This is a genomic window from Frondihabitans sp. VKM Ac-2883 (assembly GCF_015350875.1).
In the GTDB taxonomy this organism is placed as follows: domain Bacteria; phylum Actinomycetota; class Actinomycetes; order Actinomycetales; family Microbacteriaceae; genus Frondihabitans.
Genome location: NZ_JADKSF010000004.1, coordinates 229221 through 286891 on the forward strand (window position 1 = coordinate 229221; position 57671 = coordinate 286891).

Here is a 57671-nt window from a genome sequence, read left to right on the forward strand (position 1 = left end):
CATGCCGTCGGTCAGAGTCCAGATGCCGCCGATGCCGGTCGCCCAGTCGACGAGCAGACGCTCGGGCACGACCTCGGGGGAGCCGGCGTCGGCCCATGCCTCACGGGCGGCGATGAGGGCGTACTGGCTCGACGGGTCGAGTCGCTTCGTCTCTTGACGGGTGAGCACCTCGGACGGGTTGACTTTGATCTGACCTGCGAACCGGACCGGGAGGTCGTACGCCTCGACCCAGTCGGCTTCGATGGTCGAGATGCCGCTCTCTTTGGCGAGCAGGGCTTCCCAGCTGGCAGTGAAAGTGCCTCCGAGGGGTGTCGTCGCGCCGATGCCGGTGACGACGATCTTTTTGGGGGTGCTTGTGGTCACAGTGGTCTCCTAAGTGGTCGGGATGCGGCGCACCCCGGAAACAGCGCTCGGCCCGCGTCGAGAGGACGCGGGCCGAGCAGAAGGACTCTTAGCCCTGCGCCTTGGTGATGAAGTTGACTGCATCGCCGACGGTCTTGAGGTTCTTGACCTCGTCGTCGGGGATCTTGACGTCGAACTTCTCTTCGGCGTTGACGACGATGGTCATCATCGAGATGGAGTCGATGTCGAGGTCGTCGGTGAACGACTTGTCCATCTCGACGGTGTCGGTGGCGATACCCGTCTCGTCGTTGACGAGCTCGGCCAGGCCGGCCAGGACTTCTTCGGTGGACTGTGCCATTGTTTCTCTCCTTGGGGGTGACGGTGTGACCGGGTAGATCTTATTGCACGGTTACCACGCGGGTGCACGGCGCGCGGAACCGGTTCGAGCGCCCCGCGGGTGCAGGGTGCTCGGGGGTCAGGGCAGAACGACCACCTGGGCGCCGAAAACAAGACCCGCGCCGAAGCCGATCTGGAGCGCCAGACCGCCCGACAGCTCAGGGTGTTCGGCGAGAAGGCGGTGCGTGGCCAGGGGAATGCTCGCGGCCGACGTGTTGCCGGTCGTCTCGATGTCACGACCGATCGCGACGGTCTCGGGCAGCTTGAGCTGCTTGGCGAACTCGTCGATGATGCGCATGTTCGCCTGGTGTGGCACGAAGGCGGCGAGGTCCGACGCCTCGATTCCAGCCTTCTCGAGAGCCTGCTTGGCGACCTTGGCCATCTCCCAGACGGCCCAGCGGAACACGGTCTGGCCCTCCTGGCGAATGGTCGGCCAGGCGACCTCTCCCGCGCCCTCGCGGTATTCGCGCGTCGTGGCGGTCATCCCGATGGTCTCCCACTTCGACCCGTCGGAGCCCCAGACGGTAGGCGAGATTCCTGGGGTCTCGCTCGGCCCCACGATCGCCGCACCGGCGCCGTCGGCGAGCAGGAACGAGATCGAGCGGTCGGTCGGATCGATGACGTCGGAGAGCTTCTCGGCCCCCACGACGAGCACGTACTCGGCGATTCCCGACTTGATGAGCGCGTCGGCCTGGGCGATTCCGTAGGTGTAGCCGGCGCAGGCGGCACTGATGTCGTATGCGGCGGCCGGGTTCGCACCGACCCGCTCAGCGAGCAGTGCCGCCATGGAGGGCGTCGGCACCGTGTTGCTGATCGTCGCGACGAGTACGGCGCCGATTTTGGCGGGGTCGATGCCCGCCTTCTCGATCGCCTCTCGCGACGCGGTCTCGGCGAGGTCGATCGCGTCGATCTCGCGGCTCGCTCGCATGCGCGTGATGACGCCGGTGCGCTGCCGGATCCACTCGTCAGACGAGTTGATCGGCTCGATGATGTCGGCGTTGGGCACGACGACGTCGCCGCGGGCTGCCCCGAAGCTCAGGATCCGGGTGAACTGCCTCTGAGGATTCTGCAGCAGAGCGGGTGTCGGGTTGGTCATGCAGAAGCTCCCTCGAGCAGATCGACGGCGGCCTGGAGGTCGTCGGGTGAAGTAATGGAGACGGTCGGAAGCTTGCCGCCGTCGGGGGCGCGCAGTCCGCGCTTTGCCAGGCCCGTCAGGGCTCCAGCCGGAGCGAGTTCGATGAGGCCGGTGATGCCGGCCGCCTGGAACGACTCCATGGTTTTGTCCCAGCGGACCGGGCTTGCGACCTGGCCCACGAGGAGGTCGAGGAACTCCCGACCCCCGCCGATCTCGGCGCCGGAGGCGTTCGACCAGAGCCGGGTAGTGGGGTCGCTCACCGAGACGCCCGCAGCCGCCACGCGGAGCGGCTCGACAGCCGTCGACATGAAGCGCGTGTGGAAGGCGCCGGCGACCTTGAGCGGGATGACCCGCGCCTTGGCCGGCGGCGCGTCGGCTAGGGCGGCGAGGGCGTCGAGGTCGCCGGCGACGACGATCTGGCCGCCACCGTTGAAGTTGGCAGGCTGGAGGCCCAAGTCGTCGAGCCGGGCAAGGAGTTCCGCCTCGTCGCCTCCCAGAACGGCGCTCATGCCGGTGGGGGCCGCGGCCGCCGCCTCGGCCATCGCCCGAGCCCGAACGGTGACGAGAGACACGGCATCGGCCTCGGTGACGACACCGGCGAGGGCGGCGGCGGTCAGCTCGCCGACGGAGTGCCCGGCCACGCCCGCGATGGCGCCGGGGGAGACGCGCTCGAAGAGAGCCCGAGCCGTGAGCAGCCCCGCAGCGACGATGAGGGGCTGAGCCACCGCGGTGTCGCGAATCGTGTCTGCGTCGGAAGTGGTGCCGTGGGCGACGAGATCGACACCGGAGGCCTCGGAGAGCTGCTCGAGCTGCTCCTTGAGCGTCGGGTCGGTAATCCAGGAGGAGAGGAAGCCGGGGGTCTGCGAACCTTGCCCGGGGGCTACGAGAACGATCACCGGTCTATCCTGCCAATCATTCGGACCGGGGCGGTGTGGCGACTCGACCAAGAATCGGCGGAACCGTTGTGCGAAGTCGTCACACGGGAGAGTCGAATCACTTGGCGCCCGGTGCCTTGCGAGTCGACTTCGTCGGTGCATCCGGGTCGGCGATCGAGCCGAGGATGAGAGCCGACTGCAGAATGAGGGCCTCGCGCGCGCCGGTGGCGTCCCAGCCGATCACGTCGGTGACGCGCTTGAGTCGATAGCGCACGGTATTCGGGTGCACGAAGAGCTCGCGGGCGGTCGCCTCGAGCGATCGACCGTTGTCGAGATAGCACCAGAGGGTCGCCAGTAGTTCAGAGGAGTGCGTCTTGAGAGGCCGATAGATGCGGTTGACGAGTGTCGACCGCGCCACGGGGTCTCCGGCGAGGGCGCGCTCGGGAAGGAGGTCGTCGGCCTGCGCCGGCCGGGGCGCGTTGCGCCACGAGCGCGCGACCGCGAAGCCGGCGAGAGCGGCCTTGGCACTGCCGGAGGCGTCGACGAGGCCGGGGACTTCGTGCCCGAGCACCAGGGGCCCGTCGCCGAACCCCGGCTCGAGGGCCAAGGCGATCTCGGTGAAGGTGGGGTGGTGCTTCGTCGAGCCCGCTGAACCCGACGCCACTGCCGGGGGAGTCGTGGCGGGGGAGGCCGAGCCGGGGGATCCTTCGGTTGCGTCGTCAGAGTCGGCGCGCCCGATCACGAGAACGAGGCGCGAACCCTGCACCCCGATGAGCACGTCGGCGTCGAGGTGGCGCGCCGTCCGGCGCAGCACATCGACGTCGAGCATGCGGGGCGCCGTGCCGACGAGCACGGAGACGGCTCCATGGCCGTGCCAGCCGAGGGCCGCGATGCGCGACGGAAGCTCGTCGTCGTATTCGCCCGACAGGATCGAGTCGACGACGAGAGCTTCGAGACGGGCGTCCCACAGGCCACGAGCCTCGGCGGCTCGGGCGTACACGTCGGCCGCGGCGAAGGCGATCTCTCGCGAGTAGAGCAGGATCGCCTCGCGTAGGAAGCTGTCGCGATCTTGCACGCGGTCTTCGACCACTTCGCAGGTCACACGGATCAGCTGGAGCGTCTGCTGCAGGCTGACGCTTCGGAGCAGCTCGCGCGGTGCCGCGCCGAAGACGTCGGCAGCTATCCAAGGCGTGGCCTTGGGGTCGTCGAACCAGCTGATGAACGACGTGATGCCCGCCTGTGCCACGAGTCCGACGGCGGAACGCCGCCCCGGTGGCATGGAGCCATACCAGGGCAGCGTCTCGTCGAGCTTCTTGATGGTCGCCGTGGCGAACTCACCCGACACGGTGCGCAACCACGCCAGCGTCTTCTGCTTCGCCGCCGGGTCTTGAGTGCGCGAGGCGCTCACGACCGGATCAGCTCTCCCCGCCGGCGGAGCCGGAGGTTCCGGCCGTCACCTCGTGGAGCTGGTAGCGGTCGATCGCCTGCTGCACGACGCTCGGGTCGACTTCGCCGCGCTTGGCGAGAGCCTGCAGGGTGCGGACCACCATCGACGGGCCGTCGATCTTGAAGAAGCGACGGGCAGCGGGGCGAGTGTCGGAGAAACCGAAGCCATCGGCACCGAGCGTGTAGTAGTCGCTCGGAACGAACTGACGGATCTGGTCTTGCACCGCGTGCATGAAGTCGGAGACCGCGATGACCGGGCCCTCGGTGCCCTCGAGCTTCTCGGTGACGTAGGCCTTCTTCGGCTCGTCGTTCGGGTAGAGGAAGTTGTGCTCGTCGGCGGCGAGGCCGTCGCGGCGCAGCTCGGTCCAGCTCGTAACGCTCCAGACGTCGGCCGCGACGTTCCAGTCTTCGGCGAGGAGCTGCTGCGCCTCGAGAGCCCACGGCACACCGACACCCGACGCGAGGAGCTGGGCACGGGGGCCGAGGTTCTCGGCCGACTTGATCCGGTGGATTCCGCGGGTGATCCCCTCGACGTCGACGCCCTCTGGTTCGGCCGGCTGCTGCATCGGCTCGTTGTAGACGGTGATGTAGTACATGACGTTGGGGTCGCTGTGCGTCGCGTTGCCCTCGTCGTCGGTGCCATACATGCGCTCGATGCCGGCCTTGACGATGTGGCCGATCTCGTAGCCGTAGGCCGGGTCGTAGCTGACCACCGCGGGGTTGGTCGAAGCGAGCAACTGCGAGTGGCCGTCGGCGTGCTGGAGGCCTTCACCGGTCAGGGTCGTGCGACCCGCCGTCGCGCCGATGATGAAGCCGCGCGCCATCTGGTCGCCGGCCGCCCACATGGCGTCGCCCGTGCGCTGGAAGCCGAACATCGAGTAGAAGACGTAGACCGGTATGAGGGGCTCACCCTGAGTCGAGTAGCTCGTGCCGGCCGCGGTGAACGCTGCGAAAGCACCCGCCTCGTTGATGCCGACGTGGATGATCTGCCCCTGCGGGCTCTCTTTGTAAGCGAGGAGCTGCTCACGGTCGACCGACGTGTAGGTCTGCCCGTTGGGATTGTAGATCTTGGACGTCGGGAAGTAGGCGTCCATGCCGAACGTGCGCGCCTCGTCGGGAATGATCGGCACGATGCGGTGACCGAAGTCGGGCGCACGGAGCAGGTCTTTCAGCAGGCGGGCGAAAGCCATCGTCGTGGCGATCTCTTGCTTGCCCGAGCCCTTCTTGACGATCGCGTACGACTTCTCTTCGGGCACCGGGATCTGCGTGTATTTGCTGCGCCGCTCGGGGATGTACCCGCCGAGTTCGCGGCGACGCGCCTGCAGGTATTCGATTGCCTCGTCGTTCTGACCGGGGTGGTAATACGGCGGGAGGTACGGGTTCTCTTCGAGCGTCGCGTCGGAGATGGGGATGCTCATCTCGTCGCGGAACGCCTTCAGCCCGTCGAGGGTCAGCTTCTTCATCTGGTGGGTGGCGTTGCGACCCTCGAACGACGGGCCGAGGCCGTAGCCCTTGACCGTCTTAGCGAGGATGACCGTCGGCTGGCCCTTGTGCTCGACCGCTGCCTTGTAGGCCGCGTAGACCTTGCGGTAGTCGTGGCCACCGCGCTTAAGGTGCCAGACGTCGTCGTCGGAGTAGTTCTTGACCAGCTCGAGGGCCTTCGGGTCGCGCCCGAAGAAGTTCTCGCGGACGTAGGCGCCCGACTCGGCCTTGTAAGTCTGGTAGTCACCATCGGGCGTGCGGTTCATGAGGTTGAGCAACGCGCCGTCGTCGTCGCGCGACAGGAGCTCGTCCCATTCGCGACCCCAGACGACCTTGATGACGTTCCATCCGGCCCCGCGGAAGAAGCTCTCGAGCTCCTGGATGATCTTTCCGTTACCGCGCACGGGGCCGTCGAGACGCTGCAGGTTGCAGTTGATCACGAAGTTGAGGTTGTCGAGCCCGTCGTTGGCAGCGACCTGTAGCTGCCCGCGGCTCTCGACCTCATCGAGCTCGCCATCGCCGAGGAACGCCCAGACCTGCTGGTCGGAGGCGTCTTTAATGCCGCGGTTGGTGAGGTATTTCGCCTGCTGCGCCTGGTAGATCGCGTTGATCGGGCCGAGACCCATCGACACGGTCGGGAACTGCCAGTAGTCGGGCATGAGGCGCGGGTGCGGGTACGACGACAAGCCGCCGTCGCCATGCGACTTCTCTTGGCGGAAGCCGTCGAGAGCGTGCTCGTCGAGGCGACCCTCGAGGAACGAGCGGGCGTACATGCCGGGGGAAGCGTGGCCCTGGAAGAAGATCTGATCGCCGCCACCCGGAGCACCCTGGGCACGGAAGAAGTGGTTGTAGCCGACCTCGTACAGCGCGGCCGAAGAGGCGTAGGTCGAGATGTGGCCGCCGACAGAGATGCCGGGCCGCTGAGCCCGGTGCACGGTGATGGCTGCGTTCCAGCGGATCCACTTGCGGTAGCGACGCTCGAGGTCTTCGTCGCCGGGGAACGCGGGCTCGTTCTCGACGGCGATCGTGTTGATGTAGTCGGTGGTGGGCACCATCGGCACATTGACGTGCAGGTCGCGCGACCTCGACAGGAGACTGAGCATGATCTCGCGAGCCCGCTCGTGGCCGTGTGTCGCGACGAGACCGTCGAGCGACTCCTTCCACTCCGCGGTCTCTTCGGGATCCCGATCGAAATCGTCGACCGAATAGGGATCCTGACCGTTTACCGACACCCTTGACCTCGTTCTTTTGTGGGGAACATGATGCTTTTTTACCCCGGGCCACATGAAAAGCCACAGAGCTGCCGGTACTTCGTCGTCCAGGGGTGAGGACGGGAGGATCCCGACCCGACCACTCTAGTGACCCGCGCCGTCAGTGCTTCTCAGCCACGTCGGATCCTCGGCCACTTGCTTTGCGGGGCACCGGGCGTAGTGTTGTCGCTCGTGCCGCGGCCCCACCGGGTCCGGCCCCGTGAACACACCGCGAAACCCGCGGCGCGAAAGGAAGCGCGACATGGCTCTGGAGAACGACATCCAGGCACCGGACTTCGATCTGCCGAACCAGTTCGGCGAGCACATCCGGCTGTCGGAGTTCCGCGGGGTCAAGCCCGTCGCCCTCGTGTTCTTCCCCCTTGCCTTCTCGAGCACCTGCACCACCGAGCTGTGCCAGCTCCGCGACAACATCGGTCTCTTCCAAGACCACCGCGTCGAGTTGATCGGCATCTCCGTCGACTCCAAGGCAACCCTGCGCTCATTCGCCGAGGCCGAGGGCTACGAATTCAACCTCCTTGCCGACTTCTGGCCCCACGGCGAAGTCGCCAAGGAATACGGCGTCTTCTTGGAGCACAAGGGCTTCGCCAACCGCGCGACCTTCTTGATCGACATCGACGGCGTGATCCAGGAACAGTTCGTGACAGCGCCCGGGCAGGCGCGCGACATGGCCGACTACCGCGCCTCGCTCGACGCCCTGGTGCCCGTAGTCGTCTGACGGTTGCTGCCCCGCGGGAAAACGCGACCTCGCGTAAATCGGCCACCGTCACATCGCCGCGGCGCGCGACATCGGCCGATCCGCGCGAGTTCGTCGAGTTCGTTCCGCTAACATTGACGCACGCTCGTCGTCACGACGCAGCGGGCCTTTAGCTCAGTTGGTAGAGCGCCACGTTTACACCGTGGATGTCATCGGTTCGAGCCCGGTAGGGCCCACCTCAACACAGTCAAGCGGGCCGCGCAGCACCGCTTCCACACCAGGCATAGTCGAGTCATGTGGTGGAAGCGAGCAGCTGACGGTCTCGTCGTTCCTGGGGTTCCCTTGGAGCCGGGTCGACCGACGTCGCCCTCCAAGGCTGACAAAGTCTTCTATCGGGGCGGCGGCTGTGCGCCGTCGTGGGCGGCGGAGCGCAAAACTCTCGACGACACGCGCGCCATCGTGTATTCCGAATTGCGTGGATAGATGAGATTCATCACCCAAGAGACGGGTCGAAGACCAGAAGTCCTGGTTCCTCGTCCTGAGCTGTGGGACGGCGTCGTCCCCGTCGCCCTGCTGGGACGCGCTGCTGAAGTAATCCAGCGCCTCCGCGAGCATTCCGGTCACGAGGTCAGGTACGGTCCCGACCCGACCGCGCCTACTCGATTCCGGAGCGACGTGACGTCAACTCGACGGAGGAGACTCGCGGCTCCTGCCCGGTCTGCGATACCGAAGTAGTCGCACCACGGCGGCCAAACGATCTTAGACCGGGTACGTCCTATCTCGACGTGGAAGCCGTAGACCCTTCCGCGGGTCGTCAAACGGGCATTAGCGTGGAGCAAGGGACCTCCTGGCGATGGTTGAACTAGACAGCTCCATCAAGCCAGGAGGTCTCGCTATGTCACAACCCCGAGAGTGTCACCAACGTCATGGCCGAGTACACCTAGGCTCGACCCCATGCCGAGTATCGCAGCCCGAGGGGTCGCCGCCCTCCTTCGCGTCGCCCGCGCAAATGCCACGTTCGTCGACGCCGACAAGGCACGCGCCCACATCGAAGACCGAAGGGTCCGCCCGCAACCCTTTGCCCCACCGGCGCGGCTTCGGGGAGTGCACGTCGCTCTCGACCGCAGCAGCGGGTGGCCGATCTACACGGTCACGCCGAGCGACTCGGGCTCGCCCGGCTCGACGCCCAGCGCAGCCCCTCGTGCCGGCGTCGTCTACCTTCACGGTGGAGCCTGGGTGAACGAGATCGTCACCCAGCACTGGACTCTGATCGCGCAGATCGCCCGCGAGGCCGACGTCGAGGTCACCGTGCCGATCTACCCGTTGGCGCCGTTCGGCACCGCCGGCGAGGTCGTCGAGCAGGTCACTCGCATCGCCCTCGATGTCCACGGACGCCTCGGGGGAGTGGTTCTTGCCGGAGACTCGGCCGGAGGGCAAATCGCTCTCTCTGCCGCGCTCCTCCTGCAGGCCGATCACGGTGTCGCCCCGGTACGGACGATCCTCATCTCGCCGGCCCTCGACCTGTCGTTCACGAACCCCGGCATCCCCGTCGTGCAACCGAACGACCCGTGGCTCGCTCGACCGGGCGGCATCGTCTATGCCGACCTCTGGCGCGGCGAGCGCCCGGTCGACGACCTCCGGGTGAGCCCGCTCTCGGGCGACTTGGCCGCGGTCGGCCCGATCACGATGTTCAGCGGAACCCACGACATCCTCAATCCCGACGCTCGCCTGCTCGCCGAGCGAGCCGAGGCTCTCGGCGCCGATCTCACCTTCTTCGAAGCTCCCCAGCAGGTGCACGTGTATGCGCTCCTTCCGACGCCCGAGGGTCGAGCTGCACGCCGCGCACTCGTCGAGCAGATCACGGGCAGTCTCGCGCCGCGTCGCTAATCGTTTTACGCGTCGCTCACCAAATAGTCGGTCAGCATGGCGTAAAACGGCGAGCAACACCGGCGTTCCCTCGGCGCCTCACCGAAACAGTCCGATCAACCTGTATCCCACTGCCACCCCGGTACGCTCTACTCGTGCCGACCCAGGAGAGAGCCCTCGCGACACGGGCAGCAGTGATCCAGGGCGCCGCCACCGTCTTCAACTCCCGCGGTTACGCAAACGCGTCGCTAGACCTCATCGCCGACGAGGCGGGTGTCACGCGGGGAGCGATGTACTTCCACTTTCACTCCAAAGACGAGATCGCTAACGCCGTCATCGACGAGCAGCACAGGGTCGCTCGCGTGGCCGCCGGTAAAGCACTAGCCGAGGCCGAGAGCGCTGTGGAGGGGATGCTGCGCATGTGCGCGAGCCTCGCTCACCAACTGACCAGCGAGACCATCGTGAGCGCCGGCATCCGCCTGACCACCGATGGCACCGCGTCGGAGCTCTCGGCTGAGAACCCCTACCTCGAGTGGATGGACTCGTTCGAGACCCTCATCACCCTCGGCCAGGAGCAGGGCGACCTCTTCGAGCATCTCGACCCGCGTCGAGTGGCCGAATACATGATCCCGAGTTACACCGGAGTGCAGCTCGTCTCCGACACCCTGCGACAGCGACGCGATCTGCTCGACCGGATTCGCGATATGTGGGAGTTGTTGCTCCCCGCCCTGGTCCGTCCGGAGCGAATGGAATCTGCGCGACACCTGTTATCGATCGTCTTATCTCGCTGATAATCAGGGTTTGGGTGGCTAAAACAATCCGACCGGCCCGGTTTGTAACAGTTCGATGAACTCGTTGCAAACCTATGGATTCCGGGCGCCCGAACCTCTAAGTTCGGGTTTGGGGACGACGCCCCTCTTTTTCTGAGCGGAAAGAAGGCGTCGCCACGCGGCGTGGCAGCAGTTGAGCTGAGGGCTCGAGCTGTCGCAATGCTTCGATCCGATTCGGCGGATCGAATGGAGCGAGGATCAGGCTCCACTCGAAAGAGCAGGATCCGAGACCACACGAGGTCTCGGATCCTGCTCTCTGTCGTTTATTGGGCCGTAATCGGCAGGTCAGCCGACGAACAGCCTGGTGCCCCAGCTCGTCGAGCTTCCGAAGGCCTTGCGGGCGGCGAACGGGGTGGCGGCCTTGCCGGTTCCGGGGAACAGGTAGGTCTTGCCCGAGGTGCCGATTCCGATCAGATCGGCTTTGCCGTCTCCGGTGATGTCGCCCGGGGTGAAGAGACGCTTGTAGCTGTTCCAGCCGGAGCTCGCCAGGGTCGCGCCACGGAGGCTGCCGCTCGAGGGGGTGTGCGTGTACAGAGCGAGTCGGCCGGCGGAGTCGCGCGCGAGCAGATCGGCGTTTCCGTCTCCGGTGAAGTCACCGGCGCCCACGAGCGCGGTCTTGGAGTTCCAGCCTGAGCCGAACTGCACGCGGCCCTTAAAGATGCCGTTGCCCGCGCCGAGGTAGGCCCAGAGTACGCCGACCTTATCGACCGCGACGAGGTCGGCGATTCCGTCGCCGTTGAAGTCACCGGCGGAGGTGATGTTCGACAGGGCACCCCAGCCCTTGGCGGCGGTCACGCGAGTGCCGAGCTTGCCCGTGGCGCCGATCGGGAAGTAGTACAGCGTGCCCGACGACGACCGCGCGTAGAGGCCTGCATACCCCGACGACTTGATTTTGCCGACCGCCGCGAAGGCGTTGTACGACTTCAGGCCGGAGCCCATCGCGACACTCGACGACGAGAGGAGATACCCCTTTGCGTTGCCCTTGTAGAAGTAGGCCCCGCCGGCCGACGAGACCACGAGCAGGTCGTTCTTTTTATCGCCGTTGAAGTCGTGCAGGCGTGGCGTGGTGCTCGTGCCGTGGCCGTAGGTGGGGTCGGCGAGGAGGTGGAGCGACGTGAGGGTGCCGTTGTAGACGTCCTGGTCGATCGCCTTTGTGCCGAGAGAGTGCTGATCGTCCCACTGCCACATCGTGTACGTGGCCCAGCTCTTGCCGATTGTGCCGACGGAGCTTTGGTAACTCGCTTGAAACAGCGGATTTGCCGCGAAGGATGCAGAGTTGCCCATGCAGTTCTGCCAGAAGTCGGGGTTCGTGTAGAGCACCGGCGTCCGCCCCGCCTTCGCGAGGATCTCTTTCGAGAAGGCTGCGACGTATGTCCTAAGTTGTGACGGGGTCATGCTGTAGCAGAGCAGCTTTTGACGCTCCGCGAGGGACATCTTTTTGTCCGGTACGGGAGCTGATTCCAAGTCGAGCATGGGAGGTAGCGTCCAGCCGCCGGCCACCCACAAAGGCTCGCCGACCTGCTGTGCGGAAGACTGCCCGAGGAAGTAGTCGGCCTGCTTGGTGCCGTTTCCGCCGAAGTCCGTCTTCGACGGGCCGTTCGGCAGAGCCTTGTGATAAGCACCATGAATAAGCGGTTTTGATGCGGTTCCGCGTGTGTCAGACCACTGCTGCGCAAGGAGGTCGTTATCGACCGTTGTTCCGCCGCTTGCCTTCACGTAGACGAACCGTGTGCCCTTGTCATACTGAGCGGCGTAGTCGATGCTCGGCGACAACTGGTACATATCGATGCCCCGAATACCGGAGGGCTGCGACGGCGCAGCCACCGCCGCCGAAGCCCCGGCGACGGCCACGAGAGCCGACACGGTCACGGTGGCGAGGCCAACGGCGACCCGGCGACGGATGGAACGGTGCATGCGCTTCCCCCTCGGAAGACGATCTGAACAAGCCTCTGCCGACGCACACTGACAGGCGCACTTGCAATCAGCGCTCTCACCCTAAGCGCTCACCCCCGTCACCCGCACTAGTCACTTAGAGCTTCTCAGCCCGTCGGTCGCCCGGTGAGTGTCCGCGATGTGCTGATGAATCGGGCCGGGTATCAGCAGATCGAGGACAGTGACGAACACCCACGGGGGAGCGAAACGAGAGAGCGCGGCGCGTCATGACAAATACCGACATGTGAGCGCATATCATTCCGCCATGGAACACCAGCGCGAGTCGAGCAGTTTAGGGGCGGTGACAGCCATCATGGAGGCCGACGAACGCCCCGCCGAGACTCCTCCGACCGACGATATCCCCACCGTGAGCGCAACCTCCGAGACCGCAGTCATCGAGGGCTCAGTCATCACCAGCCCGGTCACCGAGAGCCCAGCTACCGACGACTCGATCGCAGCTCCGAACGACCTCGACGACTTCCCCGAAGACACCCTCGTTCCCGAGCCGGTCGAGCGCAGCTTCCCCCAGCCTCCCGAGCGCGGCTCGCTGGAAGACGAACACCTCGTCCCTCTCGTCGGACGCCACACCGACGACACCGCGACGATCGACCTGATCGGCATCCTGCAGGCGCAGATGCAGCTCCGCGCCACCGAAGCCGCGCGCTTCGCCGCCTGGGAAGCCGAGATCCGCCGGATCGGCACCGACGAGGCTCTCGAAGAGCTCGAAAAGACCCGCCTGCACTTCACCGGCGTGATTCCGATTCAGAGCGGCCCGCCCCTCATCTCCGTCGACCGCACGCCGCCGCCCGCCACAGAGTCGATGTCGACCGAGCTCGATGGAGATGCGAGCGCAAGCAGGAGCGCAGACCCGCGCGCCGACAAAGACGCCGCCGCCGCAGAGCTCGTCACGGTCGACCAGACCCCCACGGGCGAAGGACTTGTTCCGCTCCGACTCCGCAAGACCGCCGCAGAGACCCCCGTCGTGACCGCCGGTGACATCCCCGCTGTCGACGACGCGTCGAGGAACGTCCACGCCGAGCGCGCCCGCCTCGCCGACGAAGAACTCCTCGAGCACGGAACCCCCACGTCACCCGGCCAGCCCAGTGCCGAGGCGGGCGTTCCCGCCCGGGCGAGCATCAGGATCCTGGTCGCGTCGCTTTCCGCCCTCGCGGTCGTCGTCGTGATCGCAGCCGTCCTGGTCAACGCCATTGGTGCACCGGTCACCCCCTCCGCCGCGCTCGGGGCGATCGCCGTTCCGGCCGCGGCCTGGATCGGCATCGCCCTGGGGCGCATCGCGCTCCGCACCCGGGTGACCGCGGGCAGTGTGTCGAACCGCTCGTCCGGTCTGGCCTTCGCTCTCGCGGTCGTCGTCGGCGTCGTCATCGGCGAAGGCCTCATTCGAACCACGTCGTCCGCCTTCGCCTGGCAGGGGTACCTCCTGTCACTGGTGCAGGTGCACGGCGTGCCCCGCGAGCTCTCCGTCGTCGGGGGTCTCGTAGCCGCGCTCGTGCTGGCATTTGTGATCGTCGTTGCCGTCGACGGTCGCAACGGCCCAGCCGGCGACCGCTCGGCCAACGCCCCTGGCAGCTCGGCTGGCGATTCCCAAGGCTCGGCCGCCGCCCGAGCCTGAATCGCCGGTCGACTAGGCTTGACGGGTGGTCACACTCGAAGCCGTCGGCGCAGCCGTCGAAGCACTCTGGCCCCTCTCGGGAGCCTCTGGCTGGGATTCCCCGGGGCTCGTCTCCGGTGATCCGACTGCGACTGTGGGCCGCATTCACCTCGCCGTCGACGCCGTGCTCGATACCGCCGACGAGGCGCTCGAGGTCGGCGCTGATCTGCTGCTCGTCCACCACCCGCTGCTGTTCCGCGGTGTGACGAGCGTCGCCGAGTCGACGACCAAGGGCGCTGTGCTCGCTCGACTCATTCGCGGATCCTGCGCTCTTCTTGCTGCCCACACCAACGCCGACGTCGTCGAGACCGGCACATCGCGAGCGATCGCGGCCCGATTGGGCCTCGTCGACCAGGCTCCGCTCGAGACGTCGTCTAGTGACTCCACCGGCACGACCGGGCTCGGCATCATCGGGCGCCTGGCGCAGCCGGTCACACTCGTCGCCCTCGCCCGAGCCCTCGCCGACATCCTGCCGCCGGTCGCCGGGGGAGTCCGCGTGGCCGGGGCCTCCGACCGGGTCATCCAGACCGTCGCCCTGTGCGGCGGCGCGGGCGACTCGCTTCTCGACAACCCGTCCGTCGTGGGCGCCGACGTCTACATCACCAGCGACCTCCGCCACCACCCGGCCTCCGACGCGCGCGACCGCATGCTTCTCGGGCAGGGCCCGGCGCTCGTCGACGTGTCGCACTGGGCCAGCGAATGGCTCTGGCTCGACACTGCGGCCGCAGAGCTGCGCGCCGCCCTTCCCGGCGTCGAGGTCTCCGTCTCGGAGCTCCGCACCGACCCCTGGGATTTCGCCGTCCTCCAGTGAGCCCGGCTCCTTCCGCTTTCCGCACCGAACGCAAGTGAGACTCAATGCCCCAGAAAGCCAGCCCCGCCGACCAGGCGCTCCTGCTCGACCTGCAGCGCCTCGACACGACAGCGCAGCAGCTTGCCCACCGCGCTCGGCAGCTGCCCGAGAACGCCCAGCTCGCCGAATATGAGAAGCAGACGGCCGCCCTCCGCGTGCGCCTGACTTCCGAAGAAGCCGTCTTCGAGGCAGCTCGCCGCGAACTGACGCGCGTCGAATCCGACGTGACCGTCGTCGAGGCGCGAATCGCGAGAGATCGGGAACGAATCCAGTCGTCGTCGTCGCCCAAAGACATCCAGGCTCTCGAACAGGAGCTCACGGCACTGGCCTCACGGCAGAGCAACCTCGAAGACATCGAGCTGGAGGTAATGGATCGGGTCGAGCAGACCAGCGCCGTCGTCGCCGGCACGCAGTCCGAACTCGACGCGATCGCCGCTTCGAAGGCCGAGCTTGCCACCTCGCGCGAAGCGTCGCTCGCCCAGATCGAATCCGAGCGAGGCCACGCCATCGCCGATCGTGAGACGATCGCCGGCCGCATTCCCGCCGACCTCCTCGCCCTGTACGAGCGCCAGCGCGAGCGCTACGGAGTCGGGGCCTCCCACCTCCGTGCCCGCGTCTCGAGCGCCAGCGGTGTCGAGCTCACCGGCAGCGACCTGGCGGCGGTCCGTTCCGCCGCCCCCGACGATGTGCTGCTCTGCCCCGACAGCCAGGCCGTCCTGGTGCGGACGGACGAGTCGGGCATCTGACCCGAGCCCACCCCGCTAGGCTTGTCTCGCGAATGGGTCGGCAAGACGGTCGCGTCGCGGAGCTCGCAAGGGCATCGTGCCGAGGAACGTCCGGGCTCCACAGAGCAGGGCGGTGGGTAACACCCACCCGGGGCAACCCGCGAGACAGTGCAACAGAAAGTAGACCGCCACGGCGCCCTCTTCGGAGGCGCGACGGGGTAAGGGTGAAACGGTGGTGTAAGAGACCACCAGCGGTTCGGGTGACCGACCGGCTAGGTAAACCTCGCCCGGAGCAAGGTCAGACAGAGGGCGCATGAGACTGCTCGTCCAGCCCTCGGGTAGACCGCTAGAGCGCTGCGGCAACGTAGAGCCAAGATAGATGGCCGTCCATGCCTCACCGGTTGCGCAAGCGGCCGCGAGGCAAGACAGAACCCGGCGTACTAGCCGGCCCATTCGCCCACGACCGAAACAGGCGAAGGATCCAGCAGCCCGTTGCCGGGGTGCCGGATCCTTCGCCTGTTGCGGTTCTGCCGCTCCCGTGAGCGACGGCCCGAAACGACTGCCCTAGAAGGACGGCTTCGACTCGGCTGCCAGGGCCGCGGCCCCGAGAATGCCCGCGTTGTTGCGCAGCTTCGCCGGCACGATCTCGGCGCGCAGGTCGAGGAGCGGCAAGAATTCGTCGTAGTGCTTCGATACGCCGCCGCCGACGATGATCAACCGGGGGTAGAGCAGCGCCTCGAGGCGGGAGTAGTACTTCTGGAGGCGCTTGGCCCAGTGCTTCCAGCTGAGGTCGTCGCGCTCCTTGGCGGCGAACGAGGCCTTCGTCTCGTAGTCTTTGCCCTCGATCTCGAGGTGGCCGAGCTCGGCGTTGACGATGAGGACACCGTCGTGGATGAGTGCGGTGCCGATACCGGTGCCGAGGGTGGTCATGATGACGAGACCTGCGACGCCCTTCGCGGCACCGAACTGCGACTCGGCGTAGCCGGCGGCATCGGCGTCGTTGACGAAGTGAATCGGCTTTCCGAGGGTCGATTCGAAGAGCTTCTCGGCCTCGAAGTCGATCCACTTCTTCGAGACGTTGGCAGCCGAGAGGGTCTTGCCGTCCATGATGGCGGCGGGAAAGCACACGCCGACGTGCAGTTCAGTCGCGTCGTCACCAAGCTCTTCGATGATCTCTCTAACGACGGCGACAATGGCGTCCGGTTCGCCACCCGCGGGGGTCGGCTTCTTGATGCGATCGGTGACGAGCTCGCCCGACTCGACGTCGACGATGGCGCCTTTGATGCCGGTACCGCCGATGTCGATGCCCACTGCCTTGGTGGTCATGGGGAACTGCCTTTCTAAGGGGGAGGGGTGGAGTGTCTAGTAGGTGGTGAGGACTTCGGCGCCGCGCTCGGTGACGACCATGGTGTGCTCGAACTGGGCGGTGAGCGAGAAGTCGCGGGTGGTGACTGTCCAGTCGTCGGCCCAGATGTCGGCGTCGACACCGCCGAGCGTGAGCATGGGCTCGATGGTGAACACCATCCCCACCTCTATGACGTCGTCGAACTGCGGCGCGTCGTAGTGGGGAATGATGAGGCCGGAGTGGAACGCGCGGCCGACGCCGTGGCCCGTGTAGTCGCGGACGACCCCATAGCCGAAGCGCTTGGCGTACATCTCGATCGCTCGGCCGATCACGTTGACCTGGCGCCCCGGAGCGACGGCCTTGATGCCGCGGTTCAGAGCTTCGCGCGTGCGCTCGACGAGGTCGACGGTCGTCTGGGGCGCGTCGCCGACGACGAACGTGCGGTTGGTGTCGCCGTGGACGTCGTTCTTGAAGGCGGTGATGTCGATGTTGACGATGTCGCCGTCGAGAAGCACGGTGTCGTCGGGGATCCCGTGGCAGATGACCTCGTTCACCGACGTGCACACCGACTTCGGAAACCCCCGGTAGCCGAGGGTGGACGGGTAGGCGCCGTGGCTGGTGACGTAGTCGTGCGCGATCACGTCGAGCTGCTCGGTGGTGACACCCGGTCGTATCGCCTCGCCTACGGCGGTGATGGCATCGGCGGCGATCCGGCTCGACTCGCGGATCAACTCGATGGTGGCCGCGTCGTAGACATCACCGCCCGTGTACTCCGCGGGAGCCGCCTTGCCGACGTACTCGGGACGAACGATCGACGAGGGGACCGGTCGCAGCGGCGAGATCCGGCCGGGGGTCAGATGACCGTGTGAGTCCCGGGGCATGCGTTCCAGCTTAGGGGTCAGCCGACCCTGCCGGGGGCACGGGTGACCGCCGTACCGGAGCGGCTGGAAGCTGCCCGGGCAGTTATCCCCAGGGGCAGACCGGTCTGCTTGCGCATACCAATATCAAATGCCAATATGGCCGAAATGTCCCCGTGTGAAAGGCCCCCATGCACCCCACAAGACCCCGTCGCACCGTCGCGGCCGCTGTTACCGCCGCCGTCATCACGTCGCTCGCTCTCCCCGCCGCGACGGCAGAGGCGAGCGCAGCGCCCCGAGACTTCCCGCTGCCCTTCGAGCAGAACTTCACCGACGGGGCCGCGGGCGGCACGCTGCTCGACGACGCGGCCGTCGACACGGGCTGGCTTCGACTCACGACCGACACTGCGCATCACAAGGGGTCATGGATCACCGACGAGCCGTTCGACACCACCCTCGGCCTCGACATCACCTTCGACTACGGCATGTACGCGAATACCCGGGGCGGCGACGGCATTTCGTTCTTCCTCGCCGACGGTGACGCCCAGCCCGCCACCGGTGCCCACGGAGCGGGGCTCGGCTACTCCTGCATGTCGACGACCGCGAGCGTCGGCGACTGCACCATCCCCGGTGTGCCGGGCGGGTATCTCGGCATCGGCTTCGACGAGTTCGGCAATTTCAGTCTGCCCCTCAGTAATTCGGGCCCGGGCAAGGCACCGAGCTCGATCGCAGTCCGCGGATCGGGCGACGGGCTGGTGGGCTACCCCTACCAACTCGGCGCTCCGGCACCCGGCGGTTCGCTGATGACGGGAGACCGGGCAGGCGCACGCTCGGCGCGCATCCGCATCCAGCCCGCGGGCAAGGCGGTCAGGTTCACCGTCCAGACCAACCGTGGTGGCGACACTCCCCTCGAAACCGTCTTCGACGACGTCGACGTCAACACCTGGTCAGGCCAGGCGAGCCTGCCGCCCACGCTCCGTCTCGGTTTCGCGGCATCCACAGGCACGGCGAAAAACCTCCACGAGATCGACAACCTGCGGGTGACCGTCCCAGCCGACCTGGCCATCTCCAAGACCGGGCCCGCCGAGGTGGTTCCCGGCCGGGCGATCTCCTGGGAGGTCACGGCGACAAACCCCGGCGAGAATCCCGTGGCGAATGCCCTCGTACGCGATTCCGTCCCGTCTTCTGTATCGGGGGTCACCTGGTCGTGCGCCGCCTCTGCCGGCTCCGGGTGTCGTGACGCGTCAGGATCCGGCAACACGCTTGCCACCCACGCCGATCTCGCTCCTGGCGGCAACGCCACCTACCGCCTGACCGGCACGGTCGATCCCGCAGCCACGGGCGTCCTCGACAACACCGCCACCGTCGAGGTGCCCGCCGACCGCAACGATGGCGACCTGTCGAACAACACCGCCACCGCGTCCACGGCCCTCACCCCGCAGGCCGTGATCAGCACGTCGAAGTCGTACGCGCTCCTCGACCAGACCGACGAGCTCGTCGCTCCCGGCGAAGACTTCACCTACACGCTCACCGCGCGGAACGCGGGCCCCTCCAGCGCTCGCGAGATCGGCGCCACCGACCCCCTGCCCGCCGGTATTCACTTCGTGGCATCCGACGACGGCTGCACGGCCGAGGGCCAGAACGTGACCTGCTCGTCGACCGAGACCCTCGCCGTCTCTGGCTCGAAGGCGTTCACCTTCACCGCCCGGCTCGACGCCGGATACGTCGGCGACGGCTCCGACCTCGCGAACATCGGCGTAGGCACCTCACCCGATGACGCCGACGGAGGCACCCCTTCCGAGCCCGTCACCATTCCGGTCACCGATCCACCGAAGGCCGAACTCACGACCGACAAGCGCGCCGTACTCGGTGGGGGCAAAGACACAGTCACGCCGGGCGATTCGCTCGACTACGTGCTCACGGCGACAAACCGCGGCACGGCCCCGGCAACCGACGTCGGCATGGTCGACGACCTTCCGCGCGGCCTCACCTTCGCCGCGGGCGACGACTGCACCGCCACGGGGCAGCGAGTCACCTGCGCATCCGACCGCACACTCCGCCCGGGGGAGTCGACGAGCTTCCGCATCACGACCACGCTCGACCCGTCTTACGCCGGAGACGGAGCCGACCTCGGCAACATCGCGATCGCAACCTCTCCGAGCGATGCCGATGGGGCGGATCCTTCTCCTCAGGTGTTTATCCCCGTTGCCCAGGGCGAGGGGCCGTCCGGGCCCCCGTCATCACCGAACCCTGAAGCGGCCGCAGGTTCCGGGTCGGCGTCCGGGCCGAGCACACCACTGCAGCTCGCCTTCACCGGATCGCAGGGGATCGCCCGAGTCGTCGCACTCGCCCTCGCTCTAGCGGCCGCGGGCGTGGGCCTGGTCGGCGCGTCTCGCCGTCGGCGTCGTTCGTGACCGTGCGGCCGTGAGGGGGCTCGGCTGAGTGAGCTGGCCTGAGTGTCTCGGCTTCAGTGTCCCCGGGCGTAAGCATCCCGGCGTGAGCACCCTGGCCGCCAACCGAAACGGCTCGGCGGCCAGGGGTAGGGTCAACCCATGGCTGACAGCGATCACGAATTCTGGTTCAACACGAAGACGCATCAGGTCGAGGAGGGCATGGTGTCGCCCGCCGTCGACCGGGCCGGGCCCTACGCCACCCGCGAAGAGGCCCAGCACGCGCTCGAGCGCATCAAGGCGAACAGCGAGAAGTGGGCCGCCGAAGAGGCTGCCGGCGATCGCTGAGCTGAACATAACGGTGGCCGCGCCTTCACAACGGGTAGAGGCCACCTGAAACGGACTAAGCGACGTGCCGCGGCACGTCGCTTAGTCCGTGTGGCGTTTGCTAGGCAGGTGCCCCGTCAAGGACTCCGTCTCAGTCGTCACAAACCCGCCCAGTCGGCATATACCCCCGCCAGCGGTCAAAACCCTCGCCCTAGGTCGCGGGCCTACGCCGAGCATGCGGGTCTACGCCGAGCATGCGGGCCCGCGCCGCCCATGTGGGCCCGAGGCACCCGTGCAGAACTCGGCGCCGCCTAAAGCGAAGTCGGCCGGTACGTGATCGGCAGTCGGCGGTCGCGCCCGAAGGCCATGCCCGAGATCTTCGGCCCGATCGCGCCCTGGCGGCGCTTCCACTCCGATCGATCGACGAGCTTCGTCACCTCCGCAACGATGTCGGCGTCGTAGCCGAGCGCGACGACGTCGGCCGCGCCGAGAGCCTTCGTGATGTAGGCGTCGAGGATCCCGTCGAGGATCTCGTACGGCGGCAGCGTGTCTTCGTCGACCTGGCCCGGGCGGAGTTCGGCCGACGGCGGCTTGGTGATGGAGTTCTCGGGGATCGGGCCACGCAAGCCCTGCGCCTCGGCATGCCGGTTGCGCCACTTCGCCAGCTCCCAGACCATCGTCTTCGGCACATCTTTGATCGGGGCGAAGCCGCCGACCGAGTCGCCGTAGATGGTCGAGTAGCCGACCGAGAGTTCGGTCTTGTTGCCGGTCGTGAGGACGAGGTGGCCGTGCAGGTTCGAGAGACCCATCAGGATCAGCGCCCTCGCCCGGGCCTGCACGTTTTCGGCGGCGAGCCCGGTCAGTTTTAGCTGCCGCTCGAACGGGGCGACGAGATCGGCGATGGGTTCGGTGGAGTACTGCACCCCGATGCGCTCGGCGACGTCGTCGGCGTCGCTGCGGGAGTGGTCGGACGACCACTGCGACGGCATCGACACTCCGTAGACGCGATCGCCACCGATGGCGTCGGCCGCGATAGCCGCGCAGACGGCCGAGTCGATCCCGCCGGACAGGCCCAGGATCACCGACCTGAAGCCGTTCTTCTCGATGTAGTCGCGGGTGCCGACGACGAGGCCCTCCCACAACTGCTGGAGGTCGTCGGGGAGCTCGGCAATGTCGGGCGCGACGGCGTCGAGCTGGCCGACGGGTCGCGTGTCGACGTCGACGCGGCGGATGCCGGCCGGCATGGTGCGGCCGGTCGACTGCTCGGGGTCGAGATCGACGACGAGCAGGTGTTCTTTCCACTGCGGCGCCCGGGCGAGGATCGCGCCCGAGCCGTCGACCACGACGCTGTCGCCGTCGAAGAGCAGGTCGTCTTGACCGCCGACGATGTTCACGTAGGCGACGACGGTGTCGTTCTCGGTGGCGCGGTGGGTCACGAGGGGGAGGCGCACCTCGTCTTTGTCGGCGATCCAGGGGCTCGCGTTGATCACGAGAAGGAGGCCGGCGCCGGCCTCCATGACACGCCCGACCGGGCCGCCGTCACGCCAGAGGTCTTCGCAGATGATGACGGCGACATCGACGCCTTTGAGACGGACGACCAGCAGTTCGTCGCCGGGAATGAAGACGCGGTATTCGTCGAAGACGGAGTAGTTCGGCAGGTGGTACTTGGCGGTGGTCGTCACGACACGCCCGCCTTGCAGCACACTGGCGCAGTTCTTGGCGATCGCCGTGGGGGCGTTCGACGTGTCGAGCAGTCGCGGTTCGAAGGGACCGTCAGGATGCCCGACGATGACGGCGAGGTCGCCGAGCCCCTCGGCCTGCAGCCGCTCGGCAAGCTGCTCGACCGCGTGTCTTGACGCTTTCAAAAAGCTGGGGCGCGACGCGAGGTCTTCGATCGGATAGCCGGTGAGACTCATCTCACCGCTGGCGACGAGGTCGGCTCCCGCTGCTCGGGCCGCGCGAGCGGCTTCGACGATCTGGTCTGCGTTGCCCGCGAGATCCCCGACGACGGGGTTGGTCTGAGCGAGCGCCAAGCGGAGTCGGGGCATAGCCACTAGCCTACTAATGGCTTCGAGCCGGCATCAGAAAGGGCCTGAATGGACAAGCAAACAGACTTCGTTCTTCGCACCATCGAAGAGCGGGGCATCAAGTTCATCCGACTCTGGTTCACCGACGTGATCGGCACCCTTAAATCGGTGGCCATCGCGCCCGCCGAGGTCGAGGGCGCCTTCGCCGAGGGCGTCGGCATCGACGGCTCGGCGATCGAGGGTCTCACCCGGTCGTTCGAGGCGGACGTGCTGGTGCACCCCGATCCCACCACCTTCCAGATCCTTCCCTGGCGCGGCACCGAAGACCCCACCGCCCGGATGTTCTGCGATATCGCGACGCCCGATGGCGCGCCGGGTGTGTCGGATCCTCGGAATGTGCTCAAGCGGACCCTGGCGCGCGCGGGCGACCGCGGCTTCACCTTTTACACGCACCCCGAGGTCGAGTTCTACCTGCTCAAGTCGTCGAAGGTCGGCCCGGAGGGCCCCGTGCCCGTCGATACGGCCGGCTACTTCGACAACGTTCCGGGTGGCACTGCTCACGACTTCCGCCGACGCTCGGTGCGCATGCTCGAAGACCTCGGCATTTCGGTCGAGTTCAGCCACCACGAGGCCGGCCCCGGCCAGAACGAGATCGACCTTCGCTACGCCGATGCGCTGACGATGGCCGACAACATCATGACCTTCCGCACCGTGGTCAAAGAGGTCGCCATCGAGCAGGGCGTCTACGCCACGTTCATGCCGAAGCCGCTTCAGGGTCACCCGGGGTCGGGCATGCACACGCACCTCTCGCTGTTCGAGGGCGACGCGAACGCCTTCTACGAGGCGGGCGCCGAATACCAGCTCTCGAAGATCGGACGCCAGTTCATCGCCGGCCTTCTGAAGCACGCCCCCGAGATCACCGCTGTCACGAACCAGTTCGTCAACTCGTACAAACGCCTCTGGGGCGGCGACGAGGCGCCGAGCTTCGTCACGTGGGGCCACAACAACCGCTCCGCCCTGGTACGCGTGCCGCTCTACAAGCCCAACAAGGGTCAGTCGAGTCGGGTCGAGTATCGCGCCATCGACTCCGCCGCCAATCCCTACCTCGCGTTCTCGCTTCTGCTCGCCGCTGGCCTGAAGGGCATCGAGGAGGGCTACGAGCTCCCCGCCGAGGCCGAAGACAACGTCTGGAGCCTCACCGACGCCGAACGCCGTGCTCTCGGCTACAACCAGCTGCCGGCGAGCCTCGACCACGCTCTCTCGCTCATGGAAGACAGTGAGCTCGTAGCCGAGACCCTCGGCGAGCACGTCTTCAACTACGTGCTGAAGAACAAGCGCCAGGAGTGGAAAGACTACCGAGCGCAGGTCACGCCGTTCGAGCTGCGTTCCAACCTCGAGATGCTCTAGCCGAGCCGTCTTCACGGACGACGACACCGACAACGACGACGAGCCCCACCGTGCCCCGCTCAGCCACCGCGCTCTCCGATCTGGCACGGCTGGGGTTCGCCGATCTTCGGGCCAGTCGCGATCGCCTCGACGAGTTGATCGACCGGGAGCCCCTGGTCGAGAGCTACGTCGCTGCGATCTCTCGCAGTGCAGACCCGGATCAGGCTCTCGTCCGCCTCGGCCGTCTGATCGAGCGCGCCCCCGACGAGACACGGGTGTTCCTCGGCGCAGAGACCCTTCCGAGCCCCACTCGAGCCGACGAGCGTCCGGGCGATCGCCTCATGCTCGTGCTGGGTGCCTCCGAGGGTCTCGCCGACTTCCTGGTCCGGCGCCCGGCATCGCTCCGCGCGCTACTCAGCAAGGTCTGGACCGTCCCGCATCAAGACGATTACGAGCGCGACTTGCTGTCCGCCGTCGGCGACCTTACCGGCGATGCCGCCCGAACGGCGGTGCGGGTCGCGTACCGCGAGTGCCTGGTCTCTCTCACGGCCTTCGACCTCACGCTGTATGACCCCGTGGCCGGGCTCGACGTGGTCGCGTCGGCTTTGGCTGACCTCGCGGGTGCCGCGCTCGAGGCAGCCCTCGACGTAGCCCGCCGCGAAGTCGCGTTCCCCGCCGACGAGGTCGCGCGAACGAGGCTCGCCATCCTCGCCATGGGCAAGACGGGGGCGCGCGAGCTGAACTACATCAGCGACGTCGACGTCGTCTTCGTCGCAGAAGGGGCGGATGGCCTCGAGTCCGCTCGCGCCATCGAGATCGCGACCCGCCTCGCGATTCACACGACCCGGACGCTCTCCGACCTCGCCCCCGAGGAGCCCCTCTGGGAGGTCGACGCGAACCTGAGACCGGAGGGAAAGAACGGCGCCCTCGTTCGCACCCTGTCGTCGCATCTCGCCTACTACGAGCGCTGGGCGAAGGGATGGGAGTTTCAGGCACTCCTCAAGGCCCGGCCCATCGCGGGCGACCGGGAACTCGGCTCGGAGTACGTCGAGAAGCTCGCGCCCCTCGTGTGGTCGATCGCGTCGACCGAGAACTTTGTCGAGTCGACCCAGCGCATGCGAGAGCGAGTCACAGCGCACATCCCGGCCGCAGAGGTCGATCAGCAGCTGAAGCTCGGCCCCGGGGGCTTGCGCGATATCGAGTTCACCATTCAGCTGCTGCAACTCGTGCACGGTCAGAACGACCCGTCGATCCGGCAGCGCTCGACCCTCGGAGCGCTGGGGGCCCTCGCGACAGAGGGCTACGTCGGACGCGCCGAAGCGGCCGAATTCAACCGCGACTACCGCGAGCTCCGCCTGCTCGAGCACCGCATCCAGCTCTCGCGAATGCGACGGACGCACCTGATGCCGACCGACGAAGAGGCCCTCCGCGTTCTCGCCCGAGCCACAGGGCTGGCGACCAGCGCGGCAGGGCTCGTCGAGCACTGGCACGCCATCAAGAGGAGGGTCCGCAGCCTGCACGAGCGGCTGTTCTACCGCCCTCTCCTCTCGGCCGTGGCTCGCCGCCCCGATGCCGAGCTGGCGCTCACGACGACGTCGGCCATAGCACGACTCCAGGCGATCGGCTTCCGCGACCCCAAGGGTGCGCTGGGTCACATCGCGGCGATGAGTGCGGGGGTCTCTCGCCGCGCCAGCATCCAGCGGCACCTGCTGCCGGCCATGATGCAATGGTTCGCCGAGGGCACCGATCCCGATCTGGGCTTGCTGGCGTTCCGCCGCCTGAGCGACGGACTGGGCGAGAGCTACTGGTTCCTCCGCATGCTCCGCGACTCGTCAGGCGCCGCAAAGAGACTCACCACGGTCTTGTCGTCGTCGCGCTTTGCGGGCGATCTGCTCGAGCGCATCCCCGAGGCCGCGTCCTGGCTCGAAGACGACGCCGATCTGCATCCCCGGGCCCTGCCGACGTTGCTCGACGAGGCGATGGCGACGGTGGCGCGTCACGACACCTCGCTCCAAGCAGCCACCGTCCTGCGCACCGCCCGTCGCCGCGAGATCCTGCGTCTCGCGCTCGGTGCGATCGTGGGCGTCATCACGGTCGAACAGCTTGGCAAGGGCCTGTCCGACATCATGTCGGCGGCCATCTCGGGTGCACTTGCCCTCGCCCGACGCGACGATCGACTCCGACACGGGGAAGACGACCTGGAGTTCGCCGTCATCGCGCTCGGGAGGTACGGCGGAGAAGAACTGGGGTTCGGCTCCGACGCCGACGTGCTCTACGTCTTCCGATCCGATCCCGGCACCCCCTCGGCGCAGCAGCGAGCGGCGCAGATCGTCGCCGATCTCAAGAGGTTCACCGACGACCCCCTCGTGCCCCTCGACCTCGACGCCGATCTCCGCCCCGAGGGCAAGAACGGCCCCGTCGCTCGATCGCTCGACAGCTATGCCGCGTACTACGCCCGCTGGGCCCTGACCTGGGAGGCCCAGGCCCTTCTGCGCGCCCGATCGGTCGCGGGCGACGCCGACCTGCGCGTCGCCTTCGAGGCCCTCGCCGACACGGTCCGGTACCCGCAATCGCTCTCTGAGCAGGATGTCCGCGAGGTCAAGCGGTTGAAGGCCCGGGTCGAATCGGAGCGCCTGCCGAAGGGCGCCGACCCGACCAGGCACCTGAAGCTCGGTCGTGGGTCTCTCAGCGACGTGGAGTGGTTCGTGCAGCTGATCCAGCTGCAGCACGCGGGCTCCGTCGAGGCACTGCGTACGACCTCGACGCTCCGAGCTCTGCAGGCTGCTGTCGACACCGGGTTCGTCGCGGAGTCCGACGCCGAGCGCCTCCGGGAGGCCTGGCTGATCGCCTCGAGGGCCCGATCCGCCGTCATGCTCTGGACTTCCCGCACGAGCGACCTGCTGCCCTCCGACCGTCGGCAGCTCGAGGCCGTCGCCCGACTGCTCGAGTATTCCGCGGGCTCGGCATCCGACCTCGAAGAAGACTATTTGGCGGTCACGCGTCGGTCGCGTCAGGTGTTCGAGGCGGGTTTCTACGGCATTGAGAAGTCGCCTCGACCTACGAGCTGACGTGTTCCTCCGAGCTCGACACGCCCGAGATGCACTCTGCGTGAGGATTGCTCTCACCGGGTTAACCCGTACCCCGAAATCAGCCCCTGTACCCCGAACAAGATGACGGGGAGGTTACGCACGCGAGTCGCCCGATCACCCGGTGGTGAGGGGCCCGAAATGCAACCGTAATAGTGGGCCACCCAGAAAGACCCCTCGAAACACACCCGGATCCTCCCCTCTGATCAGCACTTTTATCACACCCCAGGATCCGCCCTACCGCGATCCGCTCGACCCCGCGGTGGAGACCCCTCGCACCTCAACACAGGCCAATCACCTGTCGGCACTTTGGACGACACGTTTCGGGGGACTTCGACGTACCCCGATCCGGCCGATGCCACCCCACTGTGAGGGACAGCTTGAAACACCCCCGGCCATGGGTTAGAAATTCACTACCCGAACGACCGATTCCCCGATGATGCGGAAGCCACCCCCTTTCCACCACAGCAGGCGGCATCGTGCTCACGTTCATCCTTCAAATTCGTCATGAGATCCAGGGTCACCCCGAGGTCTACCTCTTCACCGTCTACTCGATCATGATCTGGGTCCTCTGGATCATCAAGGTCGTGATCTCGCGCAACTACCGCCCCTTCACCGGGCACTACTCCGGCACGACCAGCGTCGTCGTTCCCGTCGTGGACGAACCGGAAGACCTCTTCCGCGACGTCATCGGCCGCATGGTCGAGCAGAAGCCCGACGAAATCATCGTCGTCATCAACGGCAAGCCGAACCCGGTGCTGCAGGGCATCTGCGAGGAGTTCGCTCCGCTGGTGCAGTGGACTCACACCCCGATTCCCGGCAAGCGCAACGCCGTCATGATCGGCACGGAGCTCTCGACCGGCGACATCACCGTGCTGGTCGACTCCGACACCGTGTGGACGGAGGGCACGCTCGAGGAGCTGCTCAAGCCGTTCGCGCAGGCCAACGTCGGTGGCGTGACCACGCGCCAGCGGATCCTCGAGCCCGAGCGCTCCTGGATCACCCGCTGGGCCGACTGGCTCGAGAACAGCCGCGCGCTCTACTCGATGCCCGCTCAGAGCGTGCTCGGCCAGATCGGCTGCCTTCCCGGTCGCACCATCGCGTTCCGCCGCGAGATCCTCGTCCGCGTCATGGACAAATTCATGACCGAGAAGTTCATGGGCGTCTTCCTCGAGGTGAGTGACGATCGCACCCTCACGAACCTCACGCTCAAAGAGGGCTACCGCACCGTGTACCAGTACACGAGCCTCGTCTACACGGATGCGCCGCTACAGATCAAGAAGCTGTTCAAGCAGCAGCTCCGCTGGGCTCGCGGCAGCCAGTACAACACCCTCCGGATGATGCCGTGGATGCTGGGGCACGCCCCGATGCTCGCCTTCTTCTTCGCGATGGACATCGTCCTGCCGTTCGTCCTCCTCGGCGTCGTCGGCGGCTGGATCTACAACGCCGCCACGCACCAGGGCACGAATCTCTACACGGGCATCCTCCACGAATACGGCTTCCGATCGGGGGTCGTCGCGATAGTCGTGCTGATGGTCGCCTCGTCGGTGCTCAGCATGGCCATCAGGCAGATGCGCCACCTCTCCGAGAAGCCCGGCGACTTCATCCGCCTGCCCGTCTTCATCATCGTGTCGACGTTCTTCCTGATGCCCATCCGCATCATCGGCTTCTTCCGCATGGGCCACTCGGCCGGCTGGGGGACCCGAGCCGGGGCCTACTCCGGCGGAGTCGTCACCGAGGAGGTCCAGCACGAGGTGGATCGCCGCGAAGACGCGATGGAGACACCCCTCGATGCCCTCGAGGCGCAGTTCACCGATACCCCCGGCCAGCCCACCGTCGACACCCTGTTCGACTTCGGCACGTCCGACGCCCCCGAATCCGGCACCGTGCTCGTCAAGAGCCGCCGCCGGGCCAAGACGGCCGTGTCGGCCGCTCCCACCGCTAAGGCGCCCGCCCGGCGCAAGCTCAACCCGAAAGCCGCATGGCCGTACCTGATAGGTGCCGTCATCATCACCCTGGAGGCTCTCTTCATTGTCTGACTACTCATCCGGCGGAGTCACGCCGCTCAGCACGGGTGGGGCCTTCTGGTCGACCGGCAAGAAGAACTCCCGCCGTTCCGCCCTCGGCGCCACCGCCATTGTCGTCCTCCTCGGGCTCATCTCCTGGATGGTCTGGATGTCGCCCACCGACAACGTGGTGCGCAAGGTCGTCGGCGACGTCGTCCAGCCGATCTCGACCAACATGGCTCTCAAAAACGATCGTGCCGACCTACTCACGCAGCTCGTGTCGTCGAAGTCGCAGCTCACCGATCAGTCGGCCGAGATCGCCGAGCTCAAGAAGCAGCTGGCTGCGGCCGATGGTAAGTCGGAGTCGCTGTCGTCGAAGCTGTCGAACGCCAAGGCCGCCCAGGCTCAGACGTCGGGCAAAGCCGACTCGCTCGCCAGCCAGCTCGCCGCAGACGGAGGGAAGACCGCTGACAGCGGTGCCGCCACGCTCGGCGGCGGCAGCATCAACGGTGGAGCGTCGACGGGCACCGATTCCGGAACGGGAACAGGATCCGGCACCGGGACCGGTGCCGGGTCGGGAGACGGCACCGGTGCAGGAACCGGCGGCGGAACAGGCTCGGGTGGCGGTTCCGGCGGGGGAGACACACCCATCGGACCTGTCGTCCCGACGACCCCGAGCCTCGCCTCGATCAAGAACCCGACGAACCGCTACTTCGGCCTCTACACCGCGCAGTCGCCGTTCAGCTGGTCGGAGTTCGACGACGTCAGCTCGAAGGTCGGCGTTCAGCCGAACTCGGCCGGCTACTTCCAGGGATGGGACAAGGACTTCCGCGCCGACGCCGTCCAGCGCTCCTGGGCCAAGGGCGATCTGCCCATCATCACCTGGGAATCGCAGTCGTCGACGGCCGGCAACAACCAGGCCGATCAGCCGGAGTACTCCCTCGGCAACATCATCCGAGGCGACTTCGACACCTACCTGAAGAAGTACGCCGCCGACATCGTCGCAAACGGCCAGCCCGTCGGCATCCGCCTCGATCAGGAGATGAACGCGACCTGGTACCCCTGGTCGGAAGACGACGGCCACGGTAACTCCGTCAACGGCAATTCAGCCGGGCAGTACGTCGCCATGTGGAAGCACGTCCACGACATCTTCTCCGCCCAGGGTGCTAATGACTACGTCAACTGGATCTGGGCTCCGAACCGCGTCAACAACCTCACCAAGACGCACAAGACGCTCGAGTACACGAAGTCGCTCTATCCGGGAGACGCCTACGTCGACTGGATCGGCATGTCCGGGTACGAACGTCCGTCGGGCGACGGGCCCCAGGACGGCTCGTTCGAAGACACCTTCGCCGACACGCTCGCTCTTCTCCGGAATGTGCCCGACACCTCGAAGCCGATCTTCCTGGCGGAGATCGGAGCCACCGAGGGCGGGGGCCTGAAGGCGGGCTGGATCGACAACTTGTTCACCGCGCTCTCGCTGCCGGAGAACAAAGACATCATCGGGTTCTCCTGGTTCAGCCTGACGGTCACCACGACTCTGAACAACCAGCTCGTTACCAACGATTGGCGCCTGAACTCGACCTCGACGGCTCTGCAGGCGTTCTCTGCCGGCATTGCTCGTTCAGACACCAATTACTCCCTGAGACCGGTGAAGTCCACTCCCTAGAGTCACTCGCTCGGCAAGACCCTCGGGGCTGGCGCCCAATTGGTCAGCCAACCCCACCCCTCGACAGAAACAGCCCCACCTAGGAGATCATCATGAGCACTCCCAAGAAGACCAGCGACGTCTCTCCGTCGACCGACGCAGCGGGCGCGGGCAAGGGCCTCAAGCCCGTCATCTCGGTGATCGGCACCGGCTACCTCGGGGCGACTCACGCCGCCGCCATGGCCGAGATGGGCTTCGACGTCATCGGCGTCGACACCGACCCCTCGAAGGTCGAGGCACTCAGCGCCGGCCGCGTGCCGTTCTTCGAGCCGGGCCTGCCCGAGCTGATCGTGAAGCACGTCGGCACCGGTCGACTCCGCTTCACGAGCGACCTGCCCGACGCCGTCTCGATGGCCGACGTGCACTTCATCTGCGTCGGCACGCCACAGCGCCGGGGGAGCCATGCCGCCAATCTGAGCTACGTCGAGGCCGCGACGAAGGCTGTCGCCGAGTCGCTGAGCCACGACGGCATCATCGTCGGAAAGTCGACGGTGCCGGTCGGAACCGCAGCCAAGCTCCGCAAGCTCGTCGCCGACGCGAAACCGGCCGGCGTCGAAACGCAGGTCGTCTGGAACCCCGAGTTCCTCCGCGAGGCACACGCCGTCGAAGACACGCTGCGCCCCGACCGCATCGTGTTCGGCGGCACCGACGCGAAGAGCGAGGCGATCCTCCGCGAGGTGTACGCCGAGCCGATCGCGACCGGCACCCCCGTCATCTCGTGCGACCTCGCCACGGCCGAGCTGGTCAAGGTCAGCGCCAACGCGTTCCTCGCCACGAAGATCTCGTTCATCAACGCGATCTCCGAGCTGTGCGAGGTCGCCGGGGCCGACGTCCGCGTTCTCGCCGACGCGCTCGGTTACGACGACCGCATCGGCCGCAAGTTCTTGAACGCCGGCCTAGGCTTCGGCGGCGGTTGCCTCCCGAAAGACATCCGTGCGCTGATGTCTCGAGCGAACGAGCTCGGCGCCCACCGTGTCGTCGGACTCATGCAAGAGGTGGACGAGATCAACATGCAGCAGCGCCAGCGGGTCATCGACCAGGCGATCGACGCGTGCGGCGGCTCCGTGCTCAACCGCAAGCTCGCCATTCTCGGGGCCGCCTTCAAGCCCGACACCGACGACGTGCGCGACTCGCCGGCCCTCAACGTCGCTGCGGCCCTGCACCTGCGCGGTGCCCAGGTGCTCGTGGTGGATCCTGAGGCCTCCGCGACAGCGCAGCGCAGCTTCCCGACGCTCTCGTTCGCCGACAGCCTCGACGAGGCCGTGACCGACGCCGACGCCGTGCTCCTGCTGACGGAGTGGCCCGTGTTCGTCAACGCTGACCCGGCGCACCTGGCCGAGCTCGCCGCCAACCCCATCGTGCTCGACGCCCGCAACGCGCTCGACACCGAAGTGTGGTCGGCCGCCGGCTGGGAGGTCCGGCCCCTCGGCGGACGCACGGTGCCGCGTCAGCGCCAGGCGTTCGAGAGCGCCGCGCTCGCCCTCTAGGGGTTCTTGAGCCCGGGCAAGTGCTGCACGGTGATGCGTGCGGACCTGCCCGATCTGGCGCAACCCGATACGCCAGTGAGACCCCGTTCCGACTCGCGTCGGGGCGGGGTCTTCGTCGTTGCCCTCTGCGGTGGCCCCCTCGTCCCGGCCGGCGTCCGATTCTCACTTGCAAATTTGAAGGAAAAACTCGCCGCGACGGCCCGGGATCGGTGAGAACTGGCCCGGGCGGGGCTGTTTCTCCTTCAAATTTGCAGCAGGCCCACGAAATGCGCTGGCCCCGCTCGCGAAAGGGCCCGCACCCTCGGAAGAGTGCGGGCCCCGAAGGCACGACGACTTAGACGCCGAAGTACATCTCGAACTCGAACGGGTGAGGACGCTGCGCCATCGGCAGGATCTCTTTCTCACGCTTGTACGCGATCCACGTCTCGATGAGGTCTTCGGTGAAGACGTTGCCCTTGGTGAGGAACTCGTGGTCCTCTTCGAGGGCGATCAAGGCGGCGTCGAGCGAAGCCGGAACCTGAGGGATGTTCTTCGCCTCTTCCGGGGGAAGCTCGTACAGGTCTTTGTCGACGGGCTCGTGGGGCTCGATGCGGTTCTGGATACCGTCGAGGCCGGCCATGAGCTGCGCAGCGAAGGCGAGGTACGGGTTCGACGCCGCGTCGGGGACGCGGAACTCGATGCGCTTGGCCTTCGGGTTGGTGCCCGTGATCGGGATGCGGATTGCAGCCGAACGGTTACCGGCCGAGTAGACCAGGTTGACGGGAGCCTCGAAGCCCGGGATCAGGCGGTGGTACGAGTTGATCGCGGGGTTGGTGAACGCCAGCACGGCGGGGGCGTGCTTCAGCAGACCACCGATGTACCAGCGGGCGATGTCAGAGAGCCCGCCGTAGCCGTTCTCATCGTAGAAGAGGGGCTTGCCGTCGCTCCAGAGCGACTGGTGGGTGTGCATTCCCGAGCCGTTGTCACCGAAGAGCGGCTTGGGCATGAAGGTCGCGACCTTGCCCCAGAGCTCCGCGGTGTTCTTGACGATGTACTTGAACTTCAGGATGTCGTCGGCCGCGTGGACCATCGTGTCGAACTTGTAGTTGATCTCCTGCTGGCCGCCGGTGCCCACCTCGTGGTGCGCACGCTCGAGCTCGAGGCCGGAGTCGATCAGCTTGAGGCTGATGTCGTCGCGGAGGTCGGCCGTCTTGTCGACGGGCGAGACCGGGAAGTAGCCACCCTTGTAGGCGGTCTTGTTGGCGAGGTTTCCGCCCTCTTCGGCGCGGCCGGTGTTCCAGGCGCCCTCTTCGGAGTCGACCGAGTAGAAGGAGGCGTTCTGCTTGACCTCGTAGCGGACGTCGTCGAAGACGTAGAACTCGGCCTCGGGGGCGAAGAACGCGGTGTCGGCGATGCCGGTGGAGGCGAGGTAGCGCTCGGCCTTCTTGGCGACCTGACGCGGGTCGCGCGAGTAAAGCTCGCCGTTGCGCGGGTTGAAGATGTCGAAGACGAGGATCAGCGTGCGCTCGGCGCGGAACGGATCGACGTAGCCCGTGGTGACGTCGGGGATGAGCTGCATGTCGGACTCGTGGATCGACGCGAAGCCGCGGATCGAGGAGCCGTCGAAGAGCTGACCGACCGAGAAGAACTCCTCGTCGACCGTGGATGCGGGGATGTTGAAGTGCTGCTGCACACCGGGAAGGTCGGTGAAGCGGATATCAAGGAACTTGACGTCAGTGTCCTTGATGAAGCTCAGCACCTCGGAAGAATCTTTGAACATACGCGAAGGTCTCCAATGGGCGTGGAACGTGGGCGAAAGCGGGACGCCTCCAGTCATGAGGCTATTGACGGGCCGTTTCGCCGCGGTGACCAGAATGTTTCCGGCATGTTACGCGTCACTTCCGAGAGGGCGTCAGGATCCGGCCCGACCGCTCCCGGCACCTCCGCATCCGCGCCTCGATAGGCTCGTCTCCATGTCGAGCTCCGCCCCTCCGCCTCTGCCGCCCGAACCGAAGAAGTCGACGCCCTGGCCGGGTTTCGACCTCGGGTTGCCGCAGACGGGCCCGCGCTCGGTCGGCCGCCTCGGTCGGCGCGTCGTGGCGTTGATCATCGACTGGCTCCTCGCAGTGATCGTCTCGGTGGCGTTCTTCCACTACAACGAGTTCGCGACGCTCGCGGTCTTCGCGGTCATGCAGATCGGGTTCACCCTCACCGTCGGAGGCAGCATCGGCCACCTCGCGACACGGATGCGCGTGGTGCCCGAGACGGGCGGTGCCGTGCGCTGGTGGCGTCCGGTCGTGCGGACCGTGCTCCTGTGCCTCGTGATCCCGGCTGTCATCTACGACCAGGATCAGCGCGGCCTGCACGATCGAGCCGCCGGCACGCTACTAGTACGCATTTAGATTCGCGCCAGCGAAAGGGCACCCGACCGAGACGAACTCGGCCGGGTGCCCTTTTCGCAACCGCGACGTGAGGGTCAGCGCGGTCGGCCGGAGCGCACGCGCATCGGGTCGACGCCCTTGGGGATCGGCAGCTTGTTCTGGCCGAGCGAATCGAGCCGGTTCGACACGGCGAGCACCTCGTTGCGGTCGATCGCTTTCTTGACCTTGTTCATCCGGGCCGCGAGTCGGTGCAGCGGGATCGAGTCGCCATCCGGTCCGACGCTCAAGACCGTGATCGGCACTCCCGGTGTGATGCGCGCAACTTTGCGACGTTCTTCGTCGACGATGCGCTGAGTCTGGCCCTTGGTGCCCTCGGTGACGAGCACGACTCCCGGGCGACCCACCGCGCGGTAGACGGCGGCCTGGCTGCGACCGTTCACGGCGACGGGCATCTCGCTGGCACGCCACTGGCGACGGAGACCGCTCTTGAACACGGCGCCGACCGCACCCGGCTGGCCCTCGATCTGCGAGTACGCGGCCCTCTCGGCGAGACGGCCGAGCACGATCATGAACAGCAGCACGCCGAGCAGAACACCGACGATGATGTAGAGGATCAGCCCGAGGATGTTGCCGCCCGCCACGAGAGCGAGCACGACACCGGCGACGACGGGGACGACGAAGGCGGCCAGCATCAGCCAGATCGACTTCGGATCGTGCTTTCGGGTCATGGTGAAGACCTGGTACATCTGCTTGATGCGACCGGGCTCTTTTGCGGGGGTCGGAGATGCGTTCTCCGCGGACTTGCTACGTGCCATGCTGTCTAGGATACGGTCTCCGGGCCTCGCCGCACCTCCCGAGGCCTCGTCTCCCCAGGCCGGGCGGCCGAACGCCCTCTCCCCAGACCGGCGACCACCGGTCAGCGAAGGATCCATGGCGGTCACGATCGAGGGATGACCTCACCCCGATCCCGCGACAGTCGCCTCGGCGAGCTCGTCGCCGCGGGCGTGAATGCCGATGTGTACAAGTGGCTCGGTGGGGTCGGATCCTCGTCGCTCGTCGTCAAGATCCATCGTGGCGACGGCGCCGCCTCGCGCGCGCTGGCCGAGGCCGTCGCGCTCTCGGGGGCGGCCCACCGGCACATCGTCCCTCTGATCGACGTCGCCCTCGTGGCGGGTGCCGATTCTCTCGGGTTGATCCTGCCTCGACTCGGCACCCGGTCGGCCTCGACTTTTGTGGCCGATCGTGGGGTGCTTGCGGCGGGGGAGGCCGTGACGCTCCTCGTTCCGGTGCTTATGGCGCTCCAGCATCTCGAGCGGTCACCCCTGGCATGCCACGTCGACCTCGTGAGTGGCGTCGGCCTGGGCAACGTGCTGCTCGATCGACACGGCGCACCCGTCGTCGTGGGTGTACGCGCCGCCCCGGCCCGGGGTCCGCAGCGGCTCGCCCGCCCACCCGGCGGGGCGACGGCTGCCGGGCGTCGCGCGGTCGACCAGGTGCTGCCCGTCTGCTCCGGCATCGGGGCCGACCAGCGGCGGCGCTTCACTGAGCTCTGCGACCAATCGACGACGCTCGACGAACTCGTCGAGGCGCTCTTCGATCTCGCCGCCCCCGTCGCACTCGACGACGAGGCTCCCTTCGAGATGGTGCCGGTGCGCGACAAGGTGGAGACCATGCACCCGCTCGACGATCTCGTGCCGGGGTTGGCGACGCTTCGCACCTGGGCCCACCGCTCATCCGCCGGAGGGCGCGCGTTCGAGCTCGCTGCCCAGGCCGGAGCAGCGGCGCGACAGGTGCGGAGGCGCGTGTGGGTTCTGGCAGGCGCCGTTATCGGCTGCGCGGCGATCGGGCTCGCAGTCGGTGGTGGAGGTGCCGGTGGTGGAGGTGCCGGTAGTGCTAACAACGATCAGAGCGTGGCCGCGACGTCCGCGGAAGGCTCGGGCCCGACGGGTCGGGCCACAGGAACGACACTTGGCGGGAGGGCGACAGTCACGCCAACGCCTACGCCTTCGACGTCGCCGCCGCCTGGCCCCCAAGCCGATCGCCTCGATCGGGTGGAAGCGGTCCTAGCCGGCGATGACGCCGACAGAGCTGTTCGGCTCCTGCTCCGGCTCCGCGCGGACTGCTTCCGAGCCCTCGACGCCGAGTGCCTGGCGGGTGTCGACGAACCCGGGTCAGCCGCGCTGGCGGAGGATGAGCGGGTCGTGGCGGATCCTGCGCTTCTTGGATCCCTGCCAGAGCTCGTCGTCGGCACGGCCATCAACCGGCTGGGCGGAGTTGTGCTCTTCGATGCCACGTCGAGCAACGGCAAACCGGCCTCCGTCTTCGTGGTGAAGACGGAGGCCGGTTGGCGAGTGCGGTCGATCGACTCGGGCTGATGCCAGCGACACCGCCTTCCGAGCACAACACCGCCGAACGGTGGTGGTTGGCCCGAAAGTTGGTGTCGGGGCTGATGCCGTTAGATGCCGAGCTTGCCCTGGAAGTCACCGCCCTCGAGGCGGTTCTTGACCGCGACGAGGAAGCGGGCGGCGTCGGCACCGTCGACGATGCGGTGGTCGTACGAGAGGGCCAGGTAGACCATCGAGCGAATCGCGATCGATTCCGAGCCGTCTGCCGTGACGACGACGGGCTTCTTCACGACGATGCCGGTGCCGAGGATCGCAACCTGCGGAAGGAACACGACCGGGGTGTCGAACAGGGCGCCGCGCGAACCGGTGTTGGTCACCGTGAAGGTGCCACCGGAGAGCTCGTCGGGGGTCAGCTTGTTGTCGCGGGTACGACCGGCGAGGTCGGCGATCGACGCGGCGAGACCGGCGAGGTCGAGCGACGCGGCGTTCTTGATGACCGGCGTGAGCAGGCCGCGCTCGGTGTCGACGGCCATGCTGACGTTCTCGGTGTCGGGGTAGACGATCGAGTCGCCGTCGACGGTCGCGTTGAGCTTCGGGTAGGCCTGAAGAGCCTCCGCCGCCGCGAGGGTGAAGAAGGGCAGGAACGACAGCTTGTTGCCGGTCTTGGCGAGGAAGTCGCCCTTGACGGCGTCGCGGAACTTCGCGACCTTCGTCACGTCGACCTCTACGACGCTGGTGAGCTGTGCGGTCGACTGCATCGACTCGACGGCGCGCTGGGCGACGACCTTGCGGAGGCGGGTCATCGGCACGGTCGTACCGCGGAGGTCGGAGACCGGCAGGGGCTCGTACTTCGACGAAGCGGCAGGAGCGGACGGGGCAGCGGAGGCCGACGGTGCAGAGGCGGCCTTGGCGGCCTCTTCGGCCGCAGCGGCAGCCGACAGCACGTCTTCTTTGCGAATGCGTCCGCCGACTCCGGTGCCGGAGACGGTCGACAGGTCGACACCCTTCTCACCGGCGAGCTTGCGGACGAGCGGAGTCACGTACCCGACCGGCGCGCCGGTGCTGGGGGCGGAAGCGGGAGCAGCGGCCGCGGGGGCGGGAGCAGACGCGGCGGGGGCGGCCGGTGCCGGTGCAGCCGGCGCGGCAGCGGCAGGCGCCGGAGCAGCGGCCGCGGGGGCGGGGTCGACCGACTCTGCCGGAGCGGGCGCCTCGGCGGGCGCACCCTCACCCGGAGCGGGAGCGGAGTCGGAGGGGACCTCCGCCTCGAGCCCCTCAGAGGAGTCGTCGTCGGCCGCAGATTCGACTGAAGCGGACTCCAAGTCGTCAGCGGGGCCCTCGTAGCCCTCGGACGACTCGGAGGAGCCGCCGGCCGCAGCGGTTGCGGGGGTGTCGTCGGTCGACGCGGGCCCCGTGCCGGGGGCTTCGGCCTCGGGCGCGTCTTCGGCAGGAGCTCCGGCGCCACTTCCATCGCCGATCTTGACGAGAGCGGTACCCACCTCGACCGTCTCGTCTTCGGCAACGAGGATCTCTTCGATCACACCGGCGACGGGGGACGGGATCTCGGTGTCGACCTTGTCGGTCGACACTTCGAGCAGCGGCTCGTCGACCTCGACGCGGTCGCCGACGTTCTTCAGCCAGCGGGTGACCGTGCCCTCGGTGACACTCTCGCCGAGTGCCGGGAGGTTGACGGATTCGCTCATCAGGGGGGCTCCTTCTGCGGTTCTGTTATAAAAACTGTGGTGGTGCGGGGATGGTGCTGACGACTGCCGGTGCGGGGTGCACCGCCGCGCTACATCGCGTGGAGGGGCTTACCCGCGAGGGCCAGCATGGCCTCGCCGAGTGCCTCGTTCTGAGTCGGGTGCGCGTGGATGAGGCCAGCGACGTCTTCGGGGTAGGCCTCCCAGTTGACGGTGAGCTGCGCTTCTCCGATGAGCTCGCCGACGCGGGCGCCGATCATGTGGATGCCGACGACCGGACCGTCGACGACGCGGATGACCTTGACCGACCCGGCGGAACCGAGGATCGACGTCTTGCCGTTGCCTGCGAGGTTGTAGTCGTAGGCGGCGATCTTGTCGGCGCCGTACTTCTCGGTGGCCTTCGCCGTGCTGAGACCCACCGAGGCGACCTCCGGGTCGGAGTATGTGACCTTGGGGATGTTGACGTCGTCGATCACGACGGGCTTCAGCCCGGCAATCTCTTCGGCGACGAAGATGCCGTGCTGGAAGCTGCGGTGGGCGAGCTGAAGGCCGGGAACGATGTCGCCGATCGCGTAGACACCGGGAACGTTGGTGGCGAGGCGCTCGTCGGTGAGGACGAAGCCGCGATCCATGTTCACTCCGACCTCGTCGTAGCCGAGACCCTGAGTGACCGGGCCGCGACCGACGGCGACGAGGAGGATGTCGGCCTCGAAGGTCTTGCCGTCTTCGAGGGTGACGACGACCCCGTCGTCGTTCTGCGACACGCTCTGGAAGCGGATGCCGAGCGAGAAGTTAATGCCGCGCTTGCGGAACGCCCGCTCGAACGACTTGGAGACGGACTCCTCCTCGTTGGGCACGAGGTGGGGGAGAGCCTCGATGATCTGCACGTCGGAGCCGAACGACTTCCAGACGCTGGCGAACTCGACGCCGATCACGCCGCCGCCGAGGATCGCGACCTTCTTCGGAATGTAGTCGAGCTCGAGGGCGTGCTCACTGGTGATGACTCGGCCACCGATTTCGAGACCGGGAAGGCTGCGCGAATAGGAGCCGGTGGCTAGGACGATGTTCTTGCCGGTGATCGTGTCGTCGCCGACCTGAACGGTCGACGGCGAGGTCAGGCGCCCCTCACCCGCGATCGTCGTGACGCCACGGGCCTTGACCAGGCTCTGGAGACCCTTGTATTTGTGCTCGACGATGTCGCGGCGGTAGGTCGTGACCCGGGCGATGTCGACACCCTGGAAGTCGACGTCGACGCCGTACTTCAGCGACTCACGCGAGACGTCGGCCACCTCGGCCGAGTGGAGCAGGGCCTTGGTCGGAATGCAGCCACGGTGCAAGCAGGTGCCGCCGACCTTGTCTTTCTCGATGATCGCGACCGACTGGCCGAGCTCGCTCGCTCGCAGCGCAGCGGCATACCCGCCGCTGCCGCCGCCGAGAACTACAAGGTCAAAATTCTGTTCCGACACCCAGCAACTCCTTCGTGCATTCGTTCAGAGCCCGAGACCGCGTCGTTCGATGGCGACACCGGCCTGGCCCTGCAAGAAGGCGGGTTTCTCCCGCCTCCGTCAGCCTAGTACGCCACCTAGAACGAGGCGGCCAGGTCGATCAGGGTTCGCACGGTAATGCCAGTCGCGCCCTTGGTCGTGAAGCCGTACCCGCCCGCTTTGTTCTCGCTCGGCCCGGCGATATCGAGGTGCGCCCACGGGATGAGCTCGTCGGTGCCCTCCTTCTTTCCTACGAACTCCTTCAGGAACACGCCGGCTAGCAGCATGCCCGCGGCCGTGTTGCCCGGCGTCGCGTTCACCAGGTCAGCCACGTCGGAGTTGAGCCGGGTGCGAAGCTCGGGTGCCAGCGGCACCCGCCAGAACGGCTCGGAGGCGGCGTCGGCGACCTCGACCACTCGGGGCGCGAAGTCGTCGGTTCCCATGACGCCGACGTAGCGCATGCCGAGGGCGACGACCTGTGCCCCGGTCAGCGTGGCGACGTCGACGATGGCATCGGGCTGCTCTTCACTAGCGGCAACGAGGCCATCGGCCAACACGAGGCGCCCCTCGGCGTCGGTGTTGGTCACCTCGACGGTGGTGCCGCCCTTGATGGTCAGGACGTCGTCGGGGCGAATGGGGTCGGCGCCGAGCATGTTCTCGGAGATGCAGAGCCACGCGGTGAGGCGGACCGGGAGGGAGAGTTCGGCAGCTGCCAGCGTCACTGCCAGGACGGTGGCCGCCCCGGTCATGTCGTACTTCATTCCGACCATCGCGCCGGCGGGCTTGAGCGACAGCCCACCCGTGTCGTACGTGATGCCCTTGCCGACGAGGGCGAGGTGCTTCGCGGCCCCGGTGGGCGCGTACTGCACCTTGACCAAGCGGGGTGGGCGCGCGGATCCTTGCCCCACTCCGACGATGCCCCCGAAGCCGGCCTCGCGGAGTTCGTCGCCCTCGAGCACGGTGACGGTGACGTCTTTGGTGGCCGACAGGCGCACGGCCTCGTCGGCGAGAGCGGCCGGCGAGAGGTCGATCGGGGGAGTCGTGACGAGGTCGCGAACGGTGTGGACGGCCTGGGCCACGGCTGCCGCCTTGGCGATCACCGCGGAATCGATGGTGGTGGCCGTGACGAGATCGACCTCGGCGACGGCCTTTTTGGCATCGCTCGCGGAGGAGTGACGGTACGAGTCGAAGGCATACGCGCCGATGGCGGCACCCTCGAGCACGGCCAGGGCCTCGGCGTCGTCGGCGACGGGAAGACCGAAGGCGACGCGGGTGCGGCCGGTGAGCTGGCGCGCGGCAGAACCTGCGGCGTACCGGAGCGTCTCGATCGAGACGGCGGCGCCGAGCCCGACGAGCGCGATGGTCGCGATGGGCGAGACCGACGACGACGAGGATCCGAGAGACGAGGCCGGCAGCCTCGTCACCTCGTCGCGTCCGCCTGAGACGCCGAGACCCTTGAGCGCATCGGCCAGCTCGGGTGCATCCCACAGCAGGGTGGGAGCGTCGTCGCCCGTGCCGGGAACGACGCCGATGACGAAGACGTCGGCTGCGGTGAGTTCGGATGAGACGGAGAGCTTCGGAACGGTCATACCAGCCACTTTATGGGAGTCCTGGCGGCACGTTCGCTGTCAGCATTCCCTCGAAGGGCGTGGCGTCGACCGCCCGTGCCTAGCATTGAAGGATGTCCGAACCCGCAGACCTGTACGAGCTTTCTCCCGGTGCCACGGGTATCCCGACCGGCCTGCCGCTGGTCGCGGGCCTGACCGGCTTCGCCGACGCCGGATCGACGGTCGCGCAGCTGACCCAGTACCTCACCGAGTCGCTCGAGGGCGAGATCGTGGCGACCTTCGACGCCGATGTCCTCCTCGACTACCGGGCCCGGCGCCCCATCATCACGTTCGACCAGGATCACATCTCCGACTACCAGGCGGCGACGTTGACGCTCCGCCTCATGAAAGACGAGATCGGGCAGCCCTTCCTGCTTCTCTCCGGCTTCGAACCCGACTTCCGCTGGAACCAGTTCACGAGTGCCGTCATCCAGCTGATCCAGCGCTACGAGATGGCGACGACCACCTGGGTGCAGGCCATCCCGATGCCGGTGCCGCACACGCGCGAACTCGGTGTCACCGTCTCCGGCAATCGCACCGATCTCATCGAGTCGCTGTCGGTCTGGCGCCCCACGACGCAGGCACCGGCCAACGCCCTTCATCTCGTCGAGCATCGGCTCACCTCAGGCGGTCACCCCACCGCCGGGTTCGTGCTGCTCGTGCCGCACTACCTCGCCGACACGGAGTTCCCCGACGCCGCGGTGACAGCGCTCTCGAGCATCAGCGCAGCGACCGGCCTCATCTTCCCGACCGACGACCTTCGTGAGCAGGGCCGCGACTTCCTGGTCAAGGTCGACGAGCAGGTCGCCGGCAACACCGAGCTGAGCCGTCTCGTCGAGACCCTCGAAGAGCGCCACGACACGTACATGGAGGGCAACCCGCTGCCGTCGCCGCTCGTCGGCCTCGACGGGCAGGTGCCGAGCGCCGATTCGATCGCCGCCGAGCTCGAGAAGTTCTTGGCCTCGCGCCCCCGCGACGACGAGGCGTGACCTGACAGGTCGGTAACCTGGTCGGGTGAATTCCAAGCGCGCCTGGCTCGTCTGGGGCGCAGCCGTCTTCGCCTACGTGGTCGCGGTGCTCCAGCGCTCGTCCCTCGGAGTCGCCGGCGTCGACGCCCAGCACGTCTTCGACATCTCGGCGTCGACCCTCTCGACTCTCGCCGTCGCCCAGATCGTGGTCTACGCGGCTCTACAGATTCCCGTGGGCGTGATGCTCGATCGTGTCGGGCCGCGCGCGCTGCAGGTTGTCGGCGCCGCGGTGTTGGCTCTCGGCCAGACCGTCGTCGGCGTCTCGCCGCCCCACCTCGGTCTCGCCATCCTGGGACGCATGCTCGTCGGTGCCGGTGACGCGCTCACCTTCATCTCGGTGATCCGGCTGCTCCCGTCGTGGTTCCGCGGCCCGATTCTGCCGCAGGTCTCGCAGTGGACCGGCAACATCGGCCAGGTGGGGCAGATCCTCTCCGCCGTCCCCTTCGCGGTCGTGCTGCACTCGCGCGGCTGGTCTCCCGCGTTCCTCAGCGCCGCCGCCGTCGCCGTGCTCTCGGTCATCGTTCTGCTCGGCGTGGTGCGAAACGCACCGGCGGGGCAGGTGGGGCAGCCGGTCGTCTCGTCGTGGGCCACCGCGGGCAGGCAACTCGTCGAGAGCGTGAAGAGGCCGGGCACCCGTCTCGGATTCTGGTCGCACTACGTCACACAGTCGTCGGGCACGACCTTCAGTCTGCTGTGGGGTGTTCCCGCGCTGGTCGGCGGTCTCGAGTTTTCGAGGGGCGAGGCGTCCGGGCTTCTTGCCCTGCTCGTCATCACCGGCGTCGTGGCCGGGCCGATCCTCGGTCTCCTGAGCGCGCGGTTCCCCCTTCGCCGCTCGAATCTCGTTCTCGGCATCGTCTCGATCATCGGGCTGGTGTGGACGGCCGTGCTGGCCTGGCCGGGGGTTCCTCCGCACTGGCTGGTGATCGTGCTGGTGGTCGTCCTCGGGGCCGGTGGGCCGGGATCCTTGATCGGGTTCGACTTCGCGCGCACCTTCAATCCGCTGCGAAGCCTCGGTGTCGCGAACGGCATCGTCAATGTCGGGGGATTCCTCGCCAGCTTCGTGATGATGTTCCTCATCGGGGTCGTACTCGACGCGGTTCACTCACACGGTGTAGCGGTGGGCGACCCGTCACCGCTCTTCTCCTGGTCGGGCTTTCGCATCGCGTTCCTGGTGCAGTACGTCGTCATCGGGCTCGGTGTCGCCGGTCTCGTCGTCGATAGGCGTCGCACGAGGCTGCAGATGCACCTCGAGGAAGGAATAGAAGTGGGCCCGGTCTGGGTTGCACTGTCACGACGGATGCGCGCTCGGGCGGGGCGCTGACGAAGTGTTCCACTACCAGGATCCCGCGGCCCTGTAAACGGTTCGGCCTGCGGCGTGCAATAATTACTCACGGACCCTTTCCTGTCTTCGGCGAAATGTCGAGGGCTTGACATGGGTCCTAGTTCTGCCGAAAAGCGGAGTTCTGCCTAAAAGTGGAGTTCTGCCTGACAAGACAGACAGTGCCCAATTGATGGCGCCAGGGGGCGTCTTCGACCCGGATCAGTGACATTGGGCACCTCCCCAGCTTTACGAAGCCCGAGTGAAAGGTGCACCAATGGCTACTCGCACCAAGGCCACCGTCGCCGACGAAACCGTCGAGACCTCCACTACTACCGAGACCGACGCCGCTACGGCCCCGGTCAAGAAGGCACCCGCCAAGCGGGCGCCCGCCAAGAAGGCACCGGCCAAGGCGGCAACCGCGAAGGCGGTTCCCGCCAAGGCGACAAAGAAGACGGCCAAGAGCGACGACGACGAGTCCGACGTCGAACCTGCAGCCGAAGCCGTCGAGGCTGTTGACGGCGACGACACCGAGTCGACCGACGACAGCGCCGACACCGCGGTCAAGGCCGCCGAAGAGGTTCTGCCGACCGGGGCGCTCGTTATCTCGCAAGATGACGACGACGAAATCCCCGTCTACTCGTCGACCATCACCGGCGCCACCGCCGACCCGGTCAAAGACTATTTGAAGCAGATCGGTAAAGTCGCGCTGCTGAACGCGGCCGAAGAGGTCGAGCTCGCAATGCGCATCGAGGCGGGTCTGTTCGCCGACGACAAGCTGGCCAACTCGACCGGGCTTTCGAAAGAGCTCGAGCGCGAGCTGCGCTGGGTGTCGCGAGACGGACAGCGTGCCAAGAGCCACCTGCTCGGCGCCAACCTCCGCCTCGTCGTCAGTCTCGCCAAGCGCTACACCGGTCGTGGAATGCAGTTCCTGGATCTGATCCAGGAGGGCAACCTCGGTCTCATCCGTGCGGTCGAGAAGTTCGACTACACCAAGGGCTTCAAGTTCTCGACCTATGCCACCTGGTGGATCCGTCAGGCCATCACGCGCGCCATGGCCGACCAGGCGCGCACCATCCGCATCCCCGTGCACATGGTCGAGGTCATCAATAAGCTGGCCCGCGTTCAGCGCCAGATGCTTCAAGACCTCGGTCGCGAGCCCACTCCCGAAGAGCTCTCGCGCGAACTCGACATGACGCCCGAGAAGGTCGTCGAGGTGCAGAAGTACGGCCGCGAGCCGATCTCCCTCCACACCCCGCTCGGCGAAGACGGCGACAGCGAGTTCGGTGACCTCATCGAAGACACCGAAGCGGTCGTTCCGGCCGACGCCGTGGGCTTCACCATGCTGCAGAAGCAGCTCGAGTCGCTCCTCGACAGCCTCTCCGAGCGCGAAGCCGGCGTGATTCGCATGCGCTTCGGCCTCGGCGACGGAATGCCGAAGACTCTCGACCAGATCGGCGATACCTTCGGCGTAACGCGCGAGCGCATCCGTCAGATCGAGTCGAAGACGATGGCGAAGCTTCGTCACCCGTCGCGGTCGCAGTCTCTGCGCGACTATTTGGAATAGGCCGAAAGCGTCCGCGGCACCGGACCTCCGACAAGCTCCGGCCGTCCGCCGCTGCTCCCGCTTTCGACCGCGTCGAGTAAATCGAAAGCGTTCGACCGCCTCGAGTAAACTGGCATCGCGCTCACCGAAGCCGACGACCCTAGGAATCCGATGAAGTACGTTCTCCCCATCCTCCTCGGGCGTCTCGTCCGCATCATCGCGAGAGCTCGAGGGGGCGGGTCGGCGTATCCGGGCTACCTGGTACTCAAACTGCTTCCCTCGTTCCTCACCGACGTGACAAAGCAGTTCGACCGCGGCGTGCTCTTCGTGCTGGGCTCGAACGGCAAGTCGACGACCACGCACATGCTCTCCGACGTCATGCGGGCGCACGGGCTCCGGGTCTTCACCAACCCGACCGGTGCCAACCTGCCCCAGGGCATCGCGTCGGCGCTGCTCTCCGAGGTCAGCATCTTCGGCAAGCTGAAGGCCGATGTCGGCGTGCTCGAGGTCGACGAGGCGTTCGCCGTCGAGCTCTCCGGGCACCTCCACCCGTCGACCGTGCTCATGCTCAACGTGCAGGTCGACCAGCTCTACCGCTTCTACGAGACTTCTCGCGTAGCCGACATGATGACCGACACGGCCGCCACAGCGGGCACCCACGTCGTGACGAACCGCGACGACGAGTACCTCGGCCCGTTTACGAGCAGCACCCTGGACGTCACCCGCTTCGGTGCGTCCACCGAGCTCGTGGCCGAGGCGCCGCACGGCCTGCAGAACGCCTCCGCCTTCGGCGGCCAGACCGAAGGATCCGCGCCACTGCACGCCGAGGCCGAGGTCAAGGCGCTGTCGGCGCAGGGTGCCACCATTGCGCTGAGCCGAGCGACGGGTGGCGGATCCTCGTCCCTCGCCATCCGCCTCCCCGCCAAGGGCCTGCACTACGCGGTCGATGCGGCCGCGGCCATCCAGACGGCGCGCGTCGCGTTGGGCTTCGAGTTCGACGAGTCGAAAGCCGTGGCGGCATTCGCCGCTATGAAGCCTGCCTACGGGCGTGGCGAGCGACTCAAAATCGGCACCGACGAAGCCGAGTTCGTCATGTTCAAGAACGCGGCGAGCCTGCAGCTCAACCTCGATGCCCTCGCCGACGCCCCCGAGCAGGTGCTGCTGGCGATCGACGAGGGCACGCCCGACATCTCGTGGATTTACGACGTCGACTTCTCCTCTCTCGACCACGTCGACGTGGTGTCGGGGGAGAAGGCCTGGCAGATCGCGCTCCGCCTCGAGCACGCCGGCATTCCGATCGGCACCGTCGAGCCTCGCATCGAGAAGGCCATCGAGCTGATGAAGGCGCTCCCGGCCCCCGCCAGCAAGACCAAGAACTTCATCGTCAACTACGAGCAGATGATGATCGCCCGCAAGATGCTCGGCTACCCCGATCTGGAGAAGCGCGCATGACCACCCTCTCCCTTCTGCAGCTCTACCCGGAACAGCTCGGCGTCTCGGGTGACGGCGGCAACGTCGTCGCTCTGGCCGAGCGCGCGCGTCGGGCGGGCCTCGACGTCGAGCTCGTCGAGCACCGGCCGGGTGATGCCCTCCCGGTGGGGGCGGACCTCGTCGTGATCGGGTCCGGGCCGCTGTCGACGCTGCGGTCGATCCACTCCGATGCCCTCCGGTTCCGTGAGGCGCTGAGCGATTGGGCCGACTCCGGCGTGCCGGTCGTCGCCATCGGCGGCGGCATGGAACTCCTCTCGCAGGGGATCTACGGCGAAGGTGCCGACCTCGAAGGCCTCGGGTTCTTCGATGCCTCGGCCCACCGCGGAGCAAAGCGTCGAGCGAACTACTTCCGAGTCGAGACGGCGTACTCGGGGCCCTCCCTCACGCTCTTCGGGTTCGAAGACCACGCGACCCGGTTCGAGCTCGCGGCCGGCGCCTCAGCGTTCGGCACGGTCGTCTCCGGTGGCGGCAATGGCGACGGTACGGAGGGGGTGTCGCGCGGATCCTCGTTCGGAACCCAGCTGAAGGGCCCCGTTCTCCCGCTCAACCCGGAGTTGACGGATCGCGTTCTCGCCTCGGCCGTCTCGCGGATCGGCGGCGTCTATGCGGCAGGGCCCGCGCACGCGACCCTCGACGAGTACGCCCGTCAATCACGTCTCGTGATCGAGAAGAACTTGGAGCGCGCCTTCAAGGCGATGTAGCCGAACGGCAAGCTAGCGTCGAGCCGCTCATGGCAGAAGGCCCGCACCCCGGAGAGGGGTGCGGGCCTTCTTGGTGAAGCGAAGACTAGTGGGCGGTGAGCTTGGCGGTTTCGTCGAGCCACTCCAGCGCGTTGGGCTGCAGCTTCTCTTTGAACTTGGCGCCGTGGTGAGCACAGAACAGAAGCTCACCCGTCGCCATCGTCGCGCGAATGTACGCCTGGGCTCCGCAGCTGTCGCAACGGTCGGCGCCGGACAGCTGGTACTGGGGGCCGAGCTCATCGACGGCGTTGTGGTCGGTGGCCATCTGAGACATGTGATGCTCCTCCAGAACGGTGGTGCGTGGGTAGGTAGATGCCATCAAAACACGCGAACGTTTCGTTTGTGCGACATTTGGCCCGATTTCGCTCGCCGCGAAGCGAATCTCTTCTCCCCAATCCGGGGGCGACTCCCAGACCGCGGCGGAGGGGGTGTCGGAGGGGGAGAGAAGACTGAGCCCCGTATTCTTGAATCGGTGCGTGTCCGGGTCTTTTCTTTTCGGGCCGCGTGCCGTTGTCGCCAGAAGGAGTCCCGTGGCCGCCGCTGCATCCGATTATTCCGCCCGTCACCTCTCAGTGCTCGAGGGCCTCGACGCCGTTCGCAAGCGGCCGGGCATGTACATCGGCTCCACCGACTCGCGCGGCCTCATGCACTGCCTCTGGGAGATCATCGACAACGCCGTCGACGAGGCGCTCGGTGGGCACGGCTCGTCGATCGATGTGATCCTCCATGCCGACGACAGCGTCGAAGTCCGCGACACGGCGCGAGGCATCCCCGTCGACATCGAGCCGAAAACCGGGTTGACGGGCGTCGAGGTCGTCTTCACGAAGCTTCATGCCGGCGGCAAGTTCGGAGGCGGATCCTACGCTGCGTCCGGTGGTCTGCACGGGGTCGGTGCGTCCGTCGTCAACGCGCTTTCGGAGCGGCTCGACGTCGAGGTCGACCGTGGCGGCAAGACGCACGCGATGTCGTTCCATAGGGGCGAGCCCGGCACCTTCGACGACGGTACGAGCGCGCCCGCTCCCGACGCCCCCTTCGCGCCATTCGAGAAGGGGAGCGTGCTCCGGGTGGCCGGTAAGGCCGCCAAGGGGGCGACCGGCACGCGGGTGCGCTACTGGGCCGACCGTCAGATCTTCACCAAGGGCGCGGCGTTCCGTCTCGAAGACCTCGTCAGCCGGGCCCAGCAGACGGCGTTCCTGGTGCCGGGTCTCGCGATTCGCATTCGCGACGAACGCCCGATCACGACGGCCGCCACCGAAGACGGCGAGCCTGTCGAGCAGCTGTTCTCGTACGAGGGCGGCATCTCGGAGTTCGCCGACTTCCTCGCCACCGACAAAGCGATCACCGACACCTGGCGGCTGCAGGGCACCGGCAAGTACACCGAGACGGTGCCGGTGCTCGACGACAAGGGCCACATGGTGTCGACCGAGGTCGGGCGCGAGTGCGAGGTCGACATCGCCCTTCGCTGGGGCGACGGCTACGAAACCGTCACCCGCAGCTTCGTCAACATCATCGCGACGCCCAAGGGAGGCTCACACCAGGCCGGATTCGACGCGGGGTTGCTGAAGTTCCTCAAGCAGCAGGTCGACGCCAACGCCCGTCGCCTCAAGGTCGGCACCGACAAGCTCGAGAAAGACGACATCATGGCGGGGCTCACCGCTGTGCTGACCGTCCGGCTGCCCGAACCGCAGTTCGAGGGCCAGACGAAAGAAGTGCTCGGCACCCCGGCCGTGCGCGCCATCGTGTCGAACGTCGTCACCAAGGCGATGGCCGACCTGTTCGCCTCGACCAAACGCGACGACAAAACGCAGACGGCGGCCGTGCTCGACAAGATCGTCGTCGAGATGAAGTCACGCATCGCCGCGCGCGCCCACAAAGAGACCCAGCGCCGCAAGAACGCGCTCGAATCGTCGTCGCTGCCGGCCAAACTGGTCGACTGCCGCTCGAACGACGTCGGCACCAGCGAGCTCTTCATCGTCGAGGGCGACTCAGCGCTCGGAACGGCCCGTGCTGCCCGCAACAGCGAATACCAGGCCCTCCTTCCGATCCGAGGCAAGATCCTCAACGTGCAGAAGGCCTCCGTGAGCGACATGCTGTCGAACCTCGAGTGCGCGTCGATCATCCAGGTGATCGGTGCCGGCTCCGGTCGCTCGTTCGACCTCGACCAGGCGCGTTACGGCAAGGTCATCATCATGAGCGATGCCGACGTCGACGGCGCCCACATCCGCACCCTGCTGCTCACCCTCTTCTTCCGCTACATGCGCCCGATGATCGAGGCCGGCCGAGTCTTCGCCGCCGTGCCCCCGTTGCACCGCGTCGTCGTCATCAACCCCGGGTCGAAGCCGAACGAGACGATCTACACGTACTCCGAGCAAGAGCTGCAGGGCGTTCTCGCCGGCTTGAAGCGAACGAACAAGAAGTACCAGGATCCCATCCAGCGCTACAAGGGCCTCGGTGAGATGGATGCCGAGCAGCTTGCCACCACCACGATGGACCGCGCCGGCCGCATGCTCCGCCGCGTCAAGGTCGAAGACGCCGAGAACGCCGGGCGGGTCTTCGAGCTGCTGATGGGCAACGACGTCGCGCCCCGCAAGGAGTTCATCATCGAGGGTGCCGGGCTGGCGCGGGAGCGGATCGACACGTAGGGCGTTGGTGCGGTGGCGGCTGCTGCTGCTGCTGCTGCTGCTTGCTAACCGACGCGGATCGGCCAACCCGACGCGGCGCGCCCCGTCGCAAAGGCCGAACCGCGTCACTTCACTCGGCGCCGACCTCCGCCGCTTGGCTAAGCGACGCGAATCGGCCAACCTCGCGCGCCGCGGCGGTGTGACATTGGCCAATTCACGTCACCTCGCCCGGCACCAACCCCGCCGCACGGCTAACCGACGCGGATCGGCCAATCCGACGCGGCGCGCCACGTCGCAAAGGCCGAACCGCGTCACCTCGCCCGGCGCCGACCTCGCCGCACACCAAACCGACGCGGAACGGCCAACCTCGCGCGCCGCGGCGGTATGACATTGGCCGATTCACGTCACCTCGCCCGGCGCCGACCTCGCCGCACACCAAACCGACGCGGAAGGGCCAACCTCGCGCGCCGCGGCGGTGTGACATTGGCCGATTCACGTCACCTCGCCCGGAACCAACCCCGCCGTACACCAAACCGACGCGGATCGGCCAACCCGACGCGGCGCGCCACGTCGCAAAGGCCGAACCGCGTCACTTCACTCGGCGCCGACCTCGGCCGCACGCCAAACTGCAGCGAAGCCGAAGCTAGGAGACCGCGCCGCCGATCGATCCGACGACTGTGTCGAGCGGTGTGCCCGAGGCATCGCGCCGCACGAGCGTCTCGGGCAGCTTACGGACGCCGCCGTCGGCGGCCACCGCAAGGGCGGGCTCCACGCCGACCCACGCCACCGACAGCCCGTCTTCACCCTTGAGCAGAGCATGGGCCCGAACGCCACCCGTGGCGCGACCCTTCGCGGGGTAGTCGGCGAAGTCGCTGATCTTGGCCCGGCCCGGGTCGGCGCCGGCGATGGTGGCAGCTGAGGTCGAGATGGTCGCGACGACGGCGGATGCCGTGGCAGGGACGGCGCCGAAGAACAGCACGGTTGCCCGGGCCGCCAGCGAGATACCGGCGACACCGCCACCGGCCGTGCCCTGGGGGCGAACGAGGGCAGCCGGGTAGCGCAGCAGCTGCGTTGAGGTGGTGACGAAGACGAGCTCGTCGGAGTCGGGGCCCTGCGCCACGCCCACCACGGCGTCGCCGGGCTTGAGCGCAATCACGGGGAACTCCGGCTTCGACGGCCAGGTGCCCGGCGTGACTCGCTTCACGACGCCCTGAGCCGTGCCAAGAGCGACCGGGTCGGCGGAGTCGAGCGAGACGAGGGCGAGCACCTTCTCGGACGCGGGAGAGCTCGCCGACGAGAGGCCCAGATAGTCTTTGACCGGCACACCCGCGCCGAGCTGCACCGACGTCGGGGGAGCGGCCGGCAGGTCGACGGGCGAGAAGCGAATGAGACGACCGGTCGAGGTGACCGCGCCGATCTCGGCCCGGGTCGTCGTGGTGACGCTGGAGCGGATCGCGTCGTGCTTGGTGCGGCGCGACGGGGGCACGGGCCCGGCGCCGGACTCGGTGTCGGCTGCCGCGGGATCCTGAAGGTCGACTCGGAGAAGACGACCGGTCGTCGACAGATAGACGCGCGTCGGGACATCGGCGACCTCGACGACGGGGGCGTTCTTGCGAGTCGAGGCGACCGACGGGGCTGCCTCCGTGAGGAGTGTCCGGCGCGGGGTGCCGTATTCGTCGGCGATGTCGGCCAGTTCGCTCGACACCAGCGCCCGCAGCTTGGCGGGATCGGACAGCAGCTCACGAAGGGACGCGATCGCGGCCATCAACTCGTCGCGCTCCGCCTCGAGCTCCAGCCGGCTGAACTTCGTGAGGCGACGCAGCCGGAGCTCAAGGATGTACTCGGCCTGAAGGTCGGAGAGATCGAAGACCTCGCGAAGCCGCGTCTTCGCGGCCTCGGAGTCGTCGCTCGTGCGGATGACCTGGATGACCTCGTCGATGTCGAGGATCGCGATGAGCAGGCCCTCGACGAGGTGGAGGCGGTCTTCGCGCTTCTGCAGGCGGTAGCGGCTCCGGCGGGTGACGACCTCGAGTCGATGCGCGACGTAGACCTCGAGGAGCTCTTTCAGACCGAGCGTGCGGGGCTGCCCCTCGACGAGCGCGACGTTGTTGATGCTGAAGCCGTCTTCGAGCGGTGTGTGGCGGTAGAGCTGCTCGAGCACGGCCTCGGGGCTGAACCCGGTCTTGATGTCGATGATCAAGCGCATGCCATGGTGGCGGTCGCTGAAGTCGTTGATGTCGGAGATGCCCGTGAGCTTCTTCGCGTTGACGCCGTCTTTGACCTTCTCGATGATCTTCTCGGGGCCGATCATGTAGGGCAGCTCGGTGAAGACGAGCCCCTTCTTGCGGGCCGTGAGGTTTTCGATCGAGACCTTGGCGCGGACTTTGAAGCTGCCGCGCCCGGTCGCATACGCGTCGCGGACTCCGGCCAGCCCGGCGATGGTGCCTCCGGTCGGCAGGTCGGGCCCGGGCACGAAGGCCATCAGGTCGTCGAGGGTCGCCTCGGGGTGCTCGATGAGGTGCCGGGCGGCTCCGATCACTTCGACGAGGTTGTGCGGCGCCATGTTGGTGGCCATGCCCACCGCGATACCCGAGCCGCCGTTCACGAGAAGGTTCGGGAATGCAGCAGGCAGCACCTCGGGCTGCATCAGCTGGTTGTCGTAGTTGGGAACGAAGTCGACGACGTCTTCGCCGAGCCCCTCGTTCATCGCCATCGCGGCGGGCGCCAGTCGAACCTCGGTGTAGCGGGCGGCGGCGGGCGGGTCGTCGAGCGAACCGAAGTTGCCGTGCCCGTCGATGGTCGGCAGGCGCATCGTGAAGTCTTGGGCGAGTCGCACGAGGGCGTCGTAGATCGCCGAGTCGCCGTGCGGGTGGAGCTTGCCCATGACCTCGCCGGTGACGCGAGCGCTCTTGACGTGACCGCGCTCGGGGCGGAGGCCCATCTCGCTCATCATGTAAAGGATGCGGCGCTGCACCGGCTTGAGCCCGTCGCGGGCGTCGGGCAGGGCGCGGGAGTAGATGACCGAGTATGCGTACTCGAGGAACGACCCCTGCATCTCACTCGAGACATCGATCTCTTCGATGCGCTCGCCCGTGGGGGAGGAGCCGGTGCTGTCGGTCGTCGTCATGAACTCTCACTGCAGGGGGATCGGGGGCGAAACCGGCGGCCGAGCGCTGTGCCAGACTGGGGCCGATGAGCACCATGGTACCGGCGAGAGACCCCTCGGCCTGGAGCCTGGCCGACGTTCTCCCCAGCTGCGTAGCGGCCCTTCGGGGTGTGGAGAACAGGTTGGGGTTCGCGTCGGCGCGCCAGGTGATCGTGCTGATCGTGGACGGGCTCGGATCCTCGGCTCTGAAACAGCGCGCCGGCTATGCGCGAACCCTGGCAGCGGCCGCGACACCTCTCTTCTCTGGTTTTCCGACGACCACCGCCTCGTCGATCGCCACGATCACCACCGGTGTGCTGCCCGGCGAGCACGGCCTGGTCGGCTACAGCGTGCTCGACCCCGAGCACGATCGTGTGGTCAAGCAGCTGTCGGGCTGGGATTCGCGAATGGATCCGGCGACCTGGCAGCGCGTGCCGACCGTCTTCGAGCGGGTGACCGCAGAGAACGGCACAGAGACGAGCGCAGGATCCGACGGCTCGCCCGGGCAGAACATCCGCGCGTTCGCGATCGGCCCCTCCCGCTACGCCCACTCCGGTCTCACGAAGGCGATCCTGCGCGGCGCGGAATACCGCTCGGCCGAATCGGTCGAAGCACGGTTCGAGGCGGCGGGCGCGGTGCTCCGCGAGGCGGCGCCCTCGCTGTCGTACCTCTATGTTCCCGAGCTCGATGTCGCCGGTCACAAGTACGGGTGGGAGTCGCCACAGTGGTCGGCGGCCCTCGAGCTCGTCGACTCGCAGCTACGCACCCTCGTGTCGGGCCTCAAGCGCGATCAGGCAGTCGTGGTCACGGCCGACCACGGCATGGTCGACATCAATCCGGCGAAGCACGTTCTGTACGGCCACCGCCCCGAACTGGTCGAGGGCGTGCGGCACTTCGCGGGAGAGCCGCGTTGCCTTCAGCTGCATTTCGAGCCAGGCTTCGACGACGCCGCTCGCTCGAGGCTTGTTGCCGCCTGGCACGAGTCGGAAGACGCCCGCTCATGGGTTGTCACGCGCGACGAGGCGATCGAGGCCGGGTGGTTCGGCCCGGTTGATGCGTCGGTGAGGCCCCGGATCGGCGATTTACTCGTCGCCGCCAGAAAGGGCGTCGCCTATTACGCCGACGCCGATGTGCGCGGCCGAGGGATGGTCGGACAGCACGGGTCGTGGTCGGCTGAAGAGACGCAGGTGCCCTTGGCGCGATTCGGGGCGTTCGCGTAAGTCGGCACGGTTCGGTAGGGCGGTGAGCGGCACGGCGCAGCGCCTGCCTCCTGAATTGAGGTGCGCTGTCACCAACTCAGGAGGCAGTGGCGGCCGTCACGGCACGAACACCACGCGCGCCGCCCCCGCCACCGACCACACCGCCTCGACGTCGGCGAGGGGACGCTCGTCGACCTCGACCGTCAGGCCGCCGCGCATCACCTCGGCTACGAGATCGGGCAGCACCGACACAATCCCGGCGGTGCTCACCGAGCCCTGGCCGCTGCCGAGAAGGCGGAGATTCGCCTGTCGCAGAGCCGCCGACGGAAGAGCAATCTCGGCGCCGGCGCTCGACCCGATCTGAATCCAGTCGAGGGCGCGACTGCGATCGGCGCGGGCGAGCAGCATCGGCATTACTGCGTTCTGCGCCGGTTCGCCCCAGAGATAGTCGAGTACGACGTCCACGTCGGCGGCCTTCGCGGCCAGGTCGGCGGCGATCTCGTCGGGCGACGCAAAGAGGTCGATAGTGGCTGTAGCCCCCAAGGATCCGGCGCGAGCCAGCTTGGCACGATCGCGACCGGCCGCCACCACGTCGCCGGCACCAAGGCGCCTGGCCACCTGTATCGCGAGCTGGCCAGCGGCCCCGGTGGCACCTAGCACGAGCACCGACTGCCCCGGCCGAAACGAGACGCGCTTGGTCAGTGCGACCCAGGACGACATCGCGGGGTTCATCGCAGCCGCGAGTAGGAGGGGATCGGCGTCGGCGGGGAGTGGCACCGATCGGCGCAGGTCGACGATCGTCTTCTCGGCGAGGGTTCCGAGCTGGGTGTCGCCGACGACGAAGTAGACGAGCGAGCCGTCGGCTCGGCGCCCGACGCCGTCGACACCGGGCACGAGGGGGAGCGCGTCGGTCGACGTGTAGTGCGAACCGTCGGCCTGCGAGCGGACTCGCGGGTGGAGTGCGGCGGCGAGAACGTCGACGACTTCCTCGTGGGGCCCGACCGCCCGGGGCTCATCGACATCGGCGTATCGGGGGGTGTGGTCGAAATCGGTGACGAGTGCCACGTGCACGGTGTCTCCTTTATGAGAAGTAGTTGGTGCCACCAATCATATGCGTGGTGTTACCAACTAAGTCAAGTAACATCTCGGTCATGGCCGATTCACTCATCGACGCTGCCGCGGTTTTCACGTTCGCCGTCCACGAGGCACTCACCGGCGTCGCCTCCACACAGCAGCTGTCGGTAACGCAGCTGAGGGTCCTTGGGATCCTTCGCGATCGGATCCCGAGCATGGCCGAACTGGCCGACCACCTTCGGCTCGATCGCTCATCGGTCTCGGGCCTGATCGACCGAGCCGAGAAGCGCGGGCTCGTGGTCCGCGGCACCGCCGAGCACGACGCGCGGGTGGTGACGGTCCGACTCACCGACTCCGGACGTGCGCTGGGCGCTGAGTTGGAAGCCGCAGTGGATCGCGGCGTGGGGGAGCTGCTGGCAGCCGCCACAGTCGAGGACCGCGAGGCGCTCGTGCGGATTGTCCAAGCGATAGGGCGGGTGGGCGGCCCGTAACGCCTAGAAGACCACGGCTACGACACGTCGCCGGCCCCCATCGGCGATCACGAACCCGTCGCCGCGAACGCGTCCCAGAACACCGCCCCCGCCGCGACACCACGGCTCGCGTGCAGCCGCCCAGCAGCCGTTTCGGGCTTGCGCGCCGCCTGCGCCGCGATCGACGCCTCGAAGGCTCGACCGAAGTCGAGGCGAGGCACCCGGGCCGTGATCGAGCGGAGGTCGGACTCCTGCCACCGCGACGCACCGTCTCCCCGCACGTCGAGTGTGGTCGCCAGTTCGAGCAGGTAGCCCTCCACGTCGAGCGCCGGGTCGACGGAACGCCACATGTGCCGCTCGATGATCTCGCGCACCCGCTCCGAGCGCGCAGGCGACCAGCCGGCTCCCGCCCCGAAGACTGCTGCGACGGCACCTCCGGCCTCCTCGAATGCGACCTCGTGCGCATCGAAGTGCGACGCGACACCGGCATCGTGCAGCATGGCCGCGACGAAAAGAAGCTCGTCGTCGAAGGTGCGCCCCTCGGCGCGGGCCAGCAGGGAGGCCCAGGCCCACGAACGTACGGAGTGGTTCACGAGTTCGGGGGAGAGCCAGCGGCGGGCGACATCGAGGGAAGCCGCTGCGATCGGCGTGGGCGGCATGAGGAGATCGGTCATGCCTCACCGTAGGGAGACACGAAGCCGACCACGACTGGCAGGTACGCCACTCAGCGTCGGCATCCTGCCAAAGGACGACCCGGAGAAACTCAGGCCGGGTCGTCGTCCGAGCGGGCACCGAAGACGATCTCGTCCCAACTCGGCATCGACGCGCGACCCTTGCGGCCGCGCGCCTGGATCGACTTCTGTCGAGGCTCAGGCGCCGGAGACGAGGCCGGCGCCTCGGATCCTCGTCGCCCATCGGGCACGACCTTCGGGCGGAGGACGGCAGGGCGCACGGGCTCACTCGACGTCTCGGACTCGGTACCGTCGTCGAACTCGTCGAGCGGAACGTCCACGACCCGGATCGAGCCGGTCGACGGATGAGCGGCGCGAGACGGGGAGTCGTCGTCGAAGCGCGCGGCTTCACGCTCGCCTCGGCGTCGACGCAGGGCCTCGAGCAGGTCGGCGGTCTGATTGTGAGACGACTCGCTCTCGGGGGCGCGGTTCATCGCAGCCACCGACGCGGCGCTCCAGCCATCACGGGCGCGCGCAGAGGCAGAACCGACTGAAGGATCCGGCACGACCATCTCGGGCCCATCTGGCAGAGGCTCGAAGGCGCCGCTGTCGAACCGCCCCGTGTCTCCGGTGTGCTCGTCGGAGCCGGCCACGGCGTCGGTGTCACCCGAACCCCGGGTCTGCGGCTCGGCCTGGGCTGCTACCGCGCGGAGGCGGGGCACGAGACTCGAGTGGTCGGCATC

Annotated in this window: 43 protein-coding genes, 1 tRNA gene and 1 other RNA gene (2 of these 45 cut by a window edge); 25 read left to right on the plus strand and 20 right to left on the minus strand. The window is 67.2% G+C overall.

Going from position 1 to position 57671, the window contains the following annotated elements; all coding sequences use genetic code 11:
• From ITJ49_RS09585 to aceE, 6 genes are all read right to left on the minus strand, one after another.
• Nucleotides 1–363 carry the beginning of a beta-ketoacyl-[acyl-carrier-protein] synthase family protein gene (locus tag ITJ49_RS09585; RefSeq protein WP_194604511.1) on the minus strand. The gene continues 897 nt to the left of window position 1, outside the view, so the window shows 363 of its 1260 coding nt (coding positions 1–363); its start codon is at nt 361–363; its stop codon lies off the left edge, out of view.
• 88 nt (nt 364–451) lie between these two features.
• Entirely contained in the window at nt 452–700 is a 249-nt protein-coding gene (locus ITJ49_RS09590) for an acyl carrier protein (RefSeq protein WP_055958210.1), read from the minus strand.
• 117 nt (nt 701–817) lie between these two features.
• Nucleotides 818–1834, minus strand: coding sequence for a beta-ketoacyl-ACP synthase III (locus tag ITJ49_RS09595; RefSeq protein WP_055958208.1), 1017 nt, complete (start codon nt 1832–1834; stop codon nt 818–820).
• A complete protein-coding gene (locus ITJ49_RS09600) occupies nt 1831–2769 on the minus strand; it encodes an ACP S-malonyltransferase (RefSeq protein ID WP_194604514.1) in 939 nt (312 codons plus the stop codon). Before ITJ49_RS09600 ends, ITJ49_RS09595 begins: the two co-directional genes overlap by 4 nt.
• Before the next feature lie 97 nt (nt 2770–2866).
• Nucleotides 2867–4156 (minus strand): PucR family transcriptional regulator, encoded by a 1290-nt coding sequence (locus ITJ49_RS09605; RefSeq protein ID WP_370544445.1) that lies wholly within the window; start codon nt 4154–4156, stop codon nt 2867–2869.
• A gap of 7 nt (nt 4157–4163) precedes the next feature.
• Nucleotides 4164–6908, minus strand: a complete 2745-nt coding sequence (aceE, locus tag ITJ49_RS09610) for a pyruvate dehydrogenase (acetyl-transferring), homodimeric type (protein ID WP_123944056.1) — start codon at nt 6906–6908, stop codon at nt 4164–4166.
• A gap of 280 nt (nt 6909–7188) precedes the next feature.
• On the opposite strand from aceE, the gene ITJ49_RS09615 reads away from it, so the two are divergent.
• From ITJ49_RS09615 to ITJ49_RS09630, 4 genes are all read left to right on the plus strand, one after another.
• The gene (locus ITJ49_RS09615; RefSeq protein WP_055958195.1) at nt 7189–7662 is read left to right on the plus strand and encodes a peroxiredoxin; all 474 of its coding nucleotides are present in this window, start codon (nt 7189–7191) and stop codon (nt 7660–7662) included.
• Nucleotides 7663–7804: 142 nt separating this feature from the next.
• Nucleotides 7805–7877 (plus strand) — tRNA-Val (locus ITJ49_RS09620).
• A gap of 718 nt (nt 7878–8595) precedes the next feature.
• Nucleotides 8596–9528, plus strand: a complete 933-nt coding sequence (locus ITJ49_RS09625) for an alpha/beta hydrolase fold domain-containing protein (RefSeq protein WP_194604517.1) — start codon at nt 8596–8598, stop codon at nt 9526–9528.
• 134 nt (nt 9529–9662) lie between these two features.
• Entirely contained in the window at nt 9663–10298 is a 636-nt protein-coding gene (locus tag ITJ49_RS09630; RefSeq protein WP_194604520.1) for a ScbR family autoregulator-binding transcription factor, read from the plus strand.
• A gap of 324 nt (nt 10299–10622) precedes the next feature.
• On the opposite strand, the gene ITJ49_RS09635 is transcribed toward ITJ49_RS09630, so the two are convergent.
• Nucleotides 10623–12251 carry a GH25 family lysozyme gene (locus ITJ49_RS09635; protein ID WP_194604523.1) on the minus strand — a complete coding sequence of 543 codons (1629 nt, stop codon included), beginning with the start codon at nt 12249–12251 and terminating at the stop codon, nt 10623–10625.
• Between the two features lie 283 nt (nt 12252–12534).
• On the opposite strand from ITJ49_RS09635, the gene ITJ49_RS09640 reads away from it, so the two are divergent.
• From ITJ49_RS09640 to rnpB, 4 genes are all read left to right on the plus strand, one after another.
• Nucleotides 12535–13899, plus strand: coding sequence for a hypothetical protein (locus ITJ49_RS09640; protein ID WP_194604526.1), 1365 nt, complete (start codon nt 12535–12537; stop codon nt 13897–13899).
• Between the two features lie 25 nt (nt 13900–13924).
• Nucleotides 13925–14749, plus strand: a complete 825-nt coding sequence (locus ITJ49_RS09645; RefSeq protein ID WP_194604529.1) for a Nif3-like dinuclear metal center hexameric protein — start codon at nt 13925–13927, stop codon at nt 14747–14749.
• Nucleotides 14750–14793: 44 nt separating this feature from the next.
• Nucleotides 14794–15534, plus strand: coding sequence for a zinc ribbon domain-containing protein (locus ITJ49_RS09650; protein ID WP_194604532.1), 741 nt, complete (start codon nt 14794–14796; stop codon nt 15532–15534).
• 33 nt (nt 15535–15567) lie between these two features.
• Nucleotides 15568–15969: RNase P RNA component class A (gene rnpB, locus ITJ49_RS09655), an RNA gene on the plus strand.
• Nucleotides 15970–16077: 108 nt separating this feature from the next.
• Here rnpB and ppgK read toward each other — a convergent pair.
• On the minus strand, nt 16078–16839 hold the full coding sequence (gene ppgK, locus ITJ49_RS09660) for a polyphosphate--glucose phosphotransferase (protein WP_194604535.1): 762 nt from the start codon (nt 16837–16839) through the stop codon (nt 16078–16080).
• Nucleotides 16840–16875: 36 nt separating this feature from the next.
• Nucleotides 16876–17739, minus strand: a complete 864-nt coding sequence (map, locus tag ITJ49_RS09665; RefSeq protein ID WP_194604538.1) for a type I methionyl aminopeptidase — start codon at nt 17737–17739, stop codon at nt 16876–16878.
• Between the two features lie 167 nt (nt 17740–17906).
• On the opposite strand from map, the gene ITJ49_RS09670 reads away from it, so the two are divergent.
• Together ITJ49_RS09670 and ITJ49_RS09675 are read left to right on the plus strand one after the other, a co-directional pair.
• Nucleotides 17907–20129, plus strand: a complete 2223-nt coding sequence (locus ITJ49_RS09670) for a DUF11 domain-containing protein (RefSeq protein ID WP_194604540.1) — start codon at nt 17907–17909, stop codon at nt 20127–20129.
• Nucleotides 20130–20267: 138 nt separating this feature from the next.
• Nucleotides 20268–20453 (plus strand): SPOR domain-containing protein, encoded by a 186-nt coding sequence (locus tag ITJ49_RS09675; protein ID WP_055958165.1) that lies wholly within the window; start codon nt 20268–20270, stop codon nt 20451–20453.
• A 290-nt stretch (nt 20454–20743) separates the two neighbouring features.
• On the opposite strand, the gene ITJ49_RS09680 is transcribed toward ITJ49_RS09675, so the two are convergent.
• Nucleotides 20744–22480 (minus strand): NAD+ synthase, encoded by a 1737-nt coding sequence (locus ITJ49_RS09680; RefSeq protein ID WP_055958163.1) that lies wholly within the window; start codon nt 22478–22480, stop codon nt 20744–20746.
• 48 nt (nt 22481–22528) lie between these two features.
• Between ITJ49_RS09680 and ITJ49_RS09685 the strand changes: the two genes are divergently transcribed.
• The 5 genes from ITJ49_RS09685 (at nt 22529) to ITJ49_RS09705 (ending at nt 32132) form a co-directional block, all read left to right on the plus strand.
• Nucleotides 22529–23866, plus strand: a complete 1338-nt coding sequence (locus tag ITJ49_RS09685) for a glutamine synthetase family protein (RefSeq protein ID WP_194604543.1) — start codon at nt 22529–22531, stop codon at nt 23864–23866.
• Nucleotides 23867–23916: 50 nt separating this feature from the next.
• Nucleotides 23917–26913 carry a bifunctional [glutamine synthetase] adenylyltransferase/[glutamine synthetase]-adenylyl-L-tyrosine phosphorylase gene (locus ITJ49_RS09690; protein WP_194604546.1) on the plus strand — a complete coding sequence of 999 codons (2997 nt, stop codon included), beginning with the start codon at nt 23917–23919 and terminating at the stop codon, nt 26911–26913.
• Between the two features lie 497 nt (nt 26914–27410).
• On the plus strand, nt 27411–28970 hold the full coding sequence (locus tag ITJ49_RS09695; RefSeq protein ID WP_194604547.1) for a glycosyltransferase: 1560 nt from the start codon (nt 27411–27413) through the stop codon (nt 28968–28970).
• On the plus strand, nt 28963–30606 hold the full coding sequence (locus ITJ49_RS09700) for a glycoside hydrolase family 26 protein (protein ID WP_228514299.1): 1644 nt from the start codon (nt 28963–28965) through the stop codon (nt 30604–30606). Before ITJ49_RS09695 ends, ITJ49_RS09700 begins: the two co-directional genes overlap by 8 nt.
• A gap of 92 nt (nt 30607–30698) precedes the next feature.
• Nucleotides 30699–32132, plus strand: a complete 1434-nt coding sequence (locus ITJ49_RS09705; RefSeq protein WP_194604550.1) for a UDP-glucose/GDP-mannose dehydrogenase family protein — start codon at nt 30699–30701, stop codon at nt 32130–32132.
• A 334-nt stretch (nt 32133–32466) separates the two neighbouring features.
• On the opposite strand, the gene glnA is transcribed toward ITJ49_RS09705, so the two are convergent.
• Entirely contained in the window at nt 32467–33891 is a 1425-nt protein-coding gene (glnA, locus tag ITJ49_RS09710; RefSeq protein ID WP_055958150.1) for a type I glutamate--ammonia ligase, read from the minus strand.
• Nucleotides 33892–34084: 193 nt separating this feature from the next.
• On the opposite strand from glnA, the gene ITJ49_RS09715 reads away from it, so the two are divergent.
• Nucleotides 34085–34513, plus strand: coding sequence for an RDD family protein (locus ITJ49_RS09715; protein ID WP_055958147.1), 429 nt, complete (start codon nt 34085–34087; stop codon nt 34511–34513).
• A 74-nt stretch (nt 34514–34587) separates the two neighbouring features.
• On the opposite strand, the gene ITJ49_RS09720 is transcribed toward ITJ49_RS09715, so the two are convergent.
• Nucleotides 34588–35307 (minus strand): DUF4191 domain-containing protein, encoded by a 720-nt coding sequence (locus tag ITJ49_RS09720; RefSeq protein ID WP_055958144.1) that lies wholly within the window; start codon nt 35305–35307, stop codon nt 34588–34590.
• A gap of 135 nt (nt 35308–35442) precedes the next feature.
• On the opposite strand from ITJ49_RS09720, the gene ITJ49_RS09725 reads away from it, so the two are divergent.
• Entirely contained in the window at nt 35443–36867 is a 1425-nt protein-coding gene (locus tag ITJ49_RS09725; RefSeq protein ID WP_194604553.1) for a hypothetical protein, read from the plus strand.
• Between the two features lie 80 nt (nt 36868–36947).
• Here ITJ49_RS09725 and sucB read toward each other — a convergent pair whose 3' ends face one another.
• From sucB to ITJ49_RS09740, 3 genes are all read right to left on the minus strand, one after another.
• A complete protein-coding gene (sucB, locus tag ITJ49_RS09730) occupies nt 36948–38537 on the minus strand; it encodes a 2-oxoglutarate dehydrogenase, E2 component, dihydrolipoamide succinyltransferase (RefSeq protein WP_194604556.1) in 1590 nt (529 codons plus the stop codon).
• An 89-nt stretch (nt 38538–38626) separates the two neighbouring features.
• Nucleotides 38627–40000, minus strand: a complete 1374-nt coding sequence (gene lpdA, locus ITJ49_RS09735) for a dihydrolipoyl dehydrogenase (RefSeq protein WP_194604559.1) — start codon at nt 39998–40000, stop codon at nt 38627–38629.
• 116 nt (nt 40001–40116) lie between these two features.
• Complete coding sequence (locus ITJ49_RS09740; RefSeq protein ID WP_194604562.1) at nt 40117–41607, minus strand: leucyl aminopeptidase; 1491 nt, start codon at nt 41605–41607, stop codon at nt 40117–40119.
• Nucleotides 41608–41699: 92 nt separating this feature from the next.
• Between ITJ49_RS09740 and ITJ49_RS09745 the strand changes: the two genes are divergently transcribed.
• From ITJ49_RS09745 to ITJ49_RS09765, 5 genes are all read left to right on the plus strand, one after another.
• Nucleotides 41700–42614, plus strand: coding sequence for a proteasome assembly chaperone family protein (locus ITJ49_RS09745; protein ID WP_055958130.1), 915 nt, complete (start codon nt 41700–41702; stop codon nt 42612–42614).
• 25 nt (nt 42615–42639) lie between these two features.
• Nucleotides 42640–43974 (plus strand): MFS transporter, encoded by a 1335-nt coding sequence (locus ITJ49_RS09750; protein WP_194604564.1) that lies wholly within the window; start codon nt 42640–42642, stop codon nt 43972–43974.
• Between the two features lie 274 nt (nt 43975–44248).
• Nucleotides 44249–45538 carry an RNA polymerase sigma factor gene (locus tag ITJ49_RS09755; RefSeq protein WP_194604566.1) on the plus strand — a complete coding sequence of 430 codons (1290 nt, stop codon included), beginning with the start codon at nt 44249–44251 and terminating at the stop codon, nt 45536–45538.
• A gap of 150 nt (nt 45539–45688) precedes the next feature.
• Nucleotides 45689–46969 (plus strand): MurT ligase domain-containing protein, encoded by a 1281-nt coding sequence (locus ITJ49_RS09760; RefSeq protein WP_194604568.1) that lies wholly within the window; start codon nt 45689–45691, stop codon nt 46967–46969.
• Nucleotides 46966–47709: a type 1 glutamine amidotransferase gene (locus tag ITJ49_RS09765; RefSeq protein ID WP_194604570.1), complete on the plus strand. Its 744-nt coding sequence runs from the start codon at nt 46966–46968 to the stop codon at nt 47707–47709. Before ITJ49_RS09760 ends, ITJ49_RS09765 begins: the two co-directional genes overlap by 4 nt.
• Before the next feature lie 85 nt (nt 47710–47794).
• Here the strand turns inward: ITJ49_RS09765 and ITJ49_RS09770 are convergent, their stop codons facing one another.
• Nucleotides 47795–48022: a hypothetical protein gene (locus tag ITJ49_RS09770; RefSeq protein WP_055958115.1), complete on the minus strand. Its 228-nt coding sequence runs from the start codon at nt 48020–48022 to the stop codon at nt 47795–47797.
• 256 nt (nt 48023–48278) lie between these two features.
• Here ITJ49_RS09770 and ITJ49_RS09775 point away from each other — a divergent pair, with 256 nt between their 5' ends.
• Entirely contained in the window at nt 48279–50390 is a 2112-nt protein-coding gene (locus ITJ49_RS09775) for a DNA topoisomerase IV subunit B (RefSeq protein ID WP_194604573.1), read from the plus strand.
• Nucleotides 50391–51012: 622 nt separating this feature from the next.
• Here the strand turns inward: ITJ49_RS09775 and ITJ49_RS09780 are convergent.
• The gene (locus ITJ49_RS09780; RefSeq protein ID WP_194604577.1) at nt 51013–53496 is read right to left on the minus strand and encodes a DNA topoisomerase (ATP-hydrolyzing) subunit A; all 2484 of its coding nucleotides are present in this window, start codon (nt 53494–53496) and stop codon (nt 51013–51015) included.
• A 65-nt stretch (nt 53497–53561) separates the two neighbouring features.
• Here ITJ49_RS09780 and ITJ49_RS09785 point away from each other — a divergent pair, with 65 nt between their 5' ends.
• On the plus strand, nt 53562–54734 hold the full coding sequence (locus ITJ49_RS09785) for an alkaline phosphatase family protein (RefSeq protein ID WP_194604580.1): 1173 nt from the start codon (nt 53562–53564) through the stop codon (nt 54732–54734).
• A gap of 96 nt (nt 54735–54830) precedes the next feature.
• Here the strand turns inward: ITJ49_RS09785 and ITJ49_RS18200 are convergent, their stop codons facing one another.
• On the minus strand, nt 54831–55784 hold the full coding sequence (locus ITJ49_RS18200) for a zinc-binding alcohol dehydrogenase family protein (RefSeq protein ID WP_194604583.1): 954 nt from the start codon (nt 55782–55784) through the stop codon (nt 54831–54833).
• An 80-nt stretch (nt 55785–55864) separates the two neighbouring features.
• Between ITJ49_RS18200 and ITJ49_RS09795 the strand changes: the two genes are divergently transcribed.
• Complete coding sequence (locus ITJ49_RS09795) at nt 55865–56278, plus strand: MarR family winged helix-turn-helix transcriptional regulator (RefSeq protein ID WP_194604585.1); 414 nt, start codon at nt 55865–55867, stop codon at nt 56276–56278.
• Nucleotides 56279–56325: 47 nt separating this feature from the next.
• On the opposite strand, the gene ITJ49_RS09800 is transcribed toward ITJ49_RS09795, so the two are convergent.
• Together ITJ49_RS09800 and sepH are read right to left on the minus strand one after the other, a co-directional pair.
• Nucleotides 56326–56931: an HD domain-containing protein gene (locus ITJ49_RS09800; RefSeq protein WP_194604589.1), complete on the minus strand. Its 606-nt coding sequence runs from the start codon at nt 56929–56931 to the stop codon at nt 56326–56328.
• Nucleotides 56932–57020: 89 nt separating this feature from the next.
• Nucleotides 57021–57671 carry the 3' portion of a septation protein SepH gene (sepH, locus tag ITJ49_RS09805; protein ID WP_194604592.1) on the minus strand. It continues 552 nt past the right edge of the window, so the window shows 651 of its 1203 coding nt (coding positions 553–1203); its start codon lies off the right edge, out of view; its stop codon occupies nt 57021–57023.

What these genes read in the sequence shown, in the direction of transcription:
- ITJ49_RS09685 (WP_194604543.1), top strand. Translation starts at nt 22,529, where the DNA reads ATGGACAAGCAAACAGACTTCGTTCTTCGCACCATCGAAGAGCGGGGC.
- ITJ49_RS09705 (WP_194604550.1), top strand. Translation starts at nt 30,699, where the DNA reads ATGAGCACTCCCAAGAAGACCAGCGACGTCTCTCCGTCGACCGACGCA.
- ITJ49_RS09765 (WP_194604570.1), top strand. Translation starts at nt 46,966, where the DNA reads ATGACCACCCTCTCCCTTCTGCAGCTCTACCCGGAACAGCTCGGCGTC.
- ITJ49_RS09745 (WP_055958130.1), top strand. Translation starts at nt 41,700, where the DNA reads ATGTCCGAACCCGCAGACCTGTACGAGCTTTCTCCCGGTGCCACGGGT.
- ITJ49_RS09800 (WP_194604589.1), bottom strand. Translation starts at nt 56,931, where the DNA reads ATGACCGATCTCCTCATGCCGCCCACGCCGATCGCAGCGGCTTCCCTC.
- ITJ49_RS09760 (WP_194604568.1), top strand. Translation starts at nt 45,689, where the DNA reads ATGAAGTACGTTCTCCCCATCCTCCTCGGGCGTCTCGTCCGCATCATC.
- ITJ49_RS09595 (WP_055958208.1), bottom strand. Translation starts at nt 1,834, where the DNA reads ATGACCAACCCGACACCCGCTCTGCTGCAGAATCCTCAGAGGCAGTTC.
- ITJ49_RS09670 (WP_194604540.1), top strand. Translation starts at nt 17,907, where the DNA reads ATGCACCCCACAAGACCCCGTCGCACCGTCGCGGCCGCTGTTACCGCC.
- ITJ49_RS09795 (WP_194604585.1), top strand. Translation starts at nt 55,865, where the DNA reads ATGGCCGATTCACTCATCGACGCTGCCGCGGTTTTCACGTTCGCCGTC.
- ITJ49_RS09755 (WP_194604566.1), top strand. Translation starts at nt 44,249, where the DNA reads ATGGCTACTCGCACCAAGGCCACCGTCGCCGACGAAACCGTCGAGACC.
- ITJ49_RS09720 (WP_055958144.1), bottom strand. Translation starts at nt 35,307, where the DNA reads ATGGCACGTAGCAAGTCCGCGGAGAACGCATCTCCGACCCCCGCAAAA.
- ITJ49_RS09780 (WP_194604577.1), bottom strand. Translation starts at nt 53,496, where the DNA reads ATGACGACGACCGACAGCACCGGCTCCTCCCCCACGGGCGAGCGCATC.
- glnA (WP_055958150.1), bottom strand. Translation starts at nt 33,891, where the DNA reads ATGTTCAAAGATTCTTCCGAGGTGCTGAGCTTCATCAAGGACACTGAC.
- ITJ49_RS09715 (WP_055958147.1), top strand. Translation starts at nt 34,085, where the DNA reads ATGTCGAGCTCCGCCCCTCCGCCTCTGCCGCCCGAACCGAAGAAGTCG.
- ITJ49_RS09625 (WP_194604517.1), top strand. Translation starts at nt 8,596, where the DNA reads ATGCCGAGTATCGCAGCCCGAGGGGTCGCCGCCCTCCTTCGCGTCGCC.
- ITJ49_RS09785 (WP_194604580.1), top strand. Translation starts at nt 53,562, where the DNA reads ATGAGCACCATGGTACCGGCGAGAGACCCCTCGGCCTGGAGCCTGGCC.
- ITJ49_RS09615 (WP_055958195.1), top strand. Translation starts at nt 7,189, where the DNA reads ATGGCTCTGGAGAACGACATCCAGGCACCGGACTTCGATCTGCCGAAC.
- ITJ49_RS09650 (WP_194604532.1), top strand. Translation starts at nt 14,794, where the DNA reads ATGCCCCAGAAAGCCAGCCCCGCCGACCAGGCGCTCCTGCTCGACCTG.
- ITJ49_RS09640 (WP_194604526.1), top strand. Translation starts at nt 12,535, where the DNA reads ATGGAACACCAGCGCGAGTCGAGCAGTTTAGGGGCGGTGACAGCCATC.
- ITJ49_RS09725 (WP_194604553.1), top strand. Translation starts at nt 35,443, where the DNA reads ATGACCTCACCCCGATCCCGCGACAGTCGCCTCGGCGAGCTCGTCGCC.
- ppgK (WP_194604535.1), bottom strand. Translation starts at nt 16,839, where the DNA reads ATGACCACCAAGGCAGTGGGCATCGACATCGGCGGTACCGGCATCAAA.
- ITJ49_RS09635 (WP_194604523.1), bottom strand. Translation starts at nt 12,251, where the DNA reads ATGCACCGTTCCATCCGTCGCCGGGTCGCCGTTGGCCTCGCCACCGTG.
- sucB (WP_194604556.1), bottom strand. Translation starts at nt 38,537, where the DNA reads ATGAGCGAATCCGTCAACCTCCCGGCACTCGGCGAGAGTGTCACCGAG.
- ITJ49_RS09680 (WP_055958163.1), bottom strand. Translation starts at nt 22,480, where the DNA reads ATGCCCCGACTCCGCTTGGCGCTCGCTCAGACCAACCCCGTCGTCGGG.
- ITJ49_RS09590 (WP_055958210.1), bottom strand. Translation starts at nt 700, where the DNA reads ATGGCACAGTCCACCGAAGAAGTCCTGGCCGGCCTGGCCGAGCTCGTC.
- map (WP_194604538.1), bottom strand. Translation starts at nt 17,739, where the DNA reads ATGCCCCGGGACTCACACGGTCATCTGACCCCCGGCCGGATCTCGCCG.
- ITJ49_RS09770 (WP_055958115.1), bottom strand. Translation starts at nt 48,022, where the DNA reads ATGTCTCAGATGGCCACCGACCACAACGCCGTCGATGAGCTCGGCCCC.
- ITJ49_RS09675 (WP_055958165.1), top strand. Translation starts at nt 20,268, where the DNA reads ATGGCTGACAGCGATCACGAATTCTGGTTCAACACGAAGACGCATCAG.
- ITJ49_RS09740 (WP_194604562.1), bottom strand. Translation starts at nt 41,607, where the DNA reads ATGACCGTTCCGAAGCTCTCCGTCTCATCCGAACTCACCGCAGCCGAC.